51 protein-coding genes, 1 tRNA gene and 1 pseudogene (2 of these 53 cut by a window edge) are annotated in these 57,671 nt (G+C 34.2%); 36 read left to right on the top strand and 17 right to left on the bottom strand.

Annotated features, from left to right (window positions below; all coding sequences use genetic code 11):
• The 7 genes in view from HS129_06665 to HS129_06635 are tightly spaced (at most 23 nt apart) and all read left to right on the top strand, a layout consistent with a single transcriptional unit that may run on beyond the window.
• Nucleotides 1-1,064, top strand: the final stretch of a protein-coding gene (locus tag HS129_06665) for an LPS-assembly protein LptD (protein ID MBE7411732.1). The gene continues 1,933 nt to the left of window position 1, outside the view; 1,064 of the gene's 2,997 nt are visible here — the last part of the coding sequence; the start codon falls outside the window, past its left edge; it ends in the stop codon at nt 1,062-1,064.
• 1 nt (nt 1,065) lies between these two features.
• On the top strand, nt 1,066-2,469 hold the full coding sequence (locus HS129_06660; protein ID MBE7411731.1) for an undecaprenyl-phosphate glucose phosphotransferase: 1,404 nt from the start codon (nt 1,066-1,068) through the stop codon (nt 2,467-2,469).
• A 3-nt stretch (nt 2,470-2,472) separates the two neighbouring features.
• Nucleotides 2,473-2,763 (top strand): Asp-tRNA(Asn)/Glu-tRNA(Gln) amidotransferase subunit GatC, encoded by a 291-nt coding sequence (gatC, locus tag HS129_06655; GenBank protein ID MBE7411730.1) that lies wholly within the window; start codon nt 2,473-2,475, stop codon nt 2,761-2,763.
• A complete protein-coding gene (gene gatA, locus HS129_06650; protein MBE7411729.1) occupies nt 2,760-4,214 on the top strand; it encodes an Asp-tRNA(Asn)/Glu-tRNA(Gln) amidotransferase subunit GatA in 1,455 nt (484 codons plus the stop codon). Before gatC ends, gatA begins: the two co-directional genes overlap by 4 nt.
• 2 nt (nt 4,215-4,216) lie before the next feature.
• Entirely contained in the window at nt 4,217-4,984 is a 768-nt protein-coding gene (gene hisF, locus HS129_06645) for an imidazole glycerol phosphate synthase subunit HisF (protein ID MBE7411728.1), read from the top strand.
• On the top strand, nt 4,981-6,702 hold the full coding sequence (locus HS129_06640; protein MBE7411727.1) for a Na+:solute symporter: 1,722 nt from the start codon (nt 4,981-4,983) through the stop codon (nt 6,700-6,702). The genes hisF and HS129_06640 overlap by 4 nt, the downstream gene beginning before the upstream one ends.
• A gap of 23 nt (nt 6,703-6,725) precedes the next feature.
• Nucleotides 6,726-8,189 (top strand): BamA/TamA family outer membrane protein, encoded by a 1,464-nt coding sequence (locus HS129_06635; protein MBE7411726.1) that lies wholly within the window; start codon nt 6,726-6,728, stop codon nt 8,187-8,189.
• A 42-nt stretch (nt 8,190-8,231) separates the two neighbouring features.
• On the opposite strand, the gene HS129_06630 is transcribed toward HS129_06635, so the two are convergent.
• Entirely contained in the window at nt 8,232-9,758 is a 1,527-nt protein-coding gene (locus tag HS129_06630; GenBank protein ID MBE7411725.1) for a PAS domain S-box protein, read from the bottom strand.
• A 298-nt stretch (nt 9,759-10,056) separates the two neighbouring features.
• On the opposite strand from HS129_06630, the gene uvrC reads away from it, so the two are divergent.
• On the top strand, nt 10,057-11,895 hold the full coding sequence (uvrC, locus tag HS129_06625; protein MBE7411724.1) for an excinuclease ABC subunit UvrC: 1,839 nt from the start codon (nt 10,057-10,059) through the stop codon (nt 11,893-11,895).
• On the opposite strand, the gene HS129_06620 is transcribed toward uvrC, so the two are convergent.
• On the bottom strand, nt 11,881-12,558 hold the full coding sequence (locus HS129_06620) for an HAD family hydrolase (GenBank protein ID MBE7411723.1): 678 nt from the start codon (nt 12,556-12,558) through the stop codon (nt 11,881-11,883). The genes uvrC and HS129_06620 overlap by 15 nt on opposite strands.
• A gap of 70 nt (nt 12,559-12,628) precedes the next feature.
• Between HS129_06620 and HS129_06615 the strand changes: the two genes are divergently transcribed.
• Genes HS129_06615 through HS129_06605 form a run of 3 tightly spaced genes read left to right on the top strand, consistent with a single transcriptional unit; the run spans nt 12,629 to nt 15,597 of the window.
• Nucleotides 12,629-13,840 carry a KamA family radical SAM protein gene (locus HS129_06615; GenBank protein MBE7411722.1) on the top strand — a complete coding sequence of 404 codons (1,212 nt, stop codon included), beginning with the start codon at nt 12,629-12,631 and terminating at the stop codon, nt 13,838-13,840.
• Complete coding sequence (locus HS129_06610; GenBank protein MBE7411721.1) at nt 13,837-14,877, top strand: D-alanine--D-alanine ligase; 1,041 nt, start codon at nt 13,837-13,839, stop codon at nt 14,875-14,877. Before HS129_06615 ends, HS129_06610 begins: the two co-directional genes overlap by 4 nt.
• 3 nt (nt 14,878-14,880) lie before the next feature.
• Nucleotides 14,881-15,597, top strand: a complete 717-nt coding sequence (locus tag HS129_06605; protein MBE7411720.1) for a M48 family metallopeptidase — start codon at nt 14,881-14,883, stop codon at nt 15,595-15,597.
• Here the strand turns inward: HS129_06605 and HS129_06600 are convergent.
• From HS129_06600 to HS129_06590, 3 genes are read right to left on the bottom strand one after another with little or no spacing between them, the layout of a single operon-like run.
• A complete protein-coding gene (locus tag HS129_06600) occupies nt 15,591-15,935 on the bottom strand; it encodes a DUF393 domain-containing protein (protein MBE7411719.1) in 345 nt (114 codons plus the stop codon). The two genes, HS129_06605 and HS129_06600, sit on opposite strands and share 7 nt — an antisense overlap.
• A complete protein-coding gene (locus tag HS129_06595; GenBank protein MBE7411718.1) occupies nt 15,932-17,095 on the bottom strand; it encodes an acetylglutamate kinase in 1,164 nt (387 codons plus the stop codon). Before HS129_06595 ends, HS129_06600 begins: the two co-directional genes overlap by 4 nt.
• On the bottom strand, nt 17,082-18,206 hold the full coding sequence (locus tag HS129_06590) for an N-6 DNA methylase (GenBank protein MBE7411717.1): 1,125 nt from the start codon (nt 18,204-18,206) through the stop codon (nt 17,082-17,084). The genes HS129_06595 and HS129_06590 overlap by 14 nt, the downstream gene beginning before the upstream one ends.
• A gap of 235 nt (nt 18,207-18,441) precedes the next feature.
• Here HS129_06590 and HS129_06585 point away from each other — a divergent pair, with 235 nt between their 5' ends.
• The 6 genes from HS129_06585 (at nt 18,442) to HS129_06560 (ending at nt 22,863) form a co-directional block, all read left to right on the top strand.
• On the top strand, nt 18,442-20,034 hold the full coding sequence (locus tag HS129_06585) for a TolC family protein (GenBank protein ID MBE7411716.1): 1,593 nt from the start codon (nt 18,442-18,444) through the stop codon (nt 20,032-20,034).
• Nucleotides 20,034-20,657, top strand: coding sequence for a TetR/AcrR family transcriptional regulator (locus HS129_06580; GenBank protein MBE7411715.1), 624 nt, complete (start codon nt 20,034-20,036; stop codon nt 20,655-20,657). Before HS129_06585 ends, HS129_06580 begins: the two co-directional genes overlap by 1 nt.
• A gap of 133 nt (nt 20,658-20,790) precedes the next feature.
• Nucleotides 20,791-21,147 carry an STAS domain-containing protein gene (locus HS129_06575; GenBank protein MBE7411714.1) on the top strand — a complete coding sequence of 119 codons (357 nt, stop codon included), beginning with the start codon at nt 20,791-20,793 and terminating at the stop codon, nt 21,145-21,147.
• 6 nt (nt 21,148-21,153) lie between these two features.
• Nucleotides 21,154-21,882 (top strand): hypothetical protein, encoded by a 729-nt coding sequence (locus HS129_06570; protein MBE7411713.1) that lies wholly within the window; start codon nt 21,154-21,156, stop codon nt 21,880-21,882.
• A gap of 135 nt (nt 21,883-22,017) precedes the next feature.
• Nucleotides 22,018-22,452, top strand: coding sequence for an Hsp20/alpha crystallin family protein (locus HS129_06565; protein MBE7411712.1), 435 nt, complete (start codon nt 22,018-22,020; stop codon nt 22,450-22,452).
• A 24-nt stretch (nt 22,453-22,476) separates the two neighbouring features.
• Entirely contained in the window at nt 22,477-22,863 is a 387-nt protein-coding gene (locus HS129_06560) for an Hsp20/alpha crystallin family protein (GenBank protein MBE7411711.1), read from the top strand.
• A 59-nt stretch (nt 22,864-22,922) separates the two neighbouring features.
• Here HS129_06560 and HS129_06555 read toward each other — a convergent pair whose 3' ends face one another.
• Genes HS129_06555 through HS129_06545 form a run of 3 tightly spaced genes read right to left on the bottom strand, consistent with a single transcriptional unit; the run spans nt 22,923 to nt 25,116 of the window.
• On the bottom strand, nt 22,923-24,221 hold the full coding sequence (locus tag HS129_06555) for a hypothetical protein (GenBank protein ID MBE7411710.1): 1,299 nt from the start codon (nt 24,219-24,221) through the stop codon (nt 22,923-22,925).
• Nucleotides 24,218-24,640 carry an HIT domain-containing protein gene (locus HS129_06550; GenBank protein MBE7411709.1) on the bottom strand — a complete coding sequence of 141 codons (423 nt, stop codon included), beginning with the start codon at nt 24,638-24,640 and terminating at the stop codon, nt 24,218-24,220. The genes HS129_06555 and HS129_06550 overlap by 4 nt, the downstream gene beginning before the upstream one ends.
• Before the next feature lie 5 nt (nt 24,641-24,645).
• On the bottom strand, nt 24,646-25,116 hold the full coding sequence (locus HS129_06545) for a hypothetical protein (protein MBE7411708.1): 471 nt from the start codon (nt 25,114-25,116) through the stop codon (nt 24,646-24,648).
• A gap of 103 nt (nt 25,117-25,219) precedes the next feature.
• Here HS129_06545 and HS129_06540 point away from each other — a divergent pair, with 103 nt between their 5' ends.
• From HS129_06540 to HS129_06520, 5 genes and pseudogenes are all read left to right on the top strand, one after another.
• Nucleotides 25,220-26,299, top strand: coding sequence for a hypothetical protein (locus HS129_06540; protein MBE7411707.1), 1,080 nt, complete (start codon nt 25,220-25,222; stop codon nt 26,297-26,299).
• Between the two features lie 76 nt (nt 26,300-26,375).
• On the top strand, nt 26,376-27,527 hold the full coding sequence (locus HS129_06535) for a transcriptional regulator (GenBank protein ID MBE7411706.1): 1,152 nt from the start codon (nt 26,376-26,378) through the stop codon (nt 27,525-27,527).
• 85 nt (nt 27,528-27,612) lie between these two features.
• On the top strand, nt 27,613-29,034 hold the full coding sequence (rho, locus tag HS129_06530) for a transcription termination factor Rho (GenBank protein ID MBE7411705.1): 1,422 nt from the start codon (nt 27,613-27,615) through the stop codon (nt 29,032-29,034).
• A gap of 16 nt (nt 29,035-29,050) precedes the next feature.
• On the top strand, nt 29,051-29,251 hold the full coding sequence (gene rpmE / locus HS129_06525; protein ID MBE7411704.1) for a 50S ribosomal protein L31: 201 nt from the start codon (nt 29,051-29,053) through the stop codon (nt 29,249-29,251).
• A gap of 153 nt (nt 29,252-29,404) precedes the next feature.
• Nucleotides 29,405-30,634: pseudogene (locus HS129_06520) on the top strand (IS256 family transposase).
• A 43-nt stretch (nt 30,635-30,677) separates the two neighbouring features.
• On the opposite strand, the gene HS129_06515 reads toward HS129_06520, so the two are convergent.
• From HS129_06515 to HS129_06500, 4 genes are all read right to left on the bottom strand, one after another.
• The gene (locus HS129_06515) at nt 30,678-31,082 is read right to left on the bottom strand and encodes a type II toxin-antitoxin system VapC family toxin (GenBank protein ID MBE7411703.1); all 405 of its coding nucleotides are present in this window, start codon (nt 31,080-31,082) and stop codon (nt 30,678-30,680) included.
• A complete protein-coding gene (locus tag HS129_06510; protein MBE7411702.1) occupies nt 31,079-31,306 on the bottom strand; it encodes a toxin-antitoxin system, antitoxin component in 228 nt (75 codons plus the stop codon). The genes HS129_06515 and HS129_06510 overlap by 4 nt, the downstream gene beginning before the upstream one ends.
• An 82-nt stretch (nt 31,307-31,388) precedes the next feature.
• Nucleotides 31,389-31,850: a carboxymuconolactone decarboxylase family protein gene (locus HS129_06505; protein ID MBE7411701.1), complete on the bottom strand. Its 462-nt coding sequence runs from the start codon at nt 31,848-31,850 to the stop codon at nt 31,389-31,391.
• 109 nt (nt 31,851-31,959) lie between these two features.
• Nucleotides 31,960-33,108: a site-specific DNA-methyltransferase gene (locus HS129_06500; protein MBE7411700.1), complete on the bottom strand. Its 1,149-nt coding sequence runs from the start codon at nt 33,106-33,108 to the stop codon at nt 31,960-31,962.
• A gap of 216 nt (nt 33,109-33,324) precedes the next feature.
• Here HS129_06500 and HS129_06495 point away from each other — a divergent pair, with 216 nt between their 5' ends.
• The 4 genes from HS129_06495 to HS129_06480 all read left to right on the top strand — a co-directional run bounded on the left by HS129_06495 (nt 33,325) and on the right by HS129_06480 (nt 38,862).
• Nucleotides 33,325-34,653, top strand: a complete 1,329-nt coding sequence (locus tag HS129_06495; GenBank protein MBE7411699.1) for a DUF445 family protein — start codon at nt 33,325-33,327, stop codon at nt 34,651-34,653.
• Nucleotides 34,654-34,729: 76 nt separating this feature from the next.
• Complete coding sequence (locus HS129_06490; protein MBE7411698.1) at nt 34,730-35,965, top strand: NADH:flavin oxidoreductase/NADH oxidase family protein; 1,236 nt, start codon at nt 34,730-34,732, stop codon at nt 35,963-35,965.
• A 17-nt stretch (nt 35,966-35,982) separates the two neighbouring features.
• A complete protein-coding gene (gene pepF, locus HS129_06485; protein ID MBE7411697.1) occupies nt 35,983-37,800 on the top strand; it encodes an oligoendopeptidase F in 1,818 nt (605 codons plus the stop codon).
• Between the two features lie 45 nt (nt 37,801-37,845).
• Nucleotides 37,846-38,862: an LEA type 2 family protein gene (locus tag HS129_06480; GenBank protein MBE7411696.1), complete on the top strand. Its 1,017-nt coding sequence runs from the start codon at nt 37,846-37,848 to the stop codon at nt 38,860-38,862.
• 24 nt (nt 38,863-38,886) lie between these two features.
• Here the strand turns inward: HS129_06480 and HS129_06475 are convergent, their stop codons facing one another.
• The gene (locus HS129_06475; protein ID MBE7411695.1) at nt 38,887-39,324 is read right to left on the bottom strand and encodes a hypothetical protein; all 438 of its coding nucleotides are present in this window, start codon (nt 39,322-39,324) and stop codon (nt 38,887-38,889) included.
• Between the two features lie 259 nt (nt 39,325-39,583).
• Here HS129_06475 and HS129_06470 point away from each other — a divergent pair, with 259 nt between their 5' ends.
• From HS129_06470 to HS129_06440, 7 genes are all read left to right on the top strand, one after another.
• On the top strand, nt 39,584-42,208 hold the full coding sequence (locus tag HS129_06470) for a PAS domain S-box protein (GenBank protein MBE7411694.1): 2,625 nt from the start codon (nt 39,584-39,586) through the stop codon (nt 42,206-42,208).
• Between the two features lie 730 nt (nt 42,209-42,938).
• Nucleotides 42,939-45,956, top strand: coding sequence for an AAA family ATPase (locus HS129_06465; GenBank protein MBE7411693.1), 3,018 nt, complete (start codon nt 42,939-42,941; stop codon nt 45,954-45,956).
• Nucleotides 45,956-46,444, top strand: coding sequence for an SsrA-binding protein SmpB (gene smpB, locus HS129_06460; protein MBE7411692.1), 489 nt, complete (start codon nt 45,956-45,958; stop codon nt 46,442-46,444). Before HS129_06465 ends, smpB begins: the two co-directional genes overlap by 1 nt.
• Nucleotides 46,441-47,799 carry a ribosome biogenesis GTPase Der gene (der, locus tag HS129_06455; GenBank protein MBE7411691.1) on the top strand — a complete coding sequence of 453 codons (1,359 nt, stop codon included), beginning with the start codon at nt 46,441-46,443 and terminating at the stop codon, nt 47,797-47,799. The genes smpB and der overlap by 4 nt, the downstream gene beginning before the upstream one ends.
• Nucleotides 47,796-48,413, top strand: coding sequence for a glycerol-3-phosphate 1-O-acyltransferase PlsY (gene plsY, locus HS129_06450; protein MBE7411690.1), 618 nt, complete (start codon nt 47,796-47,798; stop codon nt 48,411-48,413). The genes der and plsY overlap by 4 nt, the downstream gene beginning before the upstream one ends.
• Nucleotides 48,414-48,416: 3 nt before the next feature.
• Complete coding sequence (locus HS129_06445; protein MBE7411689.1) at nt 48,417-49,055, top strand: hypothetical protein; 639 nt, start codon at nt 48,417-48,419, stop codon at nt 49,053-49,055.
• Nucleotides 49,056-49,100: 45 nt separating this feature from the next.
• Nucleotides 49,101-49,313: a hypothetical protein gene (locus tag HS129_06440; GenBank protein ID MBE7411688.1), complete on the top strand. Its 213-nt coding sequence runs from the start codon at nt 49,101-49,103 to the stop codon at nt 49,311-49,313.
• On the opposite strand, the gene HS129_06435 is transcribed toward HS129_06440, so the two are convergent.
• A complete protein-coding gene (locus HS129_06435; protein ID MBE7411687.1) occupies nt 49,310-51,124 on the bottom strand; it encodes a motility associated factor glycosyltransferase family protein in 1,815 nt (604 codons plus the stop codon). The genes HS129_06440 and HS129_06435 overlap by 4 nt on opposite strands.
• A 56-nt stretch (nt 51,125-51,180) precedes the next feature.
• Between HS129_06435 and HS129_06430 the strand changes: the two genes are divergently transcribed.
• The 3 genes from HS129_06430 to thiH are packed head-to-tail and all read left to right on the top strand — an operon-like array spanning nt 51,181 to nt 55,902.
• The gene (locus tag HS129_06430; GenBank protein MBE7411686.1) at nt 51,181-53,952 is read left to right on the top strand and encodes an AAA family ATPase; all 2,772 of its coding nucleotides are present in this window, start codon (nt 51,181-51,183) and stop codon (nt 53,950-53,952) included.
• Between the two features lie 8 nt (nt 53,953-53,960).
• Entirely contained in the window at nt 53,961-54,794 is an 834-nt protein-coding gene (locus HS129_06425) for a thiazole synthase (protein ID MBE7411685.1), read from the top strand.
• Nucleotides 54,784-55,902: a 2-iminoacetate synthase ThiH gene (gene thiH / locus HS129_06420; protein MBE7411684.1), complete on the top strand. Its 1,119-nt coding sequence runs from the start codon at nt 54,784-54,786 to the stop codon at nt 55,900-55,902. The genes HS129_06425 and thiH overlap by 11 nt, the downstream gene beginning before the upstream one ends.
• Nucleotide 55,903: 1 nt before the next feature.
• Here thiH and HS129_06415 read toward each other — a convergent pair whose 3' ends face one another.
• The 3 genes from HS129_06415 to HS129_06405 all read right to left on the bottom strand — a co-directional run.
• Nucleotides 55,904-56,188, bottom strand: a complete 285-nt coding sequence (locus HS129_06415; GenBank protein MBE7411683.1) for a Cys-rich protein — start codon at nt 56,186-56,188, stop codon at nt 55,904-55,906.
• Nucleotides 56,189-56,280: 92 nt separating this feature from the next.
• Nucleotides 56,281-56,354: transfer RNA gene (locus tag HS129_06410), tRNA-Met, on the bottom strand.
• Nucleotides 56,355-56,563: 209 nt separating this feature from the next.
• On the bottom strand, nt 56,564-57,671 hold the 3' portion of the coding sequence (locus HS129_06405; GenBank protein ID MBE7411682.1) for a glutamine synthetase III. 1,070 nt of this gene lie beyond the right edge of the window; only the last 1,108 of its 2,178 coding nucleotides appear in the window; the start codon falls outside the window, past its right edge — the gene reads right to left on this strand; the stop codon is at nt 56,564-56,566.

Raw genomic sequence — 57,671 nt, 5'->3', positions numbered from 1 at the left:
TGTTAAGAAGAGAAAGTTATGAATTTTTAAAGCAGGCTCATAATTTCAGACTCGGTGCACCGGTTCTATTTTTAAATGTAAATTACCGAAAAATTGAAGCTCGAAAATCGGAATTACCGGAAAAAGTAGTAGGTAAAAATCGGGTGCACGAAGCAGAAATTTCTTTGGAGAGCATGGCGTTTCAAGATTTTGAATTTTCGATTCGCACAATCCGAGATTTGAGAACTCCTTCTCCGGAATACAATCCTCAGCCTATGGAGCGTGAGAGATGGTATTTTTCTGTTTTTAGAGCGTCCGGGTTTTTTGATTTTATTGAAGGGTTCGGAAATAAAAAGGCATCCTATTTAGAAAGCCAGAGGAGTTTTTATTCTGGAATTTTTGTAAACAATGATTTTGTGTACCACACTGCACTTGGAAGACCGCTTTCCAATAACTTGACTATCGCTTATCAGCTTGGGGGGTTCTCTCTTCCGTTTGTAAAGAATTTTCGTAACTTGGAAATTGGAGGAACTTGGTACCACGTGTATAACTCACCGATCTTAGATGGGTATAGATTTTATATTCAGTCGGATATTCAGGTTACAAAAAATACCGGTTTTGAACTCCAATTGGATTCGAGGGTAACCCAACCTTGGCGACTTACAGATCAGATGACTGCAACAAACGCTTATGGAACAAGCACTTATAGTCAGTCCATGAGTACGGTTTATCAACCAACTAATCTTGACAAAGATATTTTGACCGGAATGGGAGTTGACGGACTCCAAGGAAGGCAGACTACAGCGTTCAACGTAAATAAATTTATGTTAGTGTTAAAACATAATTTGCATAATTGGGAGTATAGACTTGGTTACAGTATGGATCTTCGATCTATTGCGGGTGGTTCTTCCTTTGACAACCAAGTTATATTCTACGACCAATCTGTATTTTTTACAATATCTCTAATCAATGTCAACCTTGGGCAAGGAGATTCTACAGAGTCCACAAGGTCGAGGCTTTACAGATTCAGAAAAAAACCTTTGCAGGTCGGACAAAAATCATCTATTACATCGGAGGCTTATTAATATGCTAAAAGAGAGAAGTCAATCTTTTAAAGTTTTATTTGTAGGAATTGATTTATTGAGTTCTATTATTAGTTTTGGTATCGCTTTTGCTATACGTTACTTTGTTCAAGATGAATCTTTTTTCTATATCGGAATTATAGATATTTCTAATTACGCTTTACTCGGCGTTACCCTTGCGATTACTCAAGTGGCTGCTTTTATTTCTATTGATTTGTATCACCCTAGAAGAGGGCTTTCTATCTTAGATGAGTTTTTAGCGATTGTAAGCGGGGTTTTGTTGAATCTGCTTATTATACTTTCTCTTTTATTTTTTTTCCGAAAGGAAAGTTTTTCAAGGCTTGTAATCATTTATTATACGGTAATCAATATTGTAGTGACGAGTTTTATTCATTCAGTAATGAGGGGTATCCTGAAGAATTTAAGAAAAAGAGGGTACAATCTTAGAAAAGTAATTATTATCGGAACAGGGAAATCTGCCATTCGTTTTGCAGAGATTATTAAAAAACACAATATCTATGGTTACAAGGTAGAAGGACTTCTTAGGTCTAAGTCTTCTCTACCTAAGGGAGTCGATCTGAAGGTGCTCGGAAGTGTTAAGGATATCGAAAAAATTATCAAAGAGCACAAGCCCGATCTTTTTGTTTATGCGCTAAATCTAAAAGAAGGCGAGTATCTAAAAAGTATAATTGAAATATGTGACTTTGAAAATGTGGATTTGAAAATTATTCCTGACTTTACGGAGTTCATAACCGCAAAGGGGAGAGTAGAGGACATTGAGGGCTTGCCTATAATCTCTATTAGAAATATTCCGATTCGTCTCGGTTATAACCGATTTATCAAAAGAACGTTTGATTTTATTTTTTCTTCCATGTTCATACTTTTCTTTTCTCCATTTTATGTTTTGATTGCTCTACTTGTCAAACTTTCATCTAAAGGAGAGATTTTTATACGACAAGAAAGAGTGGGACTTGATAATAAGAAATTCTTTATGTTGAAATTTCGATCTATGTATGTGCAAGATAAACAAAAATCAGATACAGTTTGGACTACAAAAAATGATCCAAGAGTCACACCGATTGGTCAAATTTTAAGAAAATTATCGTTGGATGAAACTCCTCAGTTTTTCAATGTGTTCATGGGAAGTATGTCTGTAGTAGGTCCAAGACCTGAAAGACCTTTTTATGTAGAAGAGTTCAAGAAAAAACACACCCAATACATGCGCCGTCACGCAGTGAAAGCAGGAATAACAGGTTGGGCACAGATAAATGGGCTTAGGGGAGATACTTCAATTGAAGAAAGAATCGAGGCAGATATTTTCTATATTGAAAATTGGTCGCTTTTATTCGATTTGAAAATTGTACTACTCACTCCATTGAAAGGAATGTTAAGTAAAAATGCGTATTAGAGGATAAAGATGAATAAAAAAGAATTATTAGAAATTGCAAATCTTGCAAAATTGAAAATTGGCGAAGGAGAAATTTCTTCGTTTTTGGAAGACTTCAATAGTATCGTAAGTTATGTGGATTCAGTAAAAGAGTTGAATGTGACTGATATGGACATGGATGAAATTTATCTGAATCATGAAAATTCTTTGAGATTGGATGAGGTGCAAAATACTTTAACAAGAGATTCCATTTCTTCTTTTGCACCAAAGTTTGAGAATGGATATATTGTAGTTCCAAGGGTGATTGAAACATGAATTTTATGAAATATTCCGAAATCAAAAAAAATCTAAATGAGAAAAAGATTTCCTCTGAAGAAGTTTGCAAAATCTACCTGAAAAGAATTGAAGAAGTAGAACCAAAGATAAACGCTTTTTTAGAAATGAATTTTGAAGAAATTATGCGTCAGGCGAAATTGAGTGACCAGAGGAGAAGTTCTGGAAAGCCACTTTCTGAATTGGATGGGATTCCGATAGGAATAAAAGACAATATATGTATTCAAGGAGTAAAAACTACTTGTGCCTCTAAGATTTTAGAAAATTTTATTTCTCCGTACGATGCAACTGCTATAACCAAGTTAAAAGAAAAGGGGCTTGTACTTTTTCCAAGACTGAATATGGATGAATTTGCAATGGGGTCTTCGACAGAAAATTCTGCATTCCAGATTACTAAAAATCCGTTTGATACTACAAGAATTCCGGGTGGATCCAGTGGTGGCTCGGCAGCATCGGTGGCAGCTTCAATGCTTCCTATTGCATTAGGCTCTGATACTGGAGGCTCTATACGTCAGCCGGCATCGCTTTGTGGAGTGTGGGGTTTAAAACCGACTTATGGTACTGTGTCTCGTTATGGACTTGTGGCTTACGCATCGAGTTTAGATCAGATTGGTCCAATATCCAATGATCCGACAGGTATTTCCGATATTTTAGAAGTAATTTCTGGATTCGATTCAAATGATAGTACCTCTGCAAAAAGAAAGTCGTTTTCTTTTTCATCTTCTGATAAAGTTGCGATAAAAGATTTAAAAATCGGAATTATGGCAAATGAAGGAAAAGACTGGGACGCGGACGTATATAAAGAATTTCAGAGAGCCATTGAAATCTTAAAAAAAAGTGGTGCTAAAATTTATGAATTAGACTTTTCTTTGCATTCTTATTCGATTCCAATTTATTATTTAATAGCCACGGCAGAATGCTCGTCCAACTTATCTCGCTTCGACGGAATTCGATTCGGGCTAAGAAAAGAATCTTCTAAATTAGAAGATCTGTATTTAGATTCGAGGACAGAAGGGTTTGGGAAAGAAGTAAAAAGAAGAATTATACTTGGCACTTTTGCGCTTTCTTCAGGGTATTACGAAGCGTATTACGGTAAAGCACTTGCTGCAAGAAGAGTTATTCGGAAAAACTATAAAGATTTTTTTGAAAAAGTAGATTTTATTTTACAGCCTACTTCTCCTACGACTGCGTTTAAAATTGGAGAGAAAACAAAAGATCCAATTCAGATGTACAAAGCAGATATTATGACTACAAGCGTCAACCTTGCTGGAATTGGAGCTATAAGTATTCCTCTCGGGAAAGATTCCAAGGGTCTGCCAATCGGTTTACAAATTTCCGCAGATTCTTTTCAAGAAGGAAGGCTTCTTAGTTTTGTAAATGAATTGGATCGCTTGGGGGAGTTTATGATTGAGCTACCGAGGACGATTCAATAAATATGTCGGCTCTCACTAAAAGAGTAATTCCTTGTTTAGACGTAAAAAATGGAAGAGTAGTAAAGGGTGTTAATTTTGTAAATTTGCAAGATGCAGGGGATCCTGTTGAATGTGCAAAAACTTACGAGAAGAATTTAGCCGATGAGCTTTGCTTTCTCGATATAACAGCCTCTGTAGATAAAAGAGATATTCTAATCCACTTGGTCGAAGAGGTAGCCAATACTATATTTATTCCTTTCACAGTCGGTGGAGGAATCAGGACGTTAGCCGACATTCGTTATGTACTTACGAGGGGGGCAGATAAAGTATCCATAAACACCGCAGGGTTTCAAAATCCGAAACTTTTTAAAGAAGCGAGTGAAATTTATGGCTCTCAGTGCATAGTTTGTGCTATAGATGCAAAATTTAACAAAGAAAGAGAACGTCAAGAAGTTTACTTAAATGGCGGACGCACTGAAACAGGAAGAGAAATCTTGGATTGGGCATTGGAGGCAGAAAGTTACGGGTGTGGCGAAATCTTACTCACTTCAATGGATAGGGATGGCACAAAGGATGGTTACGATATTCCTTTATTGAAGTTAGTCACTTCCAATGTAAAAATTCCTGTGATTGCTAGCGGAGGAGCAGGTGGTGCCGAGCATCTTGTAGAGGCAATCTTACGAGGAGGAGCAGACGCAGTTTTAGCAGCGTCTATTTTTCATTTTCAGGAAGAATCGATTCTCGAAGTTAAAAAAAGTATGAGGGAAATGGGAATTTCAGTCAGATTATGAATGGCTTCTCAAATTCTATTGATCTTATTGTAATCGGAATATTTTTATTTTTCACTTTTGGTTTGTCCCTATTTTTTAGAAAAAGAAATCAGAGTCTTAGAGAGTATTTTCAGAGCGAAGGGAAACTTTCTTGGTTTGTGGCGGGTACTGGAATGGTGGCTACAACTTTTGCGGCTGACACTCCTCTGGCAGTTACAGAGCTTGTTTTTGAAAACGGAATTTCAGGAAATTGGGTTTGGTGGTCAATGTCGGTTGGTTCCATTATTACCGCATATTTTTTTGCTCCACTTTGGAAAAGATCGGGTGCTATTACAGATATAGAGTTGATAAAAATTCGCTACAGTGGTAAAGCCTCTGAAGTTTTAAGAATAATTAAGTCGATATACTTCGGTTTATTCGTAAATGTACTGGTGATGTCTTGGGTAAATTTGGCTCTATTGAAAATAGTAAAAACTCTCATGCCACAGTTTTATCCTGAAGTCTTGGTTATTGTATTTTTTTTATTCGCTTTTGTTTATACTGCTGTAGTGGGTCTTACAGGTATATCGTACTTAGATACATTTCAGTTTTTTTTTGCAATGTTTGGTTGTGTTCTATTAAGTGTATATGCAATAGGGCTTCCAGAGATTGGCGGAATCAGTGGGCTAATAGAAAAATTACCCAAAGAGAAACTTTTTATGATGCCAGATTTTTCGATAGAATCAAATAGCAAAGGAGTTTGGACTTTCGTAATTCTTTTATGCGTAGTGTGGTGGTCGAGCTGGTATCCGGGAGCAGAGCCGGGAGGAGGTGGGTATATCGCACAACGCATCATGGCTACAAAAAATGTTCGATCTTCGGTTTATTCTGCTTTGTATTTTACAATAGCCCATTATTTTCTAAGACCATGGCCTTGGATTTTGGTTGCTCTTGTCGGTGTAGTGTTGTATCCGGGGCTTTCTCAAAATGAAAGTGGCAATGGCTTTGTACTTGTGATGCAAAAGGCTCTACCTGAGGGGATGTTTGGATTACTCATTGCTGGTTTTATTGCAGCGTATCTTTCTACTATTGCTACCCACTTGAATTGGGGAGCATCTTATATCGTGAACGATTTTTATAAGCCATACGTTAGACGAAATAGAGAAGATGTACATTATATCCGATTTTCCATGTTTATTCAATTTGTATTTGTTGTAGTATCATTATTCATCACTTTTTTTTGGATACAAACCGTATCCGGAGTTTGGGTTTTCTTGATAGAGTGTGCTTCAGGGATTGGTTTCGTACTAATGGCAAGATGGTACTGGTGGAGAATAAACGTTTTTAGCGAAATTGGGGCTTTTGTGTTTTCTATAATTTTTTATGTAATAGGAAAGTATGGCTTTCACTTACAGTTTCCTTTTACGGTTGCATTCACATCCTTTTCAACTGTAGCGTGTGTCGTCCTAATTTCTTTTTTTACTCCTTCTACCGATAAAAAAATATTGGAAAATTTTTATAAGACCGTGAAGCCATCGGGACTGCTCTGGAAAAGATGGGCTAAGTCGAACGGAGTTTTCTTGAATAGAGAAGGAGTTTCTATTCTTAGGTTGATACTTTTATCTGTTGCAGGCCTTGGACTAATTTTTAGCGGACTTTTGAATTGGATTTTTATATTTTGGCAAATACCTATATTTTTTATATTCTATTTTTGTTTTTTGTATTTCACTTTATATAACAATAAGGTATTTTCCTGTTGAGTATTCAGAAAAAAATTAAATCTATCCAGAGTTTTAGTTACTATAGTATTGCAAAAGTTTTTGTAATTGTATTTTTTATTGCACGACCCGTACATTCTGAAGAAGCTAAAAATAACTCCTCATTTTATTTGAGTGAAAGTAAAAAATTAGACGAGAATGAGTTAAGGCATAAAAAAGAAGGATGGTATCCTACTGCCCTACCTATTGTTTCTTATGACCCGGTAATAGGAAATGGATTTGGCGTAATAGGAAACTTATTCGATAACGGAAAAAAAAATTCTCCTTTGTTTGAATACCAACCTTACGTTTATAAAACAAGTATATATCTATTCAAATCTTCGGGGAGAGCAGAATCTTATGGAATAGATTTTGACTCACCTTATCTATTCAATACACCTTATAGGTTAAAGTTGAGTTTAAGCTATGATAGAAATCCAAATACGCAATATTTTGGAATAGGGGAATCAACTATGAAACCTCTAACGTATAGAACAAAGAACCTATCGTCAGAGAACTTGCACGAAAATGCACAATTTTCAGAAATGGAAGATGCCTATTCCTATAGAAGACCATCTAATTCGCCTAACGCTCCAAGGTATGTAAGTGATGTCGATAAGAACGTTTACGATTTTGGGTCAACTACATTAAGTATCTTACTTGACAGAACTTTTTTTGGTGCCTTTCGGATTTTATTCTCTCCCGAATTTTCACAAAATGTGATCCGAACCTACGATTATAAAACAGACAATCCAAATAGACAAAATTCAAATTTGAAGAAAGCAAAAGACCCTCTTACCGGTTGGGAGAGCTTGACACCAAACGGTAAATCACAATTAACAGAAGACTATGAAAGTAAAAAAATTTTAGGTTATCATGGAGGTAATATAAATTACATTAGATTTGGTTTGATGTATGATACCAGAGATTTTGAGCCTGACCCCGATAGTGGAGTTGTTGTGGAGTTGAACCACGCAAAAGTTGGAAAACTCACAGGCTCAGATTTTGAATTTTCTAAAACTTTATTGCAATTCAAATATTTTAAAATGCCTTTGCCGCAATATTTTGAAGAGCTTGTAATTTCCAGTCGAGCTTTAATTAATTATACAAAGGGGAGTGCACCTTTTTTTGAATACAAATATATTTGGAGTGCTGACGGGCCGATAGACGGGCTTGGAGGACTTCAAACTATTCGAGGGTATCGTCAAGAAAGATTTGTAGCTCCGGTAATGGGTGTCGCCAATTTAGAGATTCGATGGAGGTTTGCGACTATTAAAAAAGGTGATGAACTTTTTACGTTTAGCCTTGTTCCTTTTTTTGATACAGGTAGAGTTTGGGAGGATCCGAATCATATTCATTTGAAGGGTTATGCAAGGTCACACGGTATTGGGCTTAGAGCAATCTGGAATCAAGCCACTGTAGTTCTTTTGGATTATGCAAAATCAAAAGAGGGCAGCCAAGTATTTTTGGATTTTAATCATATTTTTTAATATGTGAAAAAGACAGAATTATGGATAAAAACATTAAAAAAATTAAAACAAAACTTTTTTAAAATGGTCAATAGAATCTGCCATGCTGTTATCGATACTATCTTGAATACTTTTGATAATCGTAAAATTAATTAGATAAATCAATAAAATAAACAAAAGATAGGAAAATATAATAGTATAAACTTTTATTTTCAGTGTGAGCATCTTTTCATACAATTTCTTGTTTAGATACAAATGGAGTGAGTTATTGAATTCGATATAGTTGCTTGTTAGGTTACTCATTTCACGAAAAGCCGGAATGAAGTTAGAGCTTTCTGAGTTGGATAGATTTTTATCAATGGACTTAGACAACTTTTTTGTATTCAACAAAAGAGAATCGAATTGAGCAATAGTTTTATTGTCTAAGTCGGGGCTATATTTTTTAGCAAACTCCATTCCGGTAGAGATTTGTTCTGAATAGATATCTATGGAAGATGCGATTCCTTTGATTTTTAATTTTTCAGAAATAGGGAGCGTTGATTTAGAAAAAGCCATGGCACTTTCTAATTTCAGTTGCCCGAGACTTTCTAAAAGATGGGGTAGAATTCTTGTAGTTAGTAGTTCGATATAAAGAGTGTCGGAAGATGAATCTTTATTTAAGTTAGTAGAGTCTGCGAAATATTTACTTAGGTATAGATATTTTGTGATTAAATTTGTGTGCTTGGTTAAATTCGCCTCCAGGGATTTTTGTTTATCATTTTTTAAGGAGAACCAATCAACAGAAATATCTTGATGGGCAGTTTCATCAAAAAAATAGTTTCTTGTTTCATTTTGTAAGATAGATATTTTATTTAGAGTTTCTTCAATTTGTTTTTCACTTTGAATAAGCTTTTCTTTAAAATTAGAATCCCCACTTAGTAGAATAGCACTCGAGGCTCTATGTGTTGAGATTTTTTCTGTTAAGTCTGAAAAATAAATTAGATAGTCAGACCCAAAGCTTTTTTTTTGATAGAAGTCGTATTCTTGTGTAAATCGGACAAGAGAAGAGGCAGAAATGATTGTGAGTATAGTAAGAAAAAAGATATTTAGAAAAATTAGTCTTGTTTGAATTGAATAGCGATATATCCAATGCAAATATTTGAGCTTAAAGTCTGTAAATTTTTTCCCATTCGATAGGCGATTGTATAAACGTTGAGCTTTATTTATCTGTCTTTCGGTTGGTTTTTTTCTGACAGAAATATACCCTAATACATTTCCTTTCTCATCAAACGTGGGACTAATAAGCGCATCTACCCAGTAGAAGCCACCCGATTTTGTTTTGTTTTTTAATACCCCTCTCCAAGGAATTCTTTTATGAAGATGGTTCCACATATTTTCAAAAATACTTTTTGGTATATCGGAGTGGCGGATGATATTGTGAGATTTTCCTAACAGCTCTTTCTCTGAAAATCCGCTAATTTGGATGAAATCGTCATTTACATAAGTGATGACTCCTTTTAGGTTTGTTTTTGAAATGATTCTTGAATCATCACTCAATACAACTTCTTCTTTGTGAAGACTGTCTTTTGACTTGTCTAATTTTATATTCAATTTCAAAAACCTTCTCAATAAATATTGGACGATATTTTTTTATATTTAGTCTAACCGTAAAAAAAATGTAAGTGTAAATATAAGGATTTTTATGATTTTATCACCTAAGATTAGAATAAATATAAAAATCTATTTTTGTCAATAAATATCTTTAGTGACACATCCCATAATAAGACTCTGGATGTTTGAATTTTCCTTGTTCTATTCTATATTTCAGACAATTTAGAGAGAAAATCTAAATTGAATGCTTTTTGTAGATAAATAATTTGGTCTAAGAAATGAAAAGCACTGACCTGTTATGAGTTTTCTTTTTGAAGAAAATATAGTGTTAAAAGAAAAAATCAAGAATTTAAAAAATTCTTCCGGTTGCTATCTTTGGAAAAATAAAAATTCAGAAATTATTTACGTAGGGAAGGCTACCGATATTTCTTCAAGAGTCAGGAGCTATCTCAATCCTAACCAGAGCGACTTAAAGACAAGATACCTTCAAAGTGAAATTTATGATTTAGATTGGATTTTAACAAATTCAGAAGTAGAGGCTTTGATTTTAGAAGCCAACCTGATTAAAAAATACAACCCAAGGTTTAACGTAAGGTTGAAGGATGATAAAAAGTATCCTTACATCTGCGTATCTACAGACGAAGAATTTCCTATGGTTTATCTCACTCGAAATGTAAAAGACGACAAGAAGAAATATTTTGGACCCTTTACCGATGTAAAAGGAGCGAGGGACCTACTTTCTGTAATCCATAAATTTTTTCCTATTCGCAAAACGTATCAAAAACTTCCGGCAAAACCAAAACGCCCCTGTATAAATTTTCAAATGGGAAGATGCTTGGCTCCTTGCACTGGAAAGGTAACTCAGGATGAGTATTGGGTAATTGTAAACCAAGTATTAAAATTTTTGGAAGGAAAAAAGGAGGATTTGATAAAAGAATTAAAACTCAAAATGGGAAATCATTCTAAAAATTTAGAATACGAAGCAGCGAAACGATACAGGGATATTATTCAAAATGTAAGCCTCTATCAGAAAAAGCAATTGGTTGTGAGTATCGATGGAGGCGATGAAGATATTTTTGCTTTTGCAAGAAGAGATGATGATGGGCAGGCAGTAATTTTTGAAGTTAGAGAGGGAAAGTTAGAATCCAAAAAAACTTTTGCCTTGCAAGGGTTGGAATATTCAACACAAAGAGAGGTGATTAGCTCATTTTTAAGAGATTATTATGTAAACGCGAAGTTTATTCCGAGAACAATTTTTCTTCCTGAGAACATAAAAGACGAAGCAAATGTTTTGTTAGAGCATATTGCTAAAATAACCGGCTTTTCGGTAAAGATAAAGTTCCCTTCCAAAGGTGAAAAAGCCTCCCTCATTCGGCTTGCGGAAAGAAATGCAGAGCTGAATTTAACAGAAAGAATTTTAGCGCTAAAATACAAAGACCAGTCTTCTGCACTAAAAGAGCTGAAAGAAATTTTGAAGTTAGGCGATACACCTAACATCATTGAGTGTTATGATATTAGCCATTTTCAAGGTAGTGAGCCTGTTGCAAGCGGGGTGATGTTCTTAGAAGGTAAGCCATTCAAAACCGGATATAGAAATTACCGGATAAAAAGCCATAAAGGAATCAATGACCCTGCCATGATCCACGAAGTGATTGCAAGAAGGCTACAGAAACTTTTAAATGAAGGGGAATCGATCCCTGATCTTATTGTGATTGATGGGGGGCTAACCCAGTTGACCAGAGCTTGTGAGGCAGCGCTTGCCTTAGACTTGAAAAATCTTCCTATCATAGGGCTTGCCAAAAAAAGAGAAGAAATATATTTTCCGGGAGAGAAAACTCCCTACCAATTCGATAAAAATTCTCCTGCGATGAGACTTCTCAGGCATATCCGAGACGAGACACATAGGTTTGGGGTGAAATTCCACAGAAGTAGAAGAAACAAAGAAACCTTAAAGTCCATTCTTAGTGAAATCAGTGATATAGGAATTGAAAGAAGAAAAAGTATATCGGCTTATTTTGCCGGTAAAAAGAAAATACAAGATGCGAGTAAGAATGAATTAATGGAAATTCCCGGAATCGGAGAAAAGTTAGCAAATTCTATTTACGAAAAAATTCAAACTCTATCAAGAAAAAATTGAAACGATGTCGTATAACGTCTTTAATTCAACTGAATAGTCTAAAATTTCCCCTTCTACTGCATGGCCAAAAGTGCAAAAAGCAAAAGGGGTGTCTGCATTGACACTGGCGTCTCTATCGGAGGCTCTGTCTCCTACCATTAGAATTTGGTTCCCAGACAATTGGTATTTTTGTTTGTAGTGGATTAATATATCTCCCTTAGTCTGTATGTCTTTATAATTTAATATTGCTATATCATCAAAAAATTGAATTGCATCGATTCTTTTTAAAATCGTTTCCACATATTTTCTTCTTCCATTGGAGGCTGCAGTGATCAAAAAATTTCTTTTTTTTAGTTCATGGATTGTCTCTTTTGCATTCGGATAAATATACCCTTCACCGTTTTCGATTCTTTTACATAAAAAATCTAATACACTGTCCGAAATAATATCCCTATCGTTTTCAGGAAGCTCGGGGAGAAGATTTTGAAAAATAGTTTTTACAGGCTTGCCGATTTGTAGCATGATTTTTTCGTGGGATGGCATTGAAATCGGCTTTCCGAATTTTTCTGAAAAATTTTGAATAGATTCTTTGTAAACGTCTGAAATAATACCTTCTGATGAAAATACAGTTCCGTCTATATCAAAGGCGATCATTTTTATTTTTGAAGGCTCTAAATTTAACATGAATTTGTTTACCGAAAATCTATTTTTTTTCTATGGTGTTTTTTGGCTATATTGATTTTGTATAAACTGTATGTCTATTCAAGAGGAAATTAAGGAAAATAGAAAAGCTCTTTTTCAAAAAGTGGAGTGGAATAATTACACGAGCCAGTTGAGAAATCGAGTTCATTCTGCGGATTTAAAAAAATATTTTTTACTCACCGAAAGTGAGAAGGAAGGAATCTTAAAGTCTATTCGGTTGAATGTAGGAGTAACTCCTTACTATTTGTCTCTTTCTGATCCCTTTGACTACAATTGTCCTATTCGAAAAATGATCGTTCCAAGAATTGAAGAAAGTATTTTTTCACATGAAGAGTCTTTGGATCCTTTGCACGAAGAAAGGCTTTCCCCTGTTACAGGTTTAACCCGAATGTATAAGGATAGAGTACTCTTATTTGCCAACCATGAGTGTTCTGTATATTGCAGGCACTGTATGAGAGGAAGAAAAGTTTCGGATAATAAAAACAGGATGGACAAAGAAAAGTTAGAGTCTTGTTTTCAGTATATCGAAAAAAATGAAGATATAACCGATGTAGTTATATCTGGTGGAGATCCTTTTAATTTATCTGATTCAAAAATAGATTGGATTTTGAAAAAATTGCATAGCATCCAGAATGTAAAAATTGCAAGAATCGGTACGCGTAACCCGGTCACTTTGCCAATGCGACTAACGCACAACCTATTAAAAATTATCGAGAAATACAATAATGACTTTCTTTCTATATTTTGCAACACCCAGTTCAATCACGAGAAAGAATGTACAGAAGAAGCCAAGGGTGCCATATTAAAATTGTTGAAAGCAGGGGTGAGTGTAGGAAACCAGTGTGTTATTTTAAAAGGAATCAATGATTCAGGCGAGGTTATGTTGTCCTTGCATAAAAAACTTTTGGAGCTGAGGGTTAGAGCATACTATATGTATGACCCGGAGCTGATACCCGGTTCAAGGGGATTTAGAACTCCTTTGCAAAAAGGAATAGAAATTATAGAATACATGAGAGGAAAAATTGCTGGAATGGGGATTCCGAGTTTTGTAACTGATCTTCCCGGAGGTGGTGGAAAGGTGACTCTATCACCAAACTGGTATATTGGCTTTCACAAAAAATCTAGAAACCACGTTTTTCAATCGGCTGCCAAAAAAACCTACCACTTTAGCTTTGAGCCAATCGATTCAAGCTATGATAGCTTATACAAAGAAATCGACGATGAGTTATATCAAAAAATACAAAACGAAATGGAATCTAAATGAAAAAAATAGTTTTACTCAACGCAGATATAAGCGATAGTTTTTCTAATTTGAAAAATACATTTAAGCAAGAATGGGAATCTAAAGATAGTATAGAAAAATTAAAACATACAATACAAAAACTTGGGTACAGTGCAATTTTAATCGAGCCGAAAAAAGATTATGATAAACTTTTAACAATTTGTAAAAAAATCATAAAAGAGGTTCATCTTGGTAAAATACATAGAGAAGAAGTTATATTTTTTAATTTAGTAGAAGGTTTTTTTTCCAGAAATAGAGAAGGCTATATCCCTTCTATTGCAGAGTTTTTTGGATTTCCTCATACCGGGTCGGATTCTTACGCTCAATCCATCACTCTGAATAAAAATTTATGCAAGCTATTTGCTAAGAAATTAAAAATTCCTGTAAAAAATCATTTTCTAATTAGAAATAATGAAGAATTAAAAAAAATCAAACTGAAAAGTAAAAAATATTTTTGGAAGCCCAATCTAGAAGGATCCGGGATTGCTATTGATATCAAAAATATTTTGAGTAGTCAAAATGATTTGACTCACTTGGAGAAAGAAATTAATAAATACTCGGAGTTACTAATCGAAGAGTATCTTCCGGGAGACGAGTTGACTATAGGCGTTATGGGGAATCGAGGAAAATATAAGGCTACACAACTTGCAAAAGTTACTTACCCGGGGAGAGTCTATGGATATGCAGTTAAGTCAAAGTCAAAAATGCCGGAAAGATTAGAGTTCGGATTTGACAAAGATCAAGAAAAGAAACTGCAAGGCTACTCTATCAGGCTTTCGGAAGAGATTGGAGTGAGTGGTTATGCAAGATATGATTTTAAATGCGATGAAAAAGGGAACCCTTATTTTTTAGAAGGGAATTTGACTTGTGGTTTGAGTATTCAATACAGTACTTTTCCGATTTGTTATACTCATTCGTTTCAGAAGAAGTATTCCGATATGGTAGAAGAAATTCTAAATTTAGCGGTTGAAGAGTTTAAAGAAAAAAGATTCTTGTACGGAAAGATGCGATTAGAGTAGATTATGATTCCTTTTGAATATAAACTCATCAGAAGAAGAGGGCATAAAAACATATCTATAAGTGTATATAGAGATAGAAGGGTGATTGTAACTGTAGATAGAAATATTACTAATTCACAGCTAAGAGAATTTATAGAAGAAAAGACTTCTTGGGTCAAGAGTCGAATAAACAGTCTTCCACCGGAAAAAAAAAGCCCCCAGTTCAAAGATGGACAAAAATTTTTATTTGCAAATCAATTGTACGAATTGAAAATTTGTAATTCCAATGTAAATTCAATTGAGTACGAGAATTCATGTCTCTTCGTGAAGGTTAAAAATAAATTAAAAGAAAACGAAAGGTCTCAGATGATAAAGCAACTGATGATTGTATTTTGCAAGAGGATGATGAAGGTGTTGGTTGCAGAAAAAATTCAAAACTATAAAAACCTAATCGGAAAAGAACCAAATAATATTCGGATCAAAGACTGCAAGACAAAATGGGGGAGTGCATCGAGTTTAGGGAATTTGAATTTTCATTGGAAAATATTGTTACTTCCGGAAAATATCCAGAATTATATTATACTCCATGAGATGACGCATCTGATACATCCAAACCATTCTAAGGAATTTTATACATTTTTAGAAAAAGTATATCCAGATAGAAAAGATGCCGAGCTCTGGTTGAAAAAAAATGGGAACGATATTGACATCGAGCCTATGGATGAATATAGAAATCAGTGACGAGTTATTTTTTTTAGAATTTGTAAAAATAAGATTCCAAAAAGTGGGACTAAGGGCAGATACAAAAATAGGGTAAAATATCTGTACCCTCTCAAATACGGGAAAAGTTTTCTAATCCCAAAAAAGTGAGGGTATCGAGTATTGCGAAAAATAAACTGAGTGTTTCCTGTCAATAGCTCCAAGGATAAGTCCTTGTGAATATTTTGGATTTCTTTGTCACTCAAGTTTCTAAAGGACAAAAAATGGATATTTTTATTCAGGCATCTTTCTTGTAAGTAATTTGCTGTCTTTGTGCAAAATGGGCATTTCCCGTCATAAAAAAATACATCCATCTCTATTCAGAAAAATCTGCCTCCAAGGCTAACATAAACTTACAAATTTCTGGAATTTGTGTAACTTGTAACCCGATCCAATAAATATTCCAATTTTGAAATTTTTGAAATCCGTCGCATTCTTTTTGATACCAAGAATTGATCGGGTTATTTGGATTAGCTCTCCAAAAAATTGTTTGAAATTTTATTTTCATTTTATCCCAGATTTCCCTACCAATTCCTTCGCCTCTTGCAATTTCATCTACTGCAAATTTTGAGAGGAGGATTCCGAATTCAGTGTTTTGAAAAATGGCAGCACCTCTGTAATCAGATTCAATGAGTATTCCAAGAATTTCTTTTTTAAAAAATTTATCCTGAATTTTTTTTTGAAAAGCATTTTCGATCAATGATTTTAGTTTCATTTCATTAATTTTTTTATAGTCTTCAAAGAACTGAATTTTACTCCCCTTTTTAATAAAGGTACCGTTTCCCTTGATTGTGAATAATTCTTTTAGTAACAGGGCAGGGGAGGTAATGGCAATGGCTAATCTGGAATTTTTGGACTTTTCTAATAGAAATTTAGAGTTGTCTAATAATTTTTTGTCAAATTCATCTAAAGAATTTTGTTCTATGATTGGGTCATAGTCTGTTTCTAAATTGATTAAAGAAATTATTTTGTTGCTATTCTTTTTTTTTAGACCGGCTCTCTCTCTTAAAAATATTAATTTGTTTACGAATAGATTGTTTGCAATTGTCTTCAAGTATTCAAGGGTAGAAATTTTATTTTCATCAAAAACTAAAACAGGAATTCTTTTGGAGGAAATGCATTTCACGATTTCATCAAGAGTGTTATTTTCCGAGTAAAAAATATCAATCGGAAACAAAAAAAAATTTTCTGAAGATTTGAATTTTTCATAGATATTCTTAAAAAATATTTTTAAATAGTCTTCTGAAGTCTTTTCGATTACCACAGTCGGGTATAGGTTTAAGTTGTACAAAAAATTCAAATCATAATAGAAAGTTAAAAAGGATTCAGTTAAAGCCCCCTCGTCTATATAAATGATCGCAAATTTTTCAGGGCTTTGGGAACGAAAGTTTTTTAAGAAAACCTCTGAGTCTCTTGTGTTTGCAGTGATCTCTAAAAATTTTAATAGAGTGTCCTTGCCTTTCATTTCAATTGATTTCATAATTTACAATTTTTGCTTTCCAGTTTGCGATTGTGAGGTTGAGTGAGCTCTTTTGTTTCAGTTTTAAATAACCGAGTAGAGATTTATCTCCAGTGATTATCGTAAAAATAAAATTTTTGAAATTCTGTTTTATAAACTTGGAAAGATTTCCATACAAAATTTTTGCAGAATCTTTGTCTTCTAACCTTTCTCCATAAGGAGGGTTTGTGATTATATATCCTTGGTCAAAATTATTTTGGACTTCTGAAAAGTCTTTATTCTCAAATCGAATCCAATCTTCCACTCCTGCGTTTTTTGCATTCTCTATTGCAGAATTGATTGCGTGTATATTTTTATCGTAACCAAAAAGTAAAACTGAATTTGGTTTTGGAGAATTTCGCATTTCTGCTTTACCGAATAATCGATTGAATAAAGTTGAAGAGTTCATGCTTTTTATATTGATATGGGAGTTCTTTAAAAGAAGTGCTGCTTCAATTAAGATTGTTCCAGATCCACACATCGGGTCAATGATGACTTCTTCATTTTCCCAGCCAGAAAATTCCAACACTGCTTGTGCAATATTTTCACGCAAAGGTGCAACTCCACCCGAAGTCCTGTATCCCCTATTTGTAATCGAAGTAGGTGTGATGCTAAGTGAAATACTTGCATAGTTTTGATGTGAGCGAAGTATTATCAGAATATCCGGTTTGAATTTTTCTATTTGTGGCTCTTCTCCGATTTTTTTTCTAAACCTATCTAAGATAGAATCTTTGAGTCTGTACATCGCAAATCTAGAATGGCTTAAATTGTCTTTTGTATTTGATTCGATTTTGAAAGTTGTTCGGTTGGATAAAAAATTTTCCCAAGGAATTAAAATCGTTTTGTCATAAAGCTCATCCGGGTGAGTCAACTGAAACTTTGCGATTTCAAAACTTATTTTAGATGAAAATCGCGTAGAGAGGAAAAAATTTTTTAAGTTTTCTTTTTTCCCTGTAAAAAAAACTCCTCCCCTATTTTTGGAAATAATTTTTAAAGAATGGCTTGTGATTTCTCTTTCCAAAAAATCGTGTAAACCTTCTGCTACACTGGAATGGTATTGGAATTTTTCGGGGTCTATAGTTTTATCTTTCAAGAATTTAGAACCATTTTTTTAGTTCTCTTTTGTAAAACAGTGAAATTAACTACTCCCATTTCTGCAAATAGAAATTGTAATTTTCTAATTATAAAAAATTTTACAACTAAATGATTTTTTGTAGTTAGATAATTGTCAAAAAACCCCTTATTAACTAAATAGTTATTTAATAGGTATTAATTTGTATTTTTCTTCAAGAAAAGCTGGATCGCACACCCTAAAATTCTCATTATTCGTGGTTTTTTTACTAATTTGCTCTTTTGGTATAGCCTCGGAGGATTTAAGTATTGCAGAAAAAATCTGGAAACTTAGTCAAAACGACGAAATCAGCCAAAGCCAAAAAAAAACTCCATCGAATGGGCAAAAAGTGATTCGTTTGACAATCCAAGATGCGGTCAAATACGTTATTGAAAACAATATAACCGTAAAAAACGCAAAATACGAAATTATTAAAGCAGATTCAGATTTAATTAAGAATGATTCTAAGTTTTTATGGAAGGTCTTGGGAACGGTAGAGTCTTTTCGATCCACTCTCCCGAATAATAGATTGAATGTATTTACAGGAACTAAGATTTCCAATGACAAGTTTAGTGCAGGTATTGAAAAACAATTTGCAACAGGAACTTATTTTAAGTTAGAAGCAAGTGCTGTCCGATTTGACTCCAACGCATTTGAATCTTCTTCTACTCCTGCAGATTTTAAATTTATGGCAGTTCCTCCTATGTACACGGGTGCGGTTTCTTTTACTTTAAGTCAGGAGCTTTTGAAAAGTAGCTTTGGTAAAACTGAAAAAAATCAGGTGAAGATTTTAGAAAATCAAACTGCCATGAAAAGAGAAGAATTGATCTATCAATTGTCTGGACTCATTGTGCAAGTTTTGGTGGATTATTGGAGCCTTACAATTTATGATTCTGCTGTTCAAACTTATGAAAAATTGCTAAAAAATACGATTGAAATTCGGGACTTAACGAGACGAAAACAAAATCTTGGGCTTGCTGAAAAATTTGAAATCAATCAGTGGAATTCTGCCCTCGCCGGTGTAAAAAGCCAATTAGAAAAAACAAAACAAGATAGAGAAGAAACAAAAATCAAGCTGCTTAGAATATTGAATGTGGATCCGACTTCGGAGGTCACAGGGCTTACAGATTTGACTGAGAACGCCGTTGCATTGAAAAAAACAATTTCAGAGGATATAGACTACGCTTACCAAAATCGAATTGATTTAAGAAATGTAATACGAGAAAAAGAGATTTCAGAGCTTAGTTTAACCAATGCTGAAAAAGAGGATATTCCTTCGCTAAAAGTGTCTGCCACGTATTCATCGAGAGGGCAAAACCTCATTTCTCCACAGGAAAATTATTTGAATACAGAGCACGCTATTCTGTCTATGAAATACCCTGAGTACAGAGGAGATGTGAAACTCAGTTACCCGCTATGGGACAAAGGAATTAAATCAAATATACGGGATGCATTGGCTACAAGAGAGCAAGTGAAACTAAAAGAGAAAAAATTAAGAGATGAAATTTTAGACGAAGTGAAAACCAGAAGAGAAGCTATTGAAGCGAGCTTTGAAATTTTACACAAATCGCAAAACATGGAAAATGAATTAGAGAGGTTTTACAAAGGAGTGATGGGGCAGTTTCGACAAGGCAAGTACCCTGCAATCGCAGTCAAAAATGCACTTGATGCTTATGTTCAGTCCCAATTAGGTACGATCCAGTCAAAAGTAAACTACAATATCAATATACTAAGGTACGATTTGTCTAAGAATTATATTTTTGAAAAGTATGGTGTAGATATAGTAAAAATTATTTCAGAGATTAGGTAATGCAGCAAAAAGATTTAGACACCGAGAAAAAGATACTATTGGCTGCGCGGAAAGTTTTTGCAGAATTTGGTTTTGGTGCTGCTAGAATTGACGAGATTGCAAAGATCGCAAAAGTAAATAAAGCAATGATCTACTACCATTTCAAGAATAAAGAAGATTTGTATCTTGCGGTAATTCACTCTTTTTTTGATTTTGATTTTCTTTCCAACGAAGAATTGAACCATGTAGAAGGCAAAAGCTGTTGGGAAATTCTATTAAAGACGATCCATTCTTTTGAAAAAAATATTCAAAAAGACAATATTGAAAAGTCTATGCTTATCTGTAGAGAAATGGTGAGTCGTGGTCAAATTTTTCAGATTATGAGAGAGAAATATTGGATCCCTTTTTTTGAGAGAATTCAGAACCTGATTCAGAAAGGAATCTCTACCGGAGAATTTTCCACTTCGGAGAACCCTTATTTTCTTACGTTTTCTATTGTGGCTCACGTAGTGTTTTATTATATCAGTGGAGTAACTTACAAAGATTCCAGTCTTTACCCAAAGCTATTTCCTGAAAATTATTCCGAAAAAATGGAAAAATATATAATCAGTTTTCTTAAAAAACAGCTAAACATTGAATCTTAAAATACATAGATTCAAAAATTTGATAAAATCACCATGAAAAAACCGGTTTTAGGGTTCTTGCAGAAGTGTCATAACTGAAATATTCCTTGACAGAGACCCTGCAAATAGAACAATATAATCCTTAAGAAAAGCCATGCTTATATCTCATCATAGAATACACAATCATCTGATGGTCTCTGTACTGAAGGATATTCTAATGGATAATTCTAGAGATTTTTACGTGGAGTTGCAAAACCTTCTCGATGACACTTCTATCGAAAAAATCAGCTTGAATTTGGGTGAAGTAAGATATATGGACTCATCCGGGATCGGGACTGTAATCCGAACCGCAAGTGAGCAGAAACCTTCGGGTAGGATGGTGTCTGTTTTTAGTTTAAGTAAATCTCTCAATTCTGTATTTAAATTATCAGGGCTACAAAACATACTTGTAATCCATACTAAGGAAGAATTTATTGAGAAATACCCTGAATTTAAGGATATTTTAGGTTAGATTCCGATGAAATTTTTAGTTAATTTAATAATTTGTTTATCTCTTTTTCGTTGCTCTACTGGTTTTGACAGTAGAAAATTAGTTTATAATACTTCAGATTCTGCATACTATCTTTTAGAGAAAGATCAGTTTCCGAATAAAAAATTAGTTTCAGGTGCGTTTTTGCACCCTTTCACTATGGATGAATCTAAGATAATGGACATTTTGGGGAATTTAAAAGTGAAAAAGAAGAATTCATTTGGAGAGACCTCGATTTATATTTTTTCTTTAGGTGAATTAAAGCTAATATCTCGAGATCTGTCCCAATTATTCGGAAATTTAAAAGAAAAAGAAGGAGCTGTATTTATATCTAAGTTTGACGATATAAAATCAGTTCTATCTACCTACAAAAGAACAACTGGATTAATCTGGGTCGATTCTAACGGGTTAAATTTACTATTTGGAGAAATCAAATCTGCTCTTCCGAGAGATTATAAAAGTTTTTTTGACTGGACCAATATTCGTCCGATTAGTATGAACGTAGTCGCTGACGAGAATGAAATCGAGGAAGACTCATTTTTTCAATTCAATACAGTGTCTGGATTCAAAAACAGAAAGTGGCTTATTTTTAAATTGGACGACCTTTCGAAGTACAAGTTTCAAGAGAGGTTAGAAACAAGAAAATTAACCAGAGACGAAGAAACTTCAAGACTGCCAAAATCAGAAGCAATTATTAAAAACTCAGAAACAAAATAGCTTCTTATCAAAGATTTTTTTAAAAAAATGCAAAAATTTTTATAAAAAGTGAACATTTTTATAAATTAGCACTCTAAACAAAAGAGTGACAATAAAATCTGTCACTTAAATAGCTTTAGTGATAAAGGAGAGTCTATGTTTTTCAATTTATTGAATAATCGTTTTTCGGACCCTTGGGGTAGTGAATCCTATCCGGGAATCTGGAAGAATATGGATATTTTAGGTGGGGTGACTTCAAAGTACGCTAAATCACCCGTGAATGTATATTCCAACGATGAAGAAGTGATCGTGTCTATTTTCGCACCGGGTGTTTTGCTTGAGAATATTGATATCGGTATAGAAGAGAAAGTTCTATCAGTCGGAGTGAAATCAGGCAAACAAGAATTTGAAGGGTTTGAGGTTTTGAGATCAGAAATATCGGATAAGAATTTCACCCGAAAATTGGAACTTCCTTTTGAAGTGGAATCAGAAAAAGTGGAGGCAAAATATGTGAATGGTGTGTTGACTATTCAGCTTCCAAAATCTGAAAAATTGAAACCTAAAAAAGTACAAATTAAAGTAGAAAACTAAAATTTTTTATATAAGGAGAAAAATATGGTACAAGAACTTGTTAGAGAAAACACTGAAAACTCAGTAAAAGAAGAAACGAAAAGATTAGAGTTTGTTCCAGATGTGAATATCTATGAATCTGAGAACACATTAATTTTGTTTGTAGATATGCCCGGGGTAGATGAAAAGTCTGTTGATATTACTCTAAACGAAGATATTTTGTCTATTCAGGGAAAGACTTCTCTGGAGATCCCAAAAGAATACAAAAGGATCTATTCTGAGTATAGGATTGGAGATTTTAAGAGAGACTTTAAAGTTTCTAAGCCTGTGGATTTAGAGAATGCAGAGGCAGTAATGAAAAACGGCCAACTGAAGTTGACTTTAAAAAAGTTGAAACCGGAAGCCAGAAAAATTGCGGTAAAGTCTGAATAAGAAAAATCTTTAAGATTCGATGGATGCAGATTTATAGAGATAAGTCTGCATCTAATTTTTTAAAATTTCTGGAAATACTCAATTGTTTTTAAAGTAATTGGAATTGAGCAATTACCGTGGCCACCCCAGCTCAAAGGGCCGATTTCTTTTTCTATGTTTTTTGCACCTTGACCTATAAAATAATTGTAGGCTGTTTCAGAATTGAGTGGGGGGACATCCTTATCTCCTTCACAGGCAAATAGCTTTACCGGAACATTTGGGGTAAAGTTGTAAGTGTTATTTTCTGAAATATAATTTTTCAATCCTGTTTCACCAGCTCCTGAATAATCCGATACAAACTTTGGATTTAAAAGTGAGTCTGTATTTTTGGGAAGATTTTTTGTGATTTCGTATCCGTCCTCTCTTTGGAAAATACCGGTTGAGAAGATTTGTGCAACACTCTCCGAAAAATAATCAGAGAGGGGTCTATTGATTTTGTAAATTGAGTTATAAGCACCTAAAACAAAACTGATATATACATTCACGTTGGACAAAAGAGGATTGGATGGCTTTATAATGTTTGTTGCAGTTGTAGAAAGATCGTAAGGACCAGAACCGGGAGAGGATGCTGTAATCTTTAAATTGTATATCGGATTGTTTGTCAATTCTTTTAATGTAGAAAGAGAGGCCATCCCGCCTTCTGAATATCCTGTTAAAAAGATTTTTTCATTCAGTGGAATTTTATTGTATTCACAAAATTTTTTAATAGCTCGAATCATGTCTATTGTACTGGAGGCAAGAGTTGCTGCATGTAGGTAGGGGTGTTGGAGAAAATTTGTTTTCCCGTATCCGATGTAGTCCGGAACTAAAGTAATGAAGCCATTGGCAGAAAACACAGCTCCACTCAGTCTCCAAATTGTATTGAATCCTATTTCTGTTCCGTGGTTATAACTGATTATTGGAAGTGCGGTATTTTTCCATGGAATCCAGACTGCACCGGAGGCTCGAATTAGACTCCCTGATGTATCAATCGTTTCATATACAATTTCGTGCATTGTCGCCCCGTTCTGTATATTCAAATTGTATTGGGAGCCTGCACCTAAAAAAGAATTTACTCCAAGTCTTAATTGAAACGAATCAACTCGGATCAAGTCTTGAGAAGAAATCAATCTTCCTCTTTTTTGAGAGTCTAAATTGGTATAATCAACAAGAGGGCCGGGTATAAAAGCACAGCCGAAATAGCAACCTATAAGATTGGAGAGATTTTCCTTGTCCTTACTTTTTTGTTTATTATCCGGTATTGCATTGCAGTAGGAAACTAAAATAGATAGGGTGGCTACCTTAAAAAGAAAAATAAAATATTTAGAATTAGAAATCATAAGAGATAGTTTGAAATTATAGAAGAAAGGTTTTGAAATTGTAAGTCTGAAAATTGAGTTTTAGGGATTTTAGATGTCAACGCCAACTGAATATAATCAAGACCTATGTTTGAGTCTGTGTACCTTGGTACGATATGAAAATGCAAGTGTGGGACTTTTTCAGAAATACTAACTGTATAGATTTTTTTTGGGGAAAAATTTTTCTCTACCCAATCTCCGGACTTTTTGAATAGGGATCCTATTTCATTTGCGGATTCTACAGAAAGCTCAGAAAGATTTTCTATGTGGGCTTTTGGTTCGAGATACAAATACCCAGGACAATTTTTTTCTATTTCGGAGTGGCGAAGTATCCAGTAATTTGTAATTTCTAATATATCTGGAATTTTATTTTTATGAATTGCACAAATTGTACAGTCCATTCAAATTAAATACCTTCTGAGTGTTGTATAAATGCTTTGTATCTGTCGTAAACCTCAGTGATATAATCGAGAGAAGAGCAAAACTTAACAATAGAGTGAAAGAAGCGGTATTTTTCGATATCTAAAACTTTCCCATTTTTATCTTTTTGTTCTTTGAGTAGGTTGCGAATCATTCCAATAAATCCGGATCGAATTGAAGTGTCATAACCCGATCTATTGAATCTATACTCTGAAAGAATATCTACAAAGCCTTTTGCATAAACTAAAAATACTTCTTTGTCGTGCAACAGTTTTGCCTGTTCGTCTTTTGAAAATGTGTTTATATAATTATTGAATAGAGTCAGCTCTACCGCATCCTGAACTGAAAGAGATAGTTTTTTTACGTCTTGGTAAAAATTCGATGTAATGCTATAAGTTACAAAATCTCTCCATGACTGTTCGGTAGTTTTGATAGTATTCAGGTCATTGATGTTCATATTCTTTATAACAAAAAACAGTTAATTTTAGTTTTTTCTCCTATTAATCTTTTCTTAACCCGAAAAATTAGTCCGATTATTAATGTATTAGAATGGATTTTTTATGTCAAAGTTTTTTATTGCTTTTATAATATTATTCGTATTTTCCTGCAAAGACGGTAAGGAATCCGGTTTTTTGGGTGTAAAAACGCCAATTTTAGATTGGCTGCAAAATACCGCCGGTCACCCGGGGTATATTGAAAAAAAAAGTATCATTTTGGGCTTGGTCGATCGGATTAAGAAAGAAAACTATTCTTTACAAGAGTATTTACGGGGAAGGTTAATCTTTGAAGGGGTTTTACAAGCCATTCTAAGTGGAAACAAGGAAGCCTCAAGACAGTGGACCCAGGAATTAGAATCCATCCAAAATCTTGGAGGGCTTAGAATCGGCAAAAAAGGGGAGGTCATATTTTCTTTTGGAGATTGGACAGATCTGTATTCAGACGGGTATTCAAAAACCAAGCTAAAAAAATCTTTACTAATCCAGAAAATTCAAACAGACGAAGAAAACGAGGTCACATTTTTTATCAGAAATCGTAGTGGATATTTCCCTGTTGATTTTTCCTATATCGGATTTGAGGGTGAATTTTTTCTTTTTCAGGGGGATGGCAGTTTACGTTATGCGAAATCTGATTCTGTTGATTATTCCATCCGACATGAAAAGTTTAGAGAAAATTTTTCTGATATAAAAAAATCTCACCCAAATTCTGAAGTATATATTTATGAAGATTTGACTCTTTACTATATCCCAGGAAAAACACCCCTATCTTTTTATATATTTTTACTCTTGAAAATTGCTATTCTATTTTCATTTTTCATTTTTTGTATTTTTGGATATAAGGAAGTAAAACAGTCTATAGAAAAATATAGATTAGAAGAAAAAGAAAGAAGCCATAAGGTGAGCCTGTTTCAACAAAATAGCTCAACTTCAGAATTTCGTTTGCCTTTATTAGAAAAAAAAGAAATCAAAAAAGACTCATCCTATTCTATAGAGGCAGAAAAAGAGTCAGACAAAAAATTGGAAGACGGCAAAAAAGATTCTGTGGATCGTTTTATAACAGAGCTTGTAGCTAAACAAGAAAACACAAAACTGACTTTGGCAGAGAAAGGCATGAAATATTCTAAAATTGAAAAAATAGAGTAAAATTTAAGTTTTTAAAATAAAAATTTCTTTCTTTTTTTTTAGAATTCATTTTTTTAATCTTTAAGCGAAAACGCTTATGAAAATTGAATCTATTTACAGACATTTCCTAGTGACTCCGGTGCAAGAGATCCCAGTAATTAGTACTGAAACAGATGAGCTTGTCGGTTTTTTATCCAAAAATAAAATTTTATTGGAAATGAGTGATCTTTCCTTGTCTGGAAAAGTTTATGAAAAAATCCCCAAGCACTTATTGGAAAAAACATTCCATGAAAATCTAATCGTATTTTTTCAATCCAATCGACTTATTCCGGTTTTGTCGGAGACAGGTGAAAAAGTAGGAGAATGGGATAAGCCCAGATTTCTCGCAGAGTTTTCTAAGTCTGTAAAAAAAGAAGAAGAGAAAGAAAAACCAATAGTAGAAAAAAAACAATTGGTCTCTCCTGATGAAAAGATTCAATGGTTTACTTCTTTAATCTTAGAGAATTTTCCGGATCCTCTAATTGCAACGGATATAGAAGGGAATTCGGTTTTTTACAATGAAAAATTTGAAAAAGAAATTTTAGTGAAACCAAGTTTTCGTAACTCAATTGTATTTGCAGAAAGGTTTTTAAGAGATTTGAATAAAGATCTGTTTGCGAATTTTTTGAAAACCAATAGTATTGAAAATTTAAAAGGCTCTCCGAACCAATTCTTGCAGACTTATATAAAACAGGTAGATCGAATTTTGAGAGTGATTCCTTTGGAGAAAAAAGACAAAACTCTCGGATTCTTGTATCAGTTTATCTTGCCCGGCAATAGGCTCTCTGTAATGGGAGAAGATGGAATGAGTTTTCCTTCTATAGAAGAGGCGTTTCACAATAAGCTACCTCTTGAGGTTGTTTTGAATGAAACTGAAAGCAGGTACATTTACTACTATTTGAAATCTAACGGAAATAACATTTCCCATACTGCAAAGGCTCTAGGAATTCCAAGATCTACTTTACAAAATCGAATTCGTCAGTTAAACCTTACAAAAAAAATGAAAACTACTATAGAAGATACCCCGATTGAAAGAAAAACCAAACCCGTCAAGAAAGTACTTCCAAAACTGCGATCGAAAAAAATTGTATCAAAGAAAAAAAAGCCTGTTTCTGTTAAAAATAGTTTGAAAAAAAATATAAAAACTATTGGAAAAAACAAAGAAAAAATAAAGAAATCCTTGACAGTTAAATCTAAGAAAAATAAATAGATTTTGGAACGCTCAGAAGTTCTCTATTAGATCACATCTTAATTCAATCAAATTAAATTAAAAGGCAAGCACCCTAAAAAAGGACATGACAATTACAAAAAAAAATTCTGAACAACCTATTATTCAAGCAGAGGTCGATACTGAAAATCTTACAGTTGTAGATTCTCCATCTCAGGAAATCTCAAACAATGGTTCCAACTCCGACCACAGAAATCACAAAAAGAAAAAAAAGCACTACGAGGGACCGACACCGGATCCGATTGATTTAGTCGCTCTAAAGCAAAAAGCAATAGGCGAGCTTACCGAAATGGCAAAGTCCATGGGGGTAGAAAATACCAACGGTTTAAAAAAACAAAATCTAATATTTGCAATTTTGCAAGCACAAACCGAAAGAGATGGACAAGTCCATGCAGTCGGTGTAATGGAGAAACTCCCAGACGGGTATGGCTTTTTACGATCCCCCGATTACAACTATGTGCCTGGACCGGATGATATTTATGTATCTCCTTCTCAAATTAAACTTTTTGGTTTAAGAACCGGAGACACAGTAGAAGGTCAAATCCGTCCTCCCAAAGAATCGGAAAGGTTTTTTGCATTGCTTAGAGTTGAGTTAATCAACGGGGTTTCACCTGAGATTGCAAGTAGAAGAGTTTTATTTGATAACCTGACTCCACTCTACCCAAATGAAAGACTCGTGTTGGAATTTGATCCTTCTCATTTAGATACAAGGATTTTAGATCTTATGGTTCCAATCGGAAAAGGGCAGAGAGGATTAATCGTTGCACCTCCCAGAACTGGTAAAACTGTAATTATGCAAAATATTGCAAATGCAATTACAAGAAATCACCCCGAAGTGTATTTGATCGTACTTTTGATAGACGAAAGACCGGAAGAAGTTACAGACATGGCGCGTAACGTAAAAGGTGAAGTGGTCAGCTCTACATTTGATGAGCCAGCCCAAAGACACGTACAAGTCGCAGAAATGGTAATAGAAAAAGCAAAAAGACTCGTAGAGCACGGTAGAGATGTTGTAATTTTATTAGACTCGATTACAAGGCTTGCCAGAGCCTACAACCAAGTTATCCCAACATCCGGTAAAATCTTATCCGGTGGTGTGGATTCAAACGCCCTTCATAAACCAAAAAGATTTTTTGGTGCAGCAAGAAATATTGAAGGTGGAGGCTCTCTCACTATTATTGCTACTGCACTAATAGACACAGGCTCTAAAATGGATGAAGTAATTTTTGAAGAGTTTAAAGGAACAGGAAACATGGAAGCCCACTTAGATCGAAAATTGTCCGACAAGAGAATCTTTCCGGCTATTGATATCAACAGATCCGGAACCAGAAAAGAAGAGCTTTTGCAAAAACCAGACGTTCTCCAAAAAGTATTTATTTTGCGAAAGGTACTTTCCCCTATGAGCATTACAGAAAGTATGGAATTGCTCTTAGATAAAATGCGGGGAACTAAGACAAATGACGCATTTTTAGCAAGCATGAATTCTTAAAAAAGGTGAGAAAGTTATGAAAGAAGGAATCCATCCAAAATATATTGACGCAAAGATTAAATGTTCTTGTGGTGCTGTTATTGAAACCCGATCCAGTGCGGGTGATATACAAGTTGAAATTTGTTCAAGTTGCCATCCGTTTTATACCGGAAAGTCTAAATTGGTAGATACAACGGGTAGAGTGGATAAATTTAAGAAAAAATACAAAATGAAATAGGCCCTACGTAGCACAAGCCTTTTGCACGATGTGGCGAAGTCCAACCCAGCCCTTGCAAGCAAGCGATGCAAGAGCTGAGGAAGCGAGTAAGCTACGTTATCAGTTGTTGCATTTGAAGGTGTAATTAATTTTAGAAATATCTTTTACCCGAAAATAAAAAGAGGTAAAGAATATGGCAAAACAAAATCCAGAAAAGACGAGCTCCTTGAAGAGTTGATCAAGGAATACAAAATCCTGAAATAATTGATCGGTGAAAATGGTCTTTAAAAAGAATTAACCAAAGCTATAGTCGAGAAGGCTGGATGGCAGGTCGAGTCAACCCATGAATTGGGTTATGAAAACATTCTCGTCAAAATGGTGCCGGCAATTCCCCGCAATGGTTTTCGAAAAAGACTATCAAGATGCGATTTTGAAACCTGAAATCGACGTTCCAATTAACCGAAATTCCGAATTTGAACTTAGATAATCAAGAAAACCAGACCCATTGGAATGGATTTGATGATAAAATAATTTCTATGTATTAGCGAGGAATGACGACACGAACATCCAGGCTCATCTTCAGGAAATCTATCAGGTTGGAAGTTTCTCCTGATCTGATCTCCACAGTAACAGATGGTGTAATCGAAGAAGTAGTAAAATGGCAGACCAGACCTATTGATTCAATCTATCCGATTATTTATCTTGATGCATTGAGTTCTGTCAAATAGAGACGATGGTCAGGTCAAAAACAAGGCTGTTCATATGGCTATCGGCGTCATGCATGAACGGTTTAAAAGAGGTTTTGAGTCTGGATCCCAGAAAATTAGGATCCGTTCTGGCTCCAAATCCTGACTGAACTAAAAACCGTGGGTTGCAGGATATATTGATTGCCTGTGTTGATGGACTTACCAAGTTTTCCGGAAGCGATTAAAACTATTTATCCAAATGCCAAGTTCAGCTTTGTATCGTTCATATGGTCAGAAATTTCTGAAGCATGTTTCCTTTAAAAATCGAAAGAGAGCTTTCATCTGATTGAAAAATCTATCGTGCAGTACTAACGTTGAGGAAGCAAAATTAAAACTTCAGGAATTTTCTAAAATGGATTCAAATATCCGATGATTTCAAAACTTTGGAAAACAGATGGAATGAGATAATTCAACTTTCTTGCCTATCCGGCAGAAATCAGAAAAGTAATTTACACAACCAATGCAATCGAGTCTTTGAATATGACGTTTTCGGAAAAGTGATCAAACCGGGCTTCATTTCCAGAATGATGATGCGGCAAAAAAACTGTTGTATCTGGCTCTGCAGAATGCATCAAAAAAATGGACCATGCCTATCCGGGATTGGGGTGCTGCGATTAATCAGTTTGCAATAAATTTTGAAGGGAGAATGGAAATTTAAACGGAAAAGGATTTTACACAAAATTTCCTACACCCTCTTGCATTTATTTCACAGTCCAGTTTTCAATTTTTAAATTGTGAACTTTTTTGAATTCTTTTGTATTATTTGTTACAAGAATTGCATTCTTTGCTAATACTGTCGCAGCAATTATATAATCATTCGGACCTATAATAGCTCCTTTCAATTCCAATAATGATCTAATTTTCGAGTATGCAATTGAGCAAGTATCATCAAACGAAATAACTTCGAATGGTTCAAGAAACCTATTTATATTAGCTAAATTTCTAGTTTTATTCTGACTTTTTTCAGCGCCATAAAGAAGCTCAGCTTTAACAATAGATGGAATTTTTATATTATTCGGATTAGTATTTTGAATATTATCTACTATCGGTTGATATAATCCTTTAAGGAAATATACGCATATATTTGTATCTAAAAAATAAATCATAAACTTTCTCTTTTAGAATCATGGTTAAAGGATAATTGCTTAATTTTAAATGATTCATCAGCGATAGAACCAAATAAGTCAAAAAATCCTTGTGGATAATCTTCTTTTATTACTTTTTTAATATTTTTACCTACCCATTTAGAAATCGAAATTTTTTCTTTATTCGCAGCTTTCTCTATTTTGGTTAAAGTATCTTTGTCGATGTATAGTGATATTTGTGGCACAGGAAACCTCCTATGTTAAAGATAGTTAATAGTATGAAGATGTCAAGTATATTTGCAAGTATAGTTTAAATGCAATTGCAGTCTAATTAGGGTCATACACACAATCTTTAGAAAATCCTTCCGGGCTAATCTTTAGCCCTTGGATTAGTCTTGCCCAGAAATTTACTTGGGCTATTGTGTAATCTATTGCGACAATTTCGCTTTCGCTGAAATATATTTTTAAATCACTGTAGATTTTATCAGTAACTAAAACAGGACTTTTGGATAAGAGTTTTGAATATTGGATACATACTTTTTCTTTTTTGGAAAAGCTTTTTATGTTATTAAATAATTTTTCGTCTTGAAGACTAAGTAACTCTTTACTTGTTATATAGAACTTGGAATAGTTTTCCGAATTCATATCTATACAAAACGGACAATTTACGGATAGGGACGCTTGGATTCTGATTAGTTTCAAAATTCTTTTGTCTAACCCTTTGTGCTTATTTACGATAAGCGATTCGAGTAGAAATGCGCCTAACGCACCTTTTGGATAGTGACACAAAAGCCTTGCGGGTAGTAATTTTTTTTTAGTGATCTTTTCTGCAAAATAGATAAGTATGCGAAAAAAAATTGGTTTTTTTTTGGCTCAGATATAAATAAGTTATTTTTTTTCATTTTATATTTTGAAAAACTACGCACCTATTGGAATTTGTGCCTTTTAGGTTATTGTCCACTTTCCAGCAATTGGAAAGTTTGGTAAATTTTTGTGAATTTATATAAGTCTTTTTCCAATAGAGTGAGGTGTCTTTTGCGTTCTGGATAATCTCTTTTTCTAGGGAGATTTGGTTATTTCCTTTTTGAACTTCGCCAACTTCCATTACAATATATGAATTTTTTTTCAACACTCTAGATGATTCTTTAAAAACATCGGAAATGAATTTATTCCATTCAGAAAGATTTTTGAATATGCTGATTCTTGGCTCTTCTTGTAAACCAAGAAACCATTTTCTCATCCAGTTGTCTTTTGCGTAATCTACCTTGTCTAAAAATGGAGGTGAGGTAATAATTAAATCAACTGATGAATCTTTCAATAGAGAAATATTGGTCGCACTTTGATTTAAGTATAAATTGTTCGCGGAAAATTCATGATAGAACGGGGGGAGTGGTTTAGAAAGATCTCTTTTCATTTTAGAATAGATTCTGGGTTTTACTTCTCTATACTCCGGCTTTTGATTTCGTTTGATGTTATTTTTTTCTTGAGATTTTGGTTCGATAGAAATTTGAGGGAAGGTATATACTGAAAAAAAACCCGGGCTATGACCGTGGAGTCTGGAGAGAGCTGTCAAAATAATGTATTTGATTTCAGGTGAATTGTCTTTTATAAAAATTTTTTTTAAATTTTTTATTTCATTCAAAGTGTCTTTATGGAAGAAGTGGAGCATATCTTCATCATTGCTTTCTTCTGTTGTTTTTGTTTTTAGATTCAGTTTATTTAGGGTTTTTTCTAAATCAGAAATAGAAGGAATGTTTTTTCTGGATTCTGCGAGAAAGTTTGATACAGGGTTGATATCGTTGTGTATTCCAAAATGACCTTCTAAATTGGCTTGAATGCAAGTCGTACCTCTCCCACCAAACGGATCGAGTACTATAGATTTTTTTTTATTCAAATACTTATTCATAAAAAAAGAAGGAAGCTCAGGCTTAAAAGAAGCCCTGTAACTCACTACATAGTGAATAGGGTGGGATTGCCTTTGCATGGATGTCCAGAATTCTCCTACTTCGGTTTTATTGTCTTTTAGAGATAAATTATTTCTATTCATTCTTCCTGTCTTGCCCTCGACTATGGAATAAATATCGGTACAGAGACTCATAGCAATGAAGGAATATTTTTAGCTATAAAAAATACGTTATGCGGAATGCTATACGACATAAGTAAAATAAAATTGAAGAATGATTATAAAAAAGTGTTTTTAGATGCTTTTTTTTGATTGGATTTTTAGTGAAAATTTCAAGAATGTAAAACTTTGGAGAAAAGTATGGATGTTGGAAGGATCGACCTCTTTTTTCGGAGGGGGATTAGTTTTGTTACGATTATTTTTGGTGTCGCTCAATTACTTATTTTAGAAAAAAATATTTGGATAGACGGAATTTTTGTAATTTGTATGGCGGGGGTTGTAGGCTATTACACAAACTATCTTGCGATTAGAATGCTTTTTCAGCCAAAACAGGGTAAGGTATTGGGCTGGGAAGGACTTGTCCCAAAAAATAAGGCGAACATCGCAAAAAGTTTGGGAGAAAGTATTCAAAAAAATTTATTGGCTCCCGACATTTTATTAGAATATGTTTACGAAAAAAAACTAATTCAAAAAGGCACTAAGCGTTTAGAGAAATGGTTGGATGAGATTTTACAAAATGAAGATGTCCGAAAAAAAGTAACTTCTAAGATTATAGGCTCTCTTCAAGAAAAAGGGCCGGAGATTTTGTCTCAGACGTTTAACTTAGTGGAAGACACATTAAAAGATATTGCCGGAAGTCCGAAAGAAATAGAAAAACTTTGGGTAGAAATCCGTAAAAGAATTATAGAATACATTCAGTCAAAAGAAAATAGAGAAACCATCGTTGAGCTAATCAAAAAGTTGGTTTCAGAGCAAATCCCTGAATTGTCTATTATTTTGAATAACGCCATTGATGAATATTTAAAACAAAAAAATACCATAGGCACAATTGGTTTTGGGATTAAGAAAATTATTTCTTTTGACAATAACGCACTCCAAGAACTATTACAAGATTTTATTGAGAATGATGAAACTACAGACAAATTTTTGGGAGTACTAGATATATTGGTTGTAGATATTCAAAAAAAAATTTCTTCTTTGGAGACCCAAGAATATATTTTGCTAAAGATGAAAGATTGGGTTGATACGATGAGCAAGTATTCTAAAGATACTATTTTGCCAGCGGCAATCGATCGATTACAAAAATTTTTAGAAGATAAGAAAAATTGGGAAAAGATAGGAGATTATTCATTTAAAATTTTAGATTATGCGAAAGAAAAACTGATTGAATACATGCGATCACCCGAAGGAAGTAGATACTTAAAAATTCAAATCGGAAATATTGTTCATCAAATTAATATTACCCATCTTGTTCAAGAGCAAGTAATGAAGCTGGATACTGACGAGTTAGAAAAAATGATCTTAGACAATACGGGTGGAAATTTAGTTATGATCCAGTTTCTTGGTGGAGTGCTCGGACTTATTGCAGGTTTTATTCAGGTGCATATTTATTTTGCTCTACCTGTTCTTGGTTTGACATTTCTTGCGTGGGTGTCGTACTATCGAAATCAGAAAAAGTTTTTGAAATAAATCGAGTTTCTTTTTTATTGAATATATCAAAATTATTTGTAGAGTAGTTTTTTTAAGTTTCCTATCGGAGTTTTTAATGCAAACAAATTTGAATTACCTAAACCAAGAATTAAAACTTCCTTGTGGGGCAGTTTTAAAAAACAGGATCGGAAAATCTGCCATGAGTGAAAACATGGCAAACAAAGACCATAAGATAAATCAAAAATTTATACACCTTTATAAAAGATGGGCTTATGGTGGTGCGGGTTTACTTTTGACTGGAAACATTATGATAGACAGTAAGGCTTTAGGTGAGCCAAGAAATGTGGTTTTTGAAAAGGAAAATATAGACCCATTATTGAAAGATTGGGCAAATTCTGGAAAAGAAAACAACACCCATTTCTGGACACAGTTGAATCATCCAGGGAAGCAAGCCCCTAAGTTTTTAAGCAAGTCACCTGTAGCTCCCTCTGCCATCCCATTTCGCTCTCCTTTAAATAAGGCATTTTCTACACCGAGAGAATTGACTGAAAAAGAAATTTATGAAATCATAGAAAGGTTTACCTTTGCGGCAAAACTATCAAAAGATAGCGGGTTTAGCGGAGTTCAGATTCATGGAGCACATGGGTATTTAGTTAGCCAATTTCTATCCCCAAAGCATAACATAAGAGAAGACGATTGGGGAGGAACTCCTAAAAAGAGGATGAGGTTTGTTTCAAAATTATACGAGTCTATTAGAAAAGAAGTAGGAAAAAATTTTCCTGTCGGAATTAAATTGAATTCTGCTGATTTTCAAAGAGGCGGATTTACTAAACATGAATCTATGGAAGTGGTAGAGTATTTATCGTCAGAGGGAATGGACCTGATCGAAATTTCTGGAGGGACTTATGAGTCACCTGTAATGATGGGAGAAACCAAAAAGGAAAGCACGAAAGAAAGAGAAGCCTATTTTTTGGATTATTGTGAAGAAGTAAGAAAAAAAGTAAAAACTCCTCTAATGTTGACAGGAGGGTTTAGGAGTCTTGAAACAATGAATAAGGCGATTCAAAGTGGTGTTTGTGATTTAATAGGTCTTGGGCGTTCTATTGTGATTCAACCTGAATTTCCTAATGACTTACTCTCTGGAAAAAATATAAAAAGTATGGTTAAGCCCTTGTCCACCGGGATTAAAATTTTAGATTCTATTATTCCTTTAGAAATAACTTGGTACACAGAGCAAATTCATAGAATAGGCAAGGGACTAAACCCAATTCCTGACAGAAACGCACTCGCTTCTGCCATTCATACAGTTTTAGATTTTGGGCTGGAAGGATTGAAAAGAGTAAGAGTATAAATAATATAAGGGTCTACATGAAAGAAAAAAAAATACCATTAAGAAATGAAGTAAAAGAAAAGGATAAGTGGGATCTTTCCACATTGTACAAATCAGAATCGGAATGGGAAAAAGATTATGAACTATTAAAAAAAGAGATTGATGAGTATTCTAAATTTAGGGGGAATTTATCTAAATCAATTGATTTTTTAATTTCTGCAATAGAGTTTGATCTATCGTTTTCGAGGCGTTTTGAAAAATTATATACTTACGCTCACTTGAAAAGTGATGAAGACAAGACGAATAGCAAGTATTTTTCTTTAGTGGAAAAATCTATGATACTCCATACGAAAGCGTCCTCTGAATCAAGTTTTTTGAATCCGGAAATCCAATCTCTACCGGAAGACAGAAAGTTCGAGCTAATGAAAAATTCTAAGTACGAGAAATATAAGTTTTACTTTGAAGAGCTATTTCGTTACAAGCCCCATACGAGGTCTATTGAAGTAGAAGAAATTTTAGCCATGGGAGGAGATGCGATAGGCGCTGCCTCAGATATTTTTAGTCAATTAGACAACGCAGACTTGAATTTTGGGATTATTGAAAATGAGAAAGGAGAAAAAATAGAGCTAAGCCACGGAAATTTTAATTCTTGCTTACAAAGCAGAGACAGAAGCTTTAGGAAGAGAGCTTTTGAAAAATACTACTCGGTGTATGACGCACACAAACACACTATAGCTACTTCTTTTTCGTCTTCTGTAAAAAAAGACAAGTTTTATGCAAACGTGAGAAATTTTAATTCTTGCAGAGAAGCGAGTTTATTTGCAAACAATGTAAATCCAAAAGTATATGATAGTTTAATTTCTGCAGTTACTTCTAATATAGACCCACTTGTGAAGTATCTAAACTTTAGGAAAAAAGTTTTAGGCTTAGACGATCTTCATTTTTATGATACATATCTGCCTTTAGTCAGCTCTGTAAATTTTACAATGAGCTATGAAGAAGGAGTACAAACTTGTTGTGAAGCTTTGGAGATTCTTGGAGAGGAGTATGTTTCCACTTTAAGAAAAGGATTACTCGAAGGCTGGGTGGACAGGTATGAAAATAGAGGGAAAAGAAGCGGGGCGTATTCTTCTGGTTGTTATGACTCTTACCCTTATATACTTTTAAACTACGACGAAAATAATATCAACTCTCTTTTTACTCTGATCCACGAGGCGGGGCATTCTATGCACACCCACTATTCCAAAACCCAACCGTATATGTACAGCTCGTATTCTATATTTGTAGCAGAGGTTGCCTCTACATTCAACGAAGTTTTACTTAGTAATTATTTATTACAAAAATTCAAAAATGATAATTCCATGACCTCGTATATTTTAAACAGGCAAATCGACGATATACGGGGAACTATGATCCGTCAAACTATGTTTGCGGAATTTGAAGACGTTATGCATAAATTTGCAGATAGAGATGAGCCAATTTCCTTAGAGCTTATTCGGTCTGAATACAGAACACTTTTAAGCAAGTACTTTAAGAATGGAATCGTGATAGACGACCTCTTGGAATTAGAAGCGCTTAGGATACCTCATTTCTATTCTGCGTTCTATGTTTACCAATACGCTACCGGAATTTCTGCGGCAATATCACTCGCTAAAAAAGTATTGAGTGGCGACAAAAATTCTAAATCTGATTACTTGAAGTTCCTTAGTTTGGGAGGGTCTGTTTATCCGGTAGATGGGTTAAAAATTGCAGGGGTGGACATGACACAACCGGAACCGGTGAATAACGCAGTAAATTATTTTGGTGAATTAGTGGATAAGTTTATTTCAAATTTTTCTTTTTCCGGTAAAAGTTAGAATTATATTTATTTACAATTATTTCGTAAAATAAAAATAAGTAGCATGCAAACAATTCGATTAAAAAAACTACCAATATATATTTTTGTAATCAGCCTGATTTTCCCTTCTATTCTTTTGGGTCAGGGAATATTTAAAAAACCTTCTTTCTCTTTTGAAAGAGTGGAAATCCAAGACATTACTTTGTCTGAGGTTATTTTAAAACTCCACACTACAGTGACCAATCCCTATCCTATAAGCATCCCGAATACAGATATAACGATTGGTATGCAAATAGAAGGAAAGAATTTCACTACTTTAAAAGGTAACCCCGGCTCTTTAACTGCAAATTCTACCCAGCCTCTACCTTTTAGTGTCAAGGTAAAATACGATGATTTACTTAGTATATACAAAGCCATTAAAGGAAAGTCTAAAGAAATTATTCTCGTAAAACTGAAAGGGAATTTAGACATACCCATTCCGGCACAGGTGAAAAAATATTTTCCTTTTGTGCCGATTCCTCCGAAAGTTTCATTTCCTTTTGAAGCAGAAAGAGAAATTCCAAGCGTACTGCCTTCTATTTCAATCGTCAATTTTAAAATTATAAAACCTTCCTTGAACGATATAAAGGTTTCAAACGCTACAACTCCGGATGCTGTAGTAAAAAAAGCAGCAGGTTTCCTAAATAATCTATTAGATTCCAAAAAGGGGAATATTACCTCTGCGGTAAAAGCCGGTCTGGAAGAAATCGAGGTAAATGTAAACACAGAGTTTGATATAGTTTTGAAAAATGAATCAAACGCAGTCCTCCAATTTGAAAATATGAAGTATGAACTCTTTCTTGGAAAAGAAAAATTTTTATCTGGAGATTCTGAGGCGATTAAAAATTCGGGGAAGGAATCAGTAATTACAGTAAAGACTACATTTCCGTTGAAAAGTCTTTCTCAATCTGTTGCCAATGCAGTAAAACTAAGAAGCACAGATTTCAGGCTCACTGGATCCTCCGGAATAAAAATTCCAGCTCTACCAAACGAAGGCGTGATGAGTTTTAAGTACGATAAATCAGGAAAATTTAGCTGGTAAACCCCAGCTAAATTTAGCCTACACCTATTCAAAAAAATCGTTAAATTTTCCGAGATTGGTTTTTAGTTTTTCGAAAGATTCTTTGGAAGAGTTTAATTCATTTCCTTTTAGAGATTTGATGTCTTCTAATAATAAGGCAATGTATTTATGCAGCTCTTCGTGGCTTTTGCCCTTCATTGTGCAAGAGGCAAAAATAGAGTCTATACTTGCAGTAGAAATTTTTGCAAACTCATTATAATCTTGAACTGTAAGTTTTCCTTTCTTCTTGTCCTCAAACTTTTTTAAGTCTTCTGTCAATTTAGCAAAACCAGATTTTGTGGGTGAGTCTGACTGCCATTTTTTCCCGTTATCCAATTCGGGATACCCTGCTTTTGCGTGGTGGTGCTCGCTTGATTCGTGGTGGTGCTCACAATTTCCAAAATAGAAAATTATGGAAATTACTAACAAAAAAGATTTTAACATACTAACTCCTATTGAATTTTGTTTTATTTGTTAGACGTTTTTAATTTTATTTATGTAAAGTTTTTTTTGTAAATTCAGTGTATAGAAATTTTAATGGATAGATTTGTATGAAATCGAAAATAGGGAGAAGTCATTATGCAACAAGAAAAAATCCTTTGCACTTTTCCTAAGTTTTATTTCTTTGGAAATGAAGAATTGTGTTTTTAGAAGAATATCGTAAGCTAAAACTTTAATCATAACTCAAAATATTTTTTTTAATATGAAGCATTTACAAATTGCAATAAGTTTATTACTCCCTTGGGTAGCGATGTATTTACGGTGGATTTTGGGGCAGCAAATTGCTCCTTACACTTGGGTCGTACTTTTTCCTGCTGTTCTTACAAGTACTTACTTGGGTGGATACCGGGTTGGAATTATAAATACTTTTGTGTGTGCGTTTGGTGCGATATATTTTTTCATCCCTCCGGAGTTTTCATTTTCCGTAAAGCCAAGTTCTTACTTTTCTATTTTTATATTTATCATTTTTAGTCTTACCTCTACTTATATTTTTTATAAATGGGAAAGAAGGCTGAAGTTTTACTTACAAATTATAGAAAGCATGACAGATGCGGTTTATCTTATAAAAAAAGATACGGGGAAAATAGTTTATACAAACTCCGTATTGGATCGTATTTTTGGTTATAAAAAAAAGGAAGTAATAGGAAAATACGAGAGTTTACTCAAGCCCAAAGAAATCAGTCAAGAATTAGAAGCCAAAAAAGAAGAATTGCAAAAGCAGTTTGGTTTGAACTCTAAGATAGAATTGAGTTTGAAAAAGGATGGAAGCCTTTTTTGGACAAAAAGTCGCACTACGAATTTTCGACACGTTGATTTTGAAGAAGTGTCTTTAGTAATTTTAGAAGATATATCTAAAGAAGTTATTTCTATTTCAGAAAATACAATTTTAGAGAAAAGGTCTCAGGCTATGCTTGAAGCTATTCCGGATCTTGTGTTTCGGCTCAATTCTCAAGGGGTATTTTTAGATTATAAGGCAGACGAAAAAGAGTTGTTTCATCAAGCCAATTCTATTATCGGAAAATCTTTTCAAGACACTATGCCTCAAAATATAGTCACTTTAGTAGATAAGGTGATGAAAAAAGTTTTTTCTACTCAGTCTCTTGAAACTTTTGAGTATGAATTGGACATACCAAAATTAGGAGTTCAACAGTATGAGGCAAGAATTATTCCTGTGGCTTTAGACGAGGTGATTGTAATTGTCAGAAATGTAACCGATAAACACAAAATAGCAAAAACTTTATCTGAAAGCGAAAAGAAATATCGTTTATTAGCAGAAAATTCTACTGATGTAATCTGGGTTTTAAATTTAACAGAGAATAGGTTTACGTATATCAGTCCGTCTATTTTTTCTCTTAGAGGTCTAACTCCAGAAGAAGCTATGAATGAATCACTTGAAGACTCACTTTCACCTGAATCCGTTAAGAAAGTGAAGGATAGTGTATCTAAAAGACTCCCAATATTTTTGGCATATCCCAATGACCCAATAATCAGTTATGACGAGTTGCAACAATACAAAAAAAATGGAGAGTTGATCTGGATCGAAACCGCAACCCGTTATCAATTTAACGAAAATAAGGAAGTTGAAGTTCTCGGAATTACTCGCAATATTGAAAAGCGAAAGCAAATCGAGAATGAGCTTAGGGAAGCAAAAAAAATAGCGGAGAAATCCAATCGGTTAAAAAGCGAATTTTTGGCAAATATGAGCCACGAAATACGAACACCACTCAATGGGATTTTGGGTCTTGTGTATTTACTTCAAGATACTCAAATGTCAAAAGAACAAAAAGACTATCTATCTCGAATCACAAATGCGTCATCTCTACTTATTGAAATTTTAAACAATATATTAGACTTTTCCAAGATCGAGGCTGGGTACCAAACTCTTGAGGAAGGAGAGTTTAAGCTTGAAGAAGTTATTTCTTATATGAATGGAATATTTTCTCCAAAAGCAAAAAGTAAAGGAATCCATTTTTTTATTTCTGTAGAAAACGGTGTTCCCAATTTTTTGTATGGAGATAAACTTCACATAAACCAAATACTTCAAAATTTAGTCAGCAACTCTTTAAAATTCACGGAGAAGGGAGAAATACAGGTTCAATTTTCCGTAAAAGAATTTATGGAGAATGATTTTGTATTGTCCGTGATTGTCCGAGATACCGGAATTGGAATACCGGAATCATTCTTGCCTACTTTGTTTAACTCTTTTGCACAAGCCGATGAGTCCAATGCGAGGAAATACGGTGGAACGGGTCTTGGTCTTGCGATTTGCAAAAAACTCGTTCATTTAATGGGAGGAGAAATTGAAGTACAAAGCGTAGTAGGTGAAGGAACTACTTTCCGATTTACTGTTCGACTAAAAAAAATAAAAAGTATTTCGCCTGAAAATAAAATTTCAAATTCTGATAATGCAACTGAGCTTTCAGAAAGTTCAAATGAAATTGAATTATTGAAAAAGACAAGGATTCTACTCGCAGAGGACAACGACCTTAACCAGCTAATCGCAAAAAAAGTATTTCAGAAACTGGGCTTGAATTTAGAAATTGCAGAAAATGGTTTAAAGGCTGTAGAGCTTATTTCTAAAAATAATTACGATGCAGTACTTATGGATGTGCAGATGCCTATTATGGATGGAATAGAAGCTACAAAAAGGATTCGTCTTGACAAAAAAAACCAAAACTTGCCAATCATTGCAGTATCGGCGGCAGCCATGGCTGAAGACAGGGAAAAGAGTATTTCTGCAGGGATGAACGATCATATTGCAAAACCATTCGAGCCTGTAATTCTTATAAATACCTTGCAAAAATGGATATTTGGGAATAAGTCTTGAGTTTTTTGTAAGTAAATAATATGAAAAAAATAATTGACAACCACACACACACACACACAGTGGAAAAAAATAAATAAAGGATATTAAAAATGCAAAAAAAAATTACATCACTAATCATTTTAACGGTTTTCGGTATTTTACTGAATAACTGCTCTACCAAAAAGGAAGAAGACAATTCTGCTCTTCTATTATTGCTACTTGCAAATTCAAGAAGTAGTACTTCTACGAGTTCTACTAATTCTTGCAGTTCAGCAAGCTCCCTATCTTACGCTACTTCTAGCTCAGGTTCAGTTTCAAGTAGTAGCTATCAATACTATAAATACACTGCAAGTACAAGTGGGACTTACTATGTTACATTGACTGCATCTACCGGCGATCCAGACCTGTATATGAATGTTGACTCCACAACTTGCCCTACAAAAACCAATTATACTTATTCATCAAGTAATGCTGGCTCCGAGAATAGATCAGTTTATTTATATTCTGGCGAAACAGTAAATATTGGTGTATATGGATTTAGTTCCTCATCATATTCAATAAGTATCTCCAGATAATTGAAAAATTTCCTAGTTAAACAGCAAAATACTGTTTAACTCAAAATTTTTTAAACCCATTCTAAAAAGTATGGGTTTTTTTGTATTCAAGATTAGGGGAGTTTTAGAGTTTTTCATTCAATAAAGATAGGTTTTTATTTGTTGATTCAGGGAGTGAATTTAAAATCATTACAAGCATGGGTAATGTTTTCATAGCTGGAATCAAGGTGAATACCTTTGATTTTCCAAGCTCAGCTTCTGTTTTTCCATCAAGTCTTGTAGAGACAGACTCTACAATAAAAAATCTAAAAAATATACTATACCCTATGTCGGAGGGTTACCCGATTCTACTTGTAGGGGATGCAGGTGTAGGTAAGAATGCTCTTATTTATCATATAAACTATAAAAGAAACCACCCAACCTACAGGTTTAGTTTTAACGAGGACACCTTACCAGAAGACCTAATCGGCTCTTACCGTTTACTTATGGACGGTAGCGGTTTTGAGTGGATTAGCGGCCCCCTAACTACCTCGATTGTAACGGGCGCTTCTTTTGTGGCGGACGAGATGAATTTAGCATCACCCGACGTAATCAAAAGATTTTCTACTGTGTATGAAAATTCTTATCTCGACCTAATCGAAGGAGACAACTCTCGTAAACTTGCAAAAGAAGGGTTTAACTTTATAGGCACTCAAAATCCGGCAGAAGGTTTCGAGGGAAGAAAATCTTTACCTTTTGATATAATAAAAAATTTTGCAGTTGTGTATATCGACCCTTACTCCCCTGATGAGATTCTTTATATTTTAAAAAAATTGTACCCTGCTTTACACGAATCGGTTATAAAAGCTTGTATTCGAATCACTTTGGAAACAGAGAAAAAAATCCAGTTGGGAAATCTCGGTAAGGGAGACTTAGAAAAATACCATTTTAATATACGGTCTTTAAAAAAAATCTGCAACAGGTTAACATTCTTTGATTACAAAGAAAAATTTGTAATGTACAGGGAGTTGACAAATATATTCTCTGAGCCATTCAGAAAAAGCGAAGATAGGGAAGATGTGGAGTCTCTAATCAAAAAAGAATTAGACTTACAAGAAAGTGTTTCTTGCCCTGCCGTAAAGTTTGATTACAAAAATTCTACACTTTACTGCAATGATAAAAAGCTAAAGGTCAACGATGAAATAAAAGTCAAAAATCTATTATCAAAGATTCCGATGACAGAAAAAGTTGGTATCTTTTTGGAAAAGGCAATTACAGCACTTGCCATGAAAGAAAATCTTCTAATCGAGTTTAGCGAAGAAAAAGACCCGAGTTTTCTTTTGAATTTTCTTTCCAATATTTGCGGGGATTCAAATGAAACTGTAAATTTGTGCAAGGGAATCCATACAAGCGACATACTCGGAGCCTTGAAGCCGATAGATACAGGAAAAGTGGATTGGATAGATGGTCCTCTATCTAAGGGAATCAGAAATGACTCTACTATTTTGATTACAGGTCTGGAAGCTGCGGGAGCCGAGTTAGTAGAAAAATTGAATATGCTTACAGATGATGCAAGATCTATAACCCTCCCACCTGAGAGTGGTGAGTCTAAACCTCTTTCTTTAAAAGAAAATTCTAGAATTATCGCATTAAAACTTTTTAGAAAAACAAAATCTACCCCTACAATTTCCAGAGCTTTTAGAAATCGGTTTACGAGTGTTTTATTTCCTGATTTAGAAGATCGGGATACTTTGACAGAGATACTAGGGTTTTATTTACCAGATTCTTCTCTAGTGTCTGTCTTGGTAAATTTTCATCTAAAAATAAAAGACCTATCCTCAAAAAGAGTGATCGGATCTGCAAATATTCAAGCCTATATTTTTGGGTTGAACAATCTTTTTCGATGGAAGGATTTAATCCTATTTAGTGGGGAATCAGACGATTTAAAAGAAGTAATCCTTAGAGGGGGAAAAATTTCTTATATAAATCAAATTTCAGACCCTAAAGAAAGAAACGATACGGAAAGAATTTTGGAGTCTATTCTTTCAAGCGGCAATTTACCCGATGACCTCAAAGAAAAACTTGAGGATAAAAAAAAAACTTTTACGATTCAGTCTGAAATAGAAAAAACAAAGTGGTGGGATCCAAGCCTTCACAAAAGAGATGCAAATACCGGAAAAGCTGAACTGAAAAATTCAGGTAGCCCTCTAAAAAAGGGAATAGAAATCAACACTCCTGAAACAGGTGGAAACACAAAAGAGGGACCTGACGCATGGTATGGAAAAGACACTCGCGGAAACATGGGTCAAGGGGAGCCAGCGGGTGGAGGTGGAGCATGGGGATATAGAACTGAAGAGTTGTATAAAAATTTCTTAGCGAAAAGAAAAATCCTTTGGTCTTACACTATTTTAGTTTCGCTTTCTGAATTCAAAAGCGTTTTCGGGAAGGCTTTGGAAGAAACAGAATTGAATCTTGAAAAATTATTTGATCCTGAAATTGATATTTCTCGTTCTTATCAAACTCAAGGCAGAAGAATAGACGCAAGGAAATATATTTCATTTAAAAATGGAAGAGGAGACTCTAAGGTTTTTGATAAAACAATTATTGATAAAAGTGATGAAAGACTAAAAGGAGTAGAAGTAGTATTCTTCGTGAGTAAGGCAAGAAGAATTTTTAATTTTGAGTATTCCATAGCCACACTTTCTGCCATGCTTACAAGCTCGTATATTTTAAACGAGCACGAGGTTGATTTTTCTATTTACGCTTATTCGGATCGGTTGAATAGAAAAGAAACAATCGACCTCATTCGTTTGAAAAGTTTTGAAGATGTCTATGACGAAAAAAAGGAAGAAGAAATTTTTAATTCACTTTGTGTTGACTGGCAGGGAGACTCTGTAGAAGAGTATAGGATCATCGAAAATTGTGATAGATTTTTTTCAACTGATGCACAGACTAAAATCATTGTGTTTATTTCTGATTTCAGAGGGCAGAGAGGGAAAATGTATCTCGAAGACGAAATAAACAGCAGAGAGTCCAAAAAATTAATAGAAGAAGTTTTAAAAAATACGAATAAGTCTTATATTTTTCTGGGAGTAGGGATTGGAAACCGCTATATAGCAGAAAATATTTTTCCTCATTCTATTCAAGTCACCTCAGAAAATTTTCAAAGTATGCCGAATTTAATTGGAACAGAGCTATCAAAGTTGATACTGACCTACCACTCTATACGGAACTAATGAAACCTAAGAAAACTGAAGAGAAAACTAAAAACTTTGAGGCAGCCATAAACAAAAAGGCAAGGTTCAATTTTGAGCTTTTGAGCTTTGTGGAGACAGGAATCGTGCTGAATGGTTCTGAGGTCAAATCTCTCCGCGAAAAAAAAGCTAATCTTACCGATGCTTTTGCAACAATTAAAAATGGTGAAGTGTTCCTACAAAATTTTCATATCACACCCTATTTTAATAGAGGGTATTCTGAACAGCCAGAAGTTCGTCCAAGAAAATTACTCTTAAAAAGAAATGAAATATTAAAATTAGAAAAACAAATTAAAGAAAAAGGGCTTACTCTTGTCGCTACGAAATGCTATTTTAAAAATAATAAATTTGCTAAAATAGAGTTAGCAATTGCAAAGCCTAAAAAGAACTACGATAAAAGAGAAACTCTTATGAAAAAGGATGCCAAGTTGGAAGTAGAAAGAGCACTAAAGGCGAGAAATCGAAATTGAAAAGACTCCCACTTGTATCTATTGTAGGCCGTCAAAACGTTGGTAAATCTACACTATTCAATTCTATCTTAAAAAAAAACATAGCGATCACATACAATTTTCCGGGTGTGACTCGAGATGTTTTAAGATTTCATGTAAAAAAAGAAGACCCTAAGTTAGAATTTATTTTATGCGATACACCGGGGCTTGACATTGAAAACACAAATGATCTAACCTCTTCGATCATAGAAATCAGCTTTAAGCAATTAGTAGAATCGGATCTTATTATTTTTGTAATGGACAAAAATGAAATTACAAGCTATGACCACAAACTGATTAGCCTCTTAAAAAGGGACAAAAGACTTCATAACAAAAATATCATTTATTGTATAAATAAATCGGACTCCCCTGAAGAAGATTATGATTTAGATGAATTTTACAGGTATGGGCTTAGTGAGGTAATCCCAATATCTGCACTCGGCAGGAGAAATATTAAACTTCTTTTAGAAAAGCTTTCTTTTTACTTAAAGGACATAAAATATTCCGAAGATGAGAAAATTGATTTCAGAATTAGCTTTGTCGGAAAACCGAACTCTGGAAAGTCGAGCCTCTTGAATGCAATTGTAGGAGAAAGCGTTTCTGTTGTGAGCGATATTCCCGGAACTACTCGAGATCCGGTAAACACTATAATTCAATTCAACGGTCAAGCAATAGAAATCCTCGACACTGCCGGAATCCGCAAATCCAGTAAGAGTGCAGAAAAGTTAGAATTTTACTCATATCAAAGAACATTGAAAACAATGGAGTCATCCGATATTGTAGTGCATCTAATCGACGCAGAAAAGGGAGTCGGAGAATTTGATAAAAAGATTTTTTCCTATATACGAAGAGCAGGAAAGGCGATGGTTTTGGCAATCAATAAGTGGGATTTGATTCCCGAGAAGTCCAACAATACTTTAAAAGACTACAAGGACAAGATGCTTTCCAGATTTCCTGCATTAAAAGATACACCAATTCTAAGTATAAGCGCAAAAACCAAGCAAAGAATCCACAAACTTCTAATTGAATGCGTTAGACTCCATTCTAAAACAACTTTGAAAATCTCAACATCAAAACTAAACGAAACGATTCAGAAAATTTTTCATAGCGGAAAAATTGAAGCTATGTCCAAAAAGAAACCGAGATTGTATTACTCTACTCAAGTTTCTTCGTCTCCTTTTAAGCTACTGTTTTTTGTAAACGACGAATCCCTGTTTCAGGAGAATTTAATTTCTTATTTAAGAAATCAAATTTCAAAAGAATTTGGATTGTCTGGAATTTTTGTGGAAATTGAACTAAGAGTAGATAAGGATAAAAGGAGAAAAGAAAAAAAATGATCGTCCTGATTTTGATTTTTTCTTTCCTTTTAGGCTCACTTCCATTTGGGTACTGGATCGTAAAATGGAATACAGGACAAGACATTCGGGAATTGGGCAGCAAAAACCCAGGAGCTACAAATGAAGGAAGAGTTTTGGGGAGGAAATTCGGTGTTTTGATTTTAGTTTTAGATGCGATGAAAGGTGCTCTTCCACCTTTTCTTGTAGCGCAATTTTACCAAAGCGAAAACCTAATCCAAATTCAATTGCTGTGTGGGACTCTTTCTATTTTAGGTCATATATTCAGCCCTTTTCTTTTGTTTAGGGGCGGCAAGGGGGTTGCCACTGCATTTGGTTTTTTTTTATTTATGGCTACAATCCCGTGTCTTATTACGACTCTTATTTTTGTTTTGGGATATAAATTATCCGGGTTTGTTTCTGTAGGCTCTGTGATAGGTTCGATCACTTTACCTATAACATACTTCTTATTGAATCGAATTCATATTCTTGAAATGAAGTTGGACGAAATCTCTATTCTTTCAACGATGGTCTTTGCCTCTATTTTTATTTTGATTCGTCATATTCCAAATCTCAAAAGATTATTGACTGGACAGGAATTAAAAGCTATAGAATAAAATATGCTGGAATCCTTTGATACAGAGTCAGCCCTAACTATAGATGAAAAAATTTATGTATTGGATGAGTTTATAAAAGAGCACCCTCAATCGGGAATTCAGGATTTGTATAGATGGTTGTATTCGGGGGAGTTTGGACAAATTGATTTGAGTGGAATTTTAAAGGGAGAGTCTAATATACCGCAATTACAAAAAATCCTTGATGATATTAAATCGGAAGCAATATCGGAAGATTTGATCAAAAGAGTTTGGGATCCGGTTGGCTTTTCCATGAGGTTTGTAACAGTCTATGTTACAGAATACTACAATAGAGAGTGCCCCCTGAAAAGATTAGTCAACTTAATTGAAAGAGCGCCTGCGTTTCAAGGGAGTCGGATGCAATTCAAATTAGATTGGAGTTTTTTAAAAGACTATTTGACTAAGACCGTGAAAAAATTCGATAAGCAAGACTTTTATAACTTTGAAGATAAGATAGGATTTTATCAATTGCCGGAAATAAATTTTTCGGATGTGTATTTATCGAACTATCCTACTAAATACAGAGTTGTTCCGAGAAAGTTATTTTTAGGGTATTTCCCTGAGTTTGACGATAAACACGATTTGAAAGTATCCAAATCCAAATCCTTATTGGGTGAAATGTAGTTTACAAATTATCCGGTTATTATTGAATACTAAAAGAGGTTAGAGATGCTAAATGAAATAAATGCTTCACTGAAAAACAATGTTGCGAGCCACCAGTTTTCTCAGTCTCAATTTACAATTTCCAAAATGCCCGACAGACTTCATCCTCTTTCCAATATGCAAAATGAAGTCACAGCCCCAAAATCTTTGGCAGAAGTTGGAGTGAACACGGACGGAGAGGTGCTTAGAAGAGGTTACCTCATAGACATGAATGCCTAAGTTGCGTTACTGAGTAGTCCCCTTTTTAAAAATAAAATTTCTTTTCTCAAAGAATCGGACAATAGCTTTTTCTTTTTTTCAGGGTCTAACTCTTTTTCGTGTCTAAGTAAATAGATTTCAGTTTTTCTAATCATTTCTTTTAAGTAGGGGAGATCGTTAAGTTTTAATTTTAATTCATTCAAAAATTCACTATCGTCGAGCTGCAAATTTTCTAAATTTTCGATTAAGTTTTTAAATTCATTTAGCTCATTTATAAATGTATTTTTGGAAATATGAATTTTGTCTTTTTGCACAGATTTTGATTCTTTCCAGGGTGGTAAATTTTTCCAGGGGAAATTATGAATGCCGTAATTGTATAATAATTTCTCGGCTTCTTTCGTGCTAACAGAAACTGTATTTTCGATATTGGAGCCATTCTCGTTTATATTGTAAACTGGAAAGTCAACTGTTTTAGACGATTCTTCAAACCAGTGCTTGTACAAGTCTAAAACATAGTCTGTCAAAACCTCTCCACCTACACAGGATTGTGTCTTGTAAGTAGTTCTTTTTCTAATAATAGACTCGTTTATATATTCTAAACTTTTTTTTCTAGAAACTAAGGTAAGCCATTTTTCATTGTGGTGAGTACCTGTAGAGTGGATTTCTCTACCGGTGTATGCGAGGTCTTGACCGATTAAAAAAATTGGAGAGAACCCCATGATTCGAAGTGCATCGAATGCGGTAGTGGCTACACTTCCACCACTTTGCACGTCTCCAAATTTCCCAAGCAATTTTTCTGATGTGTCTCCACCTGCAGTTGTTTCACGAATCGGTTTTCCTGAAGCATCAACTTGGAATTTGGAAGTCACACTATGGACAATAGAAATAGAATTCAAATTTCTTAACAAGGGAGGAGAGGCTACAAGGTCAGCAAAGATCGGGATAGTTTTTAAGTCTTCTCCTAAAAAGTGAAAAAATGAGTGGGTTTGCGCGTCTAATGTCATAACTCCGTCTGGAATTATATCGAATTTGTTTAATACTTTAAGCGAGGTGTCGCAGGAGAATAGAAAAACTTTTTCTCTTACACTTTTTATAAAGTCTATATTTTTTCTTAAACTGGGTCCGGCAGAAACAAGGAGTGCCGGAATATTGGAAAATGATTTTTCTAATTCTTGAAATTTGTATCTAGGAATTTTAGAGTCATAAAAATTGCATATATTTACGATGCTATTTTTCACCCAGATTCTCTCAAATTCAAACTTAGTAAGAAGGTCACTCATCTTAGAAGAAAATATATTTTTGATTTTTTCTTCTACAGTATCATAAAAATTTTTATTGAGTTGTATGCTGGACTGATTTTTTAAAACAACTACACCGGATAGTTTTTCGATTGGTAATGAATCCAAATAATTCCAGAGTAAACTCACCATTTTTTCTCCAAAGAAAATATGCCTTCCGGGAACCTCGGCTACCCGAATTAGAAATTTATCCCAAAGTAAAGAAAATAACTCTTCACTTTCCTCGATGATTAGAACAATTTGCCCCTCTCTTAATCCATTATTTATTTCATCCATTGTATGGGGATTTCCACTCCCCAAAATCACAACTACAGAATTGTCTGAGATTTTTTTTTCGTTGATTAATCTTTTTGCTTGAGTGAGAGGAGAAACACTGCTTGCTAAAATTTGATTTTTATAGGAAACGAAGTATTCCCCTTTTTTACTCGCTTCTTGAATAGAAAAAGCATTATGAGTTTCAGAAGGCTTTTCACTAAAATAAAATTTTAGATAGGGCTTCTTTCGGAAAATTTCTTCAAATTGGTTTAGGGACATAATTCTCTTGATTCAAATATCACTCTTTTCTATCTTGGTTAATAGGATCAAGAAAAATGTATTTAAAGAGTTTGAATATTGTTGGATTTAAAACCTTTGCAGATGAGACAGAAATCTTATTTGACCCCGGGTTTACTGCTGTAGTTGGACCAAATGGTTGTGGAAAGTCGAATATTGTGGATGCGATCAAATGGGTTTTGGGCGAAAAGAACGCAAAAGGATTGCGTGGTGAAAAAATGGATGATGTGATTTTTCATGGTACAGAAACACGAAATCCTGCGGGTTTTTCTGAGGTAACTGTAAGTTTTGACAATTCAAAAAAGACATTTGCAATCGAATTTCCGGTTTTAAAAATCACGAGAAGACTCTACCCCGATGGAAATAACGAATACTATATCAATGACTCAAGAGCAATACGAAAAGATGTAGAAAAAATTTTAATGGATACAGGGGTCGGTAAATCTTCCTATTCTGTAATGGAGCAGGGAAGGGTTGATTCAATTTTAAATGCAAAGCCAGAAGACAGACGACTCATTTTTGACGAGGCTGCAGGTATTTCTAGATTCAAATTGGAAAGAACTGAAACTATTAAAAAACTCAGCGACACAAATCAGAATTTACTAAGAATCTCCGATGTTTTGAAATCTATGGAATCGGATTTGGAATTAAAGGAAAAGCAATCCGAAAAAGCAAAGGAGTATTTTTCTCTTAAAACAGATCTTACGAACACTGATAAGAATTTGAGATATTTAAAATTGCGGACTATGAAGGAGAAATTGAGAAAGGCAGAGGAGGAGTTAACTCTTACAAAAAAGAAAAATAGTGAAATTTTAGAAAAAATTTCAAGAGAGTCCAATCAATTGGAGCTTTTTGAAGAACAACGATTCTCTTTAGAAAAAAAAATCATAGACATCGATAAAAAATTATCTGAATATTTATCACGAAAAGAAATTCACAAAGAAAAAATTGAAAAAAATTTGAGTATCATAAAAGAATTTGAGGAAAGAGAAAAGGAATTAGATTCTGAAATTCAAAAATCCAAGATACAATCTGATTCAAACCAAAGAGAGCTTCTTGAATTAGAAGAAAAACTCAAAGAGCTTCATCTCGAAGTTTCTGATTATGAAAACAAGTTAAAAGAATTCAAAACTAAAAAAATAGAATTAGAAAAAGCAATAGAAAATAATTTAGAAGAGCACAAAAAATGTGAAGAAAAGATTCGGCACAATGAAAAAGAGCTTTCACTTCTTAGGGAAAATTTAAAAGAAGTTACAATTTCTATGATTGGACAGATTGAAGAAAAAAAAAGAATCGCAACCCGGATTTCTTCTGAAAGAAATGAATTGAAAAATTTTTTAATTCAGTCAATGGATCAAATTATACAAGAAATCCAAGATAGTTTAAATATACTGCATAGCGGGAATATTCAAGGTTTAGAAGTAAGTCTTGCAAATCTGAAACTCGTAGAATACAATTCAAAACTTACTGAGTTTATTCGTATAGAAGACTCATTTTTTTCTGTACTATTCGAAAACGAAGGAATTTTTTCAGATAAGGAAAAAATAGATCAAAGAATAGAAGACATTATGCTTGAAAATGAAAATTTTTCTAGAACTAAGAATGAAGTTTTTCAAGAAATTGAAAAGTACAGGATTCACTTAGAAAAAGAAAAAGATTCTATTGTGAGCGTAGAAAAACTTATTTTAGAAACCAAGGCAAAAATATCAGAAAAGCTAATCATACAAAATAGTATTGATAAAAAACAATTAGAAGTGGCCTCCAAGATTTTGGAATTAGAGGGTAGCAAAGACCAGCTAAAAATAAAAAAAAGTCACTATTCTAAAGAATTAAAAGAATTAGAAGAAAAGGTAGAAGAATCCACAACAGAGCTTATCGGTATTAGTAAAAATCTGGAAAAAGAAAAGCAAGACTTGCAAGGTTTATTTAACAGTATTCAAAGTTTGAAATTGTCTTCTCAGAAGGATCAGGAAGATTTCAAAAATTTGCTGCCTATACTTACAGATCAAGAAAGAAAAACTACAGGGGTGAGAGTGCAGATCGAATCTTTGTGTGAAGAATTATACAATGATTATTCTATTTCTGAAATGGAATTAGAAGAAGAAAAATCTCCACTAAAATTAGTTCAATCTTCTGAAGAAAATCGTTTAAGAACCCTAAAATCTGAGATTGGTTTACTCGGCTCGATCAATCCGCTTGCGATTGATGAATACAGAAATTTAAAAGAAATTTACGACCATAATAAATCACAAAAAGAAGATGTAGAAGAAAGTAAGAAAAAGATTGAGTCCATATTAAAAAATTTGGATAAAGAATCTGAAAAAGTATTTTTAGAGAATTTTGAAATCATTAAGGCAAACTTTCAAGAAACATTTTCTACGCTTTTTAATGGGGGAAGGGCAATTTTAGAGCTTACAGAGCCAAACGATCCATTGAATTCCGGAATTGAGATTATCGCAGAGCCTCCGGGAAAGCATGTACAAAACTTGAGATTGCTGTCCGGTGGAGAAAAATCTCTGACTGTGATTGCCTTGCTATTCGGTATATATATGTTAAAGCCATCTCCATTTTGTTTTCTGGATGAAATAGATGCAGCCTTAGACGAGATAAATAAGATTCGTTTTTGTCAAATATTGGATAAATTTAAAAATACCAGCCAGTTTATTGTAGTCACCCACGCTCCTCCTACTATTTCCAGAGCAAATACAGTATTTGGTGTGACAAATGAAGAGCCAGGAGTGTCTAAACTTGTATCCTTGAAGTTAGACGAAGCCCACTCCTTTTCAGGAAAATCTAAATTGGCAGTCTAATTAATAGTATGGAATATTCTTTTAACGAAAATGTATTTGACGAAGATGTATTAAAAATCGGGAATAGAATATTTCGATCTAGACTCTTTCTTGGAACAGGAAAATTTTCTTCATCCAAAGAAATGGAAAAGTCGATCTGTTCTTCTGAAACTGAAATAGTTACTGTAGCCCTTAGAAGGGTTGACTTAAGTAACCCAAGAGACGATATATTAACCCACATTGATAGAGGGAAGGTCTTGTTATTGCCAAACACAAGTGGTGCAAGAAATTCTGAAGAAGCAGTAAGGATCGCAAGATTGGCTAGATCCCTTGGCGCAGGGGATTGGGTAAAATTAGAAGTAACACCAGACCCTGTGTATTTGCTTCCGGACCCTATTGAGACTTTGAAGGCAGCAGAGATTTTAGCAAAAGAAGGGTTTTTTGTAATGCCCTATATTAACGCAGATCCAATTCTTTGCAAGCATCTCGAAGATGTAGGGTGTGTTTCTGTAATGCCTCTTGGTTCCCCGATTGGTTCTAACTCAGGTATTAAAACAAAGGTAAACTTAGAAATTATTATTTCAGAGTCTAAAGTTCCGGTAGTAGTAGATGCGGGGCTCGGGAAGCCATCACACGCAGCCGAAGCCATGGAAATGGGCGCAGACGCAGTTCTCGTAAATACTGCAATTGCCATAGCGAAGGATCCGGAAAAAATGAGCCATGCTTTTAAGTTGGCTACAATTGCAGGAAGAATTGCCTATCTAAGTAGAGGAGAAAAGTCTCACTCTTTTTTAAAGTATAAAGCAAACGCATCTAGTCCACTCACCGGATTTTTGGATGAGGAAAAAAGAGATGTTCACTGATATTCATGAAAAGATTTCTTTTTCCGATGCGATAAACAAAGCCCAGTCCAAAACTAAATCAGACACTATAGACTCTCTCGAAAAAGTTTCCAGAAAGATGAAGTTAAACTTTGAGGATTATCTATCCTTGGTGTCTCCCTCTGCGGATGATTTTCTTGAAGACATGGCTTATTACTCCAAGAAGATTACAGAAGATAGATTTGGAAAAACAATCCAATTTTTTATGCCTTTGTATCTATCTAATGAATGTAGGTCGTCTTGTATGTATTGTGGGTTTAGTTATGAAAATAAAATTCCCAGAGTTACACTTAGTTTGGAGGAAATTGAAAGAGAGGCAAAATTAATTTATAATAAAGGAATTCGGCATGTACTTATTTTAACAGGTGAAGATTACTCAAAGACTCCTGTTTCATTTTTATTCGAATCGATTCTCATACTGAAAAAATATTTCTCTTCCATATCTTTAGAAGTGTACCCTTTAAAGATAGAAGAGTATTCTAAATTAATTTCAGTCGGTGCAGACGGGCTAACACTTTATCAGGAGACCTACGATAAGGAGGTGTATGCAAAAGTGCATAAGAGGGGAGTAAAAAAAGATATGGGTTATAGATTGTCTGGCCCTGATCGAGGAGGGATCGCCGGATTTAGACGAATCGGAATTGGTGCACTTCTTGGATTATCCGATCCATTGGGAGAAATGTTTTTTTTAGGATTGCACGCTGAATACCTTATAAAAACCTATTGGAGAAGTCTCGTCCAAGTTTCCTTCCCCAGAATGAGACCTACTAAAAGTGAGTTTCAAATTAATAGGATTGTAAGCGATAGAGAATTTTTAAGATTTATTTTTGCGATTCGATTGTTTCAAAATGATTCTCCTATTGCACTATCCACTCGTGAAAGAGCAGAACTTAGGGACAAACTTTTCGGACTCGGAATAACTACAATATCTGCGGGGTCAAAAACTGAACCGGGTGGATATTCCGGTAGTGATGCTTTGGAACAGTTCAGTATCGAGGACAAGAGAGAAATGGAGGAAGTAGTGGAGAAAATTCGATTATTGGGGATTGACCCGGTTTTAAAAGACTTTGACCGGGCAATCTTGGGTTAGTTTATTTCTTTTTAGAATCGGCTTGCTTTTGAATACAAGCAGCGTAAGCATCACAGGAATCTTTTGAATCATTGTAGCAAGCAATAACTTCTCTTGATTTCTTTTTACAAGTATTCATACAACCGGCTCTGAACTTTTTGTCTTCATCGGGTTTTAGTTTACGTTTGTGCATTTGTTCTGTGCATTCTATAAACTTGTTGCAAGCAGGCTCGCAGCCCTTGTCGATGGAAAAAATTGGTGAAGATAGAAAACTGATTGTGAAAATCAATAATATTAACTTAGTCATATTATCTCCTAATTTGCAAAAATATTTTCAAATTCAACCTAAATATTAAAAATCTTTTAGATCGAAGTCCATCTAACTTTTCGCATAAGAAATAGCGACACAGGGATTCGAACCCCGGACCTGTGGATTATGATTCCATTGCTCTAACCAGCTGAGCTATGTCGCCTTCTAATATAGCTAGTTTTTTTTAAATTCTTTTAGTGTCAAAAACTTTTTAAATAGAATTTGAGTTCGTTTGATTTAAGAAAAAATACACTCCCTCACTATTGGAGTTTTATTGATTTCAAAAGTGAGGAAGGGGAAATATTCTTTATGAGCTTGCCTAAAAATTGATTTTCACGATTTATAAGAAAACTTTTTGCTCTAAAATATTTCTTAAAAAACAAACAACATTTCTGAATAAGTAGGCAATGGCCAAAATTGAGAATCAGAATTCGATTCTAATTTATCTGCGATCTCTCTTACTTCGTTCATGGCAGGAATCACCTTGTCTCTGAAATGAATTGCGTGTTTTAATATATCGTCTTCTTCTACTTTGAGGATTTTTTCCAATTCATCCAATTTTAGTTTTAGATTTCCTGTACTTTCGGCAATTACTTTTAAGTAATCCAACTGAGGCTTTAAGGTTGATTCACTTACAAAGTCTTTTGTATCATCAATACTTTTTGCGATCTCTCCTTGGTATTTTATACAAGCCGGAAGGATTAATCTTCTTCCTATGTCTAAAGTAGAATTCCCTTCTTGATTTATTGTCTTATTGTAATGCTCTAAGATAATATGGAAACGGCTTTCTGTTTCTCTCGGAGAAAGTACTTTGTATTTATCAAATAGTGCAATATTTTCTTTTTTGATTAGTGAAGGCATCGCATCTACAAGTGTTTTGAAATTTGGAAGCCCTCTTTTCTCTGCTTCTATTTTCCATTGACTTGAATAATTATCTCCATTGAAAATAATTTTTTTGTGTTTTTTAATTATACCCGTGAGTAATTTTTGAACTGCTTTTTCAAGAGTCGTGCCTGACTGAATGTCTTTTTCGAGTATTGAAGCGATTTCATCCAAAGATTCTGCTACGATTGTATTTAAAGTAAAATTGGGCGCACCAAGTGATAGTGAAGATGGAACAGCACGGAATTCAAATTTATTTCCAGTAAATGCAAAAGGAGAAGTTCTATTTCTATCCGTTGTGTCTTTAGGAAGAGGTGGGAGAGTTGTGACCCCAATCTCCATCTGACTGTTTGCAATGGAAGTTGTTGCTTCACCTGATTCCAATTGGTTGATGATATCAGTGAGCTGATCCCCCAAGAAAATAGAAATAATCGCCGGAGGAGCTTCGTTTGCACCCAACCTGTGGTCGTTGCCTGGATTTGAAATAGAAACTCTTAGCAAATCACCGTGCTTGTCCACTGCTTGAATTATCGCTGCAAGAAAAACAAGGAACTGTGCATTTTTATGCGGGTTGTTTCCCGGCTCTAAAAGATTTTGT

The sequence above is a fragment of the Leptospiraceae bacterium genome (assembly GCA_015075105.1).
Taxonomy (GTDB): domain Bacteria; phylum Spirochaetota; class Leptospiria; order Leptospirales; family Leptospiraceae; genus JABWCC01.
This window is presented reverse-complemented; position numbering and strand designations above follow the sequence as displayed.

What these genes read in the sequence shown, in the direction of transcription:
- HS129_06610 (MBE7411721.1), top strand. Translation starts at nt 13,837, where the DNA reads ATGAAAAAAATAGTTTTACTCAACGCAGATATAAGCGATAGTTTTTCT.
- HS129_06430 (MBE7411686.1), top strand. Translation starts at nt 51,181, where the DNA reads ATGTATTTAAAGAGTTTGAATATTGTTGGATTTAAAACCTTTGCAGAT.
- HS129_06660 (MBE7411731.1), top strand. Translation starts at nt 1,066, where the DNA reads ATGCTAAAAGAGAGAAGTCAATCTTTTAAAGTTTTATTTGTAGGAATT.
- HS129_06495 (MBE7411699.1), top strand. Translation starts at nt 33,325, where the DNA reads ATGGATGTTGGAAGGATCGACCTCTTTTTTCGGAGGGGGATTAGTTTT.
- HS129_06540 (MBE7411707.1), top strand. Translation starts at nt 25,220, where the DNA reads ATGTCAAAGTTTTTTATTGCTTTTATAATATTATTCGTATTTTCCTGC.
- HS129_06425 (MBE7411685.1), top strand. Translation starts at nt 53,961, where the DNA reads ATGGAATATTCTTTTAACGAAAATGTATTTGACGAAGATGTATTAAAA.
- HS129_06465 (MBE7411693.1), top strand. Translation starts at nt 42,939, where the DNA reads ATGGGTAATGTTTTCATAGCTGGAATCAAGGTGAATACCTTTGATTTT.
- HS129_06480 (MBE7411696.1), top strand. Translation starts at nt 37,846, where the DNA reads ATGCAAACAATTCGATTAAAAAAACTACCAATATATATTTTTGTAATC.
- HS129_06445 (MBE7411689.1), top strand. Translation starts at nt 48,417, where the DNA reads ATGCTGGAATCCTTTGATACAGAGTCAGCCCTAACTATAGATGAAAAA.
- hisF (MBE7411728.1), top strand. Translation starts at nt 4,217, where the DNA reads ATGTCGGCTCTCACTAAAAGAGTAATTCCTTGTTTAGACGTAAAAAAT.
- HS129_06550 (MBE7411709.1), bottom strand. Translation starts at nt 24,640, where the DNA reads ATGGACTGTACAATTTGTGCAATTCATAAAAATAAAATTCCAGATATA.
- pepF (MBE7411697.1), top strand. Translation starts at nt 35,983, where the DNA reads ATGAAAGAAAAAAAAATACCATTAAGAAATGAAGTAAAAGAAAAGGAT.
- HS129_06475 (MBE7411695.1), bottom strand. Translation starts at nt 39,324, where the DNA reads ATGTTAAAATCTTTTTTGTTAGTAATTTCCATAATTTTCTATTTTGGA.
- HS129_06580 (MBE7411715.1), top strand. Translation starts at nt 20,034, where the DNA reads ATGCAGCAAAAAGATTTAGACACCGAGAAAAAGATACTATTGGCTGCG.
- HS129_06440 (MBE7411688.1), top strand. Translation starts at nt 49,101, where the DNA reads ATGCTAAATGAAATAAATGCTTCACTGAAAAACAATGTTGCGAGCCAC.
- HS129_06415 (MBE7411683.1), bottom strand. Translation starts at nt 56,188, where the DNA reads ATGACTAAGTTAATATTATTGATTTTCACAATCAGTTTTCTATCTTCA.
- HS129_06570 (MBE7411713.1), top strand. Translation starts at nt 21,154, where the DNA reads ATGAAATTTTTAGTTAATTTAATAATTTGTTTATCTCTTTTTCGTTGC.
- HS129_06555 (MBE7411710.1), bottom strand. Translation starts at nt 24,221, where the DNA reads ATGATTTCTAATTCTAAATATTTTATTTTTCTTTTTAAGGTAGCCACC.
- HS129_06565 (MBE7411712.1), top strand. Translation starts at nt 22,018, where the DNA reads ATGTTTTTCAATTTATTGAATAATCGTTTTTCGGACCCTTGGGGTAGT.
- HS129_06615 (MBE7411722.1), top strand. Translation starts at nt 12,629, where the DNA reads ATGTCTATTCAAGAGGAAATTAAGGAAAATAGAAAAGCTCTTTTTCAA.
- uvrC (MBE7411724.1), top strand. Translation starts at nt 10,057, where the DNA reads ATGAGTTTTCTTTTTGAAGAAAATATAGTGTTAAAAGAAAAAATCAAG.
- HS129_06595 (MBE7411718.1), bottom strand. Translation starts at nt 17,095, where the DNA reads ATGAAATCAATTGAAATGAAAGGCAAGGACACTCTATTAAAATTTTTA.
- HS129_06545 (MBE7411708.1), bottom strand. Translation starts at nt 25,116, where the DNA reads ATGAACATCAATGACCTGAATACTATCAAAACTACCGAACAGTCATGG.
- HS129_06560 (MBE7411711.1), top strand. Translation starts at nt 22,477, where the DNA reads ATGGTACAAGAACTTGTTAGAGAAAACACTGAAAACTCAGTAAAAGAA.
- HS129_06620 (MBE7411723.1), bottom strand. Translation starts at nt 12,558, where the DNA reads ATGTTAAATTTAGAGCCTTCAAAAATAAAAATGATCGCCTTTGATATA.
- rpmE (MBE7411704.1), top strand. Translation starts at nt 29,051, where the DNA reads ATGAAAGAAGGAATCCATCCAAAATATATTGACGCAAAGATTAAATGT.
- HS129_06435 (MBE7411687.1), bottom strand. Translation starts at nt 51,124, where the DNA reads ATGTCCCTAAACCAATTTGAAGAAATTTTCCGAAAGAAGCCCTATCTA.
- HS129_06470 (MBE7411694.1), top strand. Translation starts at nt 39,584, where the DNA reads ATGAAGCATTTACAAATTGCAATAAGTTTATTACTCCCTTGGGTAGCG.
- thiH (MBE7411684.1), top strand. Translation starts at nt 54,784, where the DNA reads ATGTTCACTGATATTCATGAAAAGATTTCTTTTTCCGATGCGATAAAC.
- HS129_06535 (MBE7411706.1), top strand. Translation starts at nt 26,376, where the DNA reads ATGAAAATTGAATCTATTTACAGACATTTCCTAGTGACTCCGGTGCAA.
- rho (MBE7411705.1), top strand. Translation starts at nt 27,613, where the DNA reads ATGACAATTACAAAAAAAAATTCTGAACAACCTATTATTCAAGCAGAG.
- HS129_06605 (MBE7411720.1), top strand. Translation starts at nt 14,881, where the DNA reads ATGATTCCTTTTGAATATAAACTCATCAGAAGAAGAGGGCATAAAAAC.
- HS129_06500 (MBE7411700.1), bottom strand. Translation starts at nt 33,108, where the DNA reads ATGAATAGAAATAATTTATCTCTAAAAGACAATAAAACCGAAGTAGGA.
- gatA (MBE7411729.1), top strand. Translation starts at nt 2,760, where the DNA reads ATGAATTTTATGAAATATTCCGAAATCAAAAAAAATCTAAATGAGAAA.
- HS129_06490 (MBE7411698.1), top strand. Translation starts at nt 34,730, where the DNA reads ATGCAAACAAATTTGAATTACCTAAACCAAGAATTAAAACTTCCTTGT.
- HS129_06640 (MBE7411727.1), top strand. Translation starts at nt 4,981, where the DNA reads ATGAATGGCTTCTCAAATTCTATTGATCTTATTGTAATCGGAATATTT.
- HS129_06575 (MBE7411714.1), top strand. Translation starts at nt 20,791, where the DNA reads ATGCTTATATCTCATCATAGAATACACAATCATCTGATGGTCTCTGTA.
- smpB (MBE7411692.1), top strand. Translation starts at nt 45,956, where the DNA reads ATGAAACCTAAGAAAACTGAAGAGAAAACTAAAAACTTTGAGGCAGCC.
- HS129_06515 (MBE7411703.1), bottom strand. Translation starts at nt 31,082, where the DNA reads ATGATTTATTTTTTAGATACAAATATATGCGTATATTTCCTTAAAGGA.
- plsY (MBE7411690.1), top strand. Translation starts at nt 47,796, where the DNA reads ATGATCGTCCTGATTTTGATTTTTTCTTTCCTTTTAGGCTCACTTCCA.